This window comes from Arenibacter amylolyticus, assembly GCF_002150785.1.
Taxonomy (GTDB): Bacteria; Bacteroidota; Bacteroidia; order Flavobacteriales; family Flavobacteriaceae; genus Arenibacter; species Arenibacter amylolyticus.
In genome coordinates, this window is the sequence record NZ_MTAZ01000002.1 from 1 (window position 1) to 57,671 (window position 57,671).

The 57,671-nt window shown below is 41.1% G+C and carries 46 protein-coding genes, 2 tRNA genes and 1 riboswitch (1 of these 49 running past the window's edge); of the genes, 26 read left to right on the forward strand and 22 right to left on the reverse strand.

Annotation, left to right across the window (positions count from 1 at the left end; translation table 11 throughout):
• Positions 1-30: 30 nt before the first annotated feature.
• The 3 genes from BV214_RS00105 to mutS all read right to left on the reverse strand — a co-directional run bounded on the left by BV214_RS00105 (position 31) and on the right by mutS (position 3,059).
• Positions 31-115 (reverse strand) — tRNA-Leu (locus BV214_RS00105).
• Positions 116-242: 127 nt separating this feature from the next.
• A tRNA-Gly gene (locus tag BV214_RS00110) sits at positions 243-315 on the reverse strand.
• Between the two features lie 167 nt (positions 316-482).
• On the reverse strand, positions 483-3,059 hold the full coding sequence (gene mutS / locus BV214_RS00115; RefSeq protein ID WP_086475543.1) for a DNA mismatch repair protein MutS: 2,577 nt from the start codon (positions 3,057-3,059) through the stop codon (positions 483-485).
• A gap of 205 nt (positions 3,060-3,264) precedes the next feature.
• On the opposite strand from mutS, the gene BV214_RS00120 reads away from it, so the two are divergent.
• Positions 3,265-3,798 carry an RNA methyltransferase gene (locus BV214_RS00120; protein ID WP_086475447.1) on the forward strand — a complete coding sequence of 178 codons (534 nt, stop codon included), beginning with the start codon at positions 3,265-3,267 and terminating at the stop codon, positions 3,796-3,798.
• Positions 3,799-3,808: 10 nt separating this feature from the next.
• Here BV214_RS00120 and folK read toward each other — a convergent pair whose 3' ends face one another.
• Positions 3,809-4,954, reverse strand: coding sequence for a 2-amino-4-hydroxy-6-hydroxymethyldihydropteridine diphosphokinase (gene folK, locus BV214_RS00125; protein ID WP_086475448.1), 1,146 nt, complete (start codon positions 4,952-4,954; stop codon positions 3,809-3,811).
• A gap of 228 nt (positions 4,955-5,182) precedes the next feature.
• On the opposite strand from folK, the gene sppA reads away from it, so the two are divergent.
• From sppA to BV214_RS00140, 3 genes are all read left to right on the forward strand, one after another.
• Positions 5,183-6,943 carry a signal peptide peptidase SppA gene (gene sppA, locus BV214_RS00130; protein WP_086475449.1) on the forward strand — a complete coding sequence of 587 codons (1,761 nt, stop codon included), beginning with the start codon at positions 5,183-5,185 and terminating at the stop codon, positions 6,941-6,943.
• Between the two features lie 221 nt (positions 6,944-7,164).
• The gene (locus tag BV214_RS00135) at positions 7,165-7,884 is read left to right on the forward strand and encodes a queuosine precursor transporter (RefSeq protein ID WP_086475450.1); all 720 of its coding nucleotides are present in this window, start codon (positions 7,165-7,167) and stop codon (positions 7,882-7,884) included.
• 217 nt (positions 7,885-8,101) lie between these two features.
• On the forward strand, positions 8,102-10,864 hold the full coding sequence (locus BV214_RS00140; protein WP_086475451.1) for an AsmA-like C-terminal region-containing protein: 2,763 nt from the start codon (positions 8,102-8,104) through the stop codon (positions 10,862-10,864).
• Here the strand turns inward: BV214_RS00140 and BV214_RS00145 are convergent.
• Positions 10,857-11,651: a DUF2797 domain-containing protein gene (locus BV214_RS00145; RefSeq protein ID WP_086475452.1), complete on the reverse strand. Its 795-nt coding sequence runs from the start codon at positions 11,649-11,651 to the stop codon at positions 10,857-10,859. The genes BV214_RS00140 and BV214_RS00145 overlap by 8 nt on opposite strands.
• A gap of 111 nt (positions 11,652-11,762) precedes the next feature.
• Here BV214_RS00145 and BV214_RS00150 point away from each other — a divergent pair, with 111 nt between their 5' ends.
• Both BV214_RS00150 and BV214_RS00155 read left to right on the forward strand, forming a co-directional pair.
• Positions 11,763-13,277 (forward strand): GH3 auxin-responsive promoter family protein, encoded by a 1,515-nt coding sequence (locus BV214_RS00150; RefSeq protein WP_086475453.1) that lies wholly within the window; start codon positions 11,763-11,765, stop codon positions 13,275-13,277.
• Positions 13,278-13,358: 81 nt separating this feature from the next.
• Positions 13,359-13,904 carry a hypothetical protein gene (locus BV214_RS00155; protein WP_086475454.1) on the forward strand — a complete coding sequence of 182 codons (546 nt, stop codon included), beginning with the start codon at positions 13,359-13,361 and terminating at the stop codon, positions 13,902-13,904.
• A 249-nt stretch (positions 13,905-14,153) separates the two neighbouring features.
• Here the strand turns inward: BV214_RS00155 and clpX are convergent, their stop codons facing one another.
• The 6 genes from clpX to BV214_RS00185 all read right to left on the reverse strand — a co-directional run bounded on the left by clpX (position 14,154) and on the right by BV214_RS00185 (position 19,853).
• Positions 14,154-15,389, reverse strand: a complete 1,236-nt coding sequence (gene clpX, locus BV214_RS00160) for an ATP-dependent Clp protease ATP-binding subunit ClpX (RefSeq protein WP_086475455.1) — start codon at positions 15,387-15,389, stop codon at positions 14,154-14,156.
• A 97-nt stretch (positions 15,390-15,486) separates the two neighbouring features.
• Entirely contained in the window at positions 15,487-16,167 is a 681-nt protein-coding gene (gene clpP / locus BV214_RS00165; protein ID WP_086475456.1) for an ATP-dependent Clp endopeptidase proteolytic subunit ClpP, read from the reverse strand.
• Between the two features lie 173 nt (positions 16,168-16,340).
• Positions 16,341-17,666, reverse strand: a complete 1,326-nt coding sequence (tig, locus tag BV214_RS00170) for a trigger factor (protein WP_086475457.1) — start codon at positions 17,664-17,666, stop codon at positions 16,341-16,343.
• A gap of 98 nt (positions 17,667-17,764) precedes the next feature.
• On the reverse strand, positions 17,765-18,115 hold the full coding sequence (locus BV214_RS00175; protein WP_086475458.1) for a phage holin family protein: 351 nt from the start codon (positions 18,113-18,115) through the stop codon (positions 17,765-17,767).
• Between the two features lie 250 nt (positions 18,116-18,365).
• Positions 18,366-19,136 (reverse strand): alpha/beta fold hydrolase, encoded by a 771-nt coding sequence (locus tag BV214_RS00180; RefSeq protein WP_086475459.1) that lies wholly within the window; start codon positions 19,134-19,136, stop codon positions 18,366-18,368.
• Positions 19,137-19,139: 3 nt separating this feature from the next.
• Positions 19,140-19,853: a pyridoxine 5'-phosphate synthase gene (locus tag BV214_RS00185; protein ID WP_086475460.1), complete on the reverse strand. Its 714-nt coding sequence runs from the start codon at positions 19,851-19,853 to the stop codon at positions 19,140-19,142.
• A 265-nt stretch (positions 19,854-20,118) separates the two neighbouring features.
• Here BV214_RS00185 and BV214_RS00190 point away from each other — a divergent pair, with 265 nt between their 5' ends.
• The 8 genes from BV214_RS00190 (at position 20,119) to murI (ending at position 28,331) form a co-directional block, all read left to right on the forward strand.
• Complete coding sequence (locus BV214_RS00190) at positions 20,119-20,775, forward strand: CBS domain-containing protein (protein WP_086475461.1); 657 nt, start codon at positions 20,119-20,121, stop codon at positions 20,773-20,775.
• 5 nt (positions 20,776-20,780) lie between these two features.
• The gene (locus BV214_RS00195) at positions 20,781-21,662 is read left to right on the forward strand and encodes an NAD kinase (protein WP_086475462.1); all 882 of its coding nucleotides are present in this window, start codon (positions 20,781-20,783) and stop codon (positions 21,660-21,662) included.
• A 116-nt stretch (positions 21,663-21,778) separates the two neighbouring features.
• On the forward strand, positions 21,779-22,468 hold the full coding sequence (gene porG, locus BV214_RS00200; protein WP_086475463.1) for a type IX secretion system protein PorG: 690 nt from the start codon (positions 21,779-21,781) through the stop codon (positions 22,466-22,468).
• 7 nt (positions 22,469-22,475) lie between these two features.
• Complete coding sequence (locus BV214_RS00205) at positions 22,476-23,216, forward strand: isoprenyl transferase (protein WP_086475464.1); 741 nt, start codon at positions 22,476-22,478, stop codon at positions 23,214-23,216.
• Positions 23,217-23,232: 16 nt separating this feature from the next.
• The gene (locus BV214_RS00210) at positions 23,233-25,800 is read left to right on the forward strand and encodes a BamA/OMP85 family outer membrane protein (RefSeq protein WP_245806717.1); all 2,568 of its coding nucleotides are present in this window, start codon (positions 23,233-23,235) and stop codon (positions 25,798-25,800) included.
• Between the two features lie 108 nt (positions 25,801-25,908).
• On the forward strand, positions 25,909-26,727 hold the full coding sequence (locus BV214_RS00215) for an OmpH family outer membrane protein (RefSeq protein ID WP_394334905.1): 819 nt from the start codon (positions 25,909-25,911) through the stop codon (positions 26,725-26,727).
• A gap of 56 nt (positions 26,728-26,783) precedes the next feature.
• Positions 26,784-27,293 carry an OmpH family outer membrane protein gene (locus BV214_RS00220; protein ID WP_086475545.1) on the forward strand — a complete coding sequence of 170 codons (510 nt, stop codon included), beginning with the start codon at positions 26,784-26,786 and terminating at the stop codon, positions 27,291-27,293.
• Positions 27,294-27,542: 249 nt separating this feature from the next.
• Positions 27,543-28,331, forward strand: coding sequence for a glutamate racemase (gene murI / locus BV214_RS00225; RefSeq protein ID WP_086475466.1), 789 nt, complete (start codon positions 27,543-27,545; stop codon positions 28,329-28,331).
• A 67-nt stretch (positions 28,332-28,398) separates the two neighbouring features.
• Here murI and BV214_RS00230 read toward each other — a convergent pair whose 3' ends face one another.
• Positions 28,399-28,899, reverse strand: coding sequence for a dihydrofolate reductase (locus BV214_RS00230; protein ID WP_086475467.1), 501 nt, complete (start codon positions 28,897-28,899; stop codon positions 28,399-28,401).
• Complete coding sequence (locus BV214_RS00235) at positions 28,899-29,285, reverse strand: 2TM domain-containing protein (protein WP_086475468.1); 387 nt, start codon at positions 29,283-29,285, stop codon at positions 28,899-28,901. Before BV214_RS00235 ends, BV214_RS00230 begins: the two co-directional genes overlap by 1 nt.
• Positions 29,286-29,342: 57 nt before the next feature.
• Here BV214_RS00235 and BV214_RS00240 point away from each other — a divergent pair, with 57 nt between their 5' ends.
• Complete coding sequence (locus tag BV214_RS00240; protein WP_086475469.1) at positions 29,343-30,419, forward strand: aminotransferase class V-fold PLP-dependent enzyme; 1,077 nt, start codon at positions 29,343-29,345, stop codon at positions 30,417-30,419.
• A 155-nt stretch (positions 30,420-30,574) separates the two neighbouring features.
• Positions 30,575-30,871, forward strand: a complete 297-nt coding sequence (locus BV214_RS00245; RefSeq protein WP_086475470.1) for an isoamylase early set domain-containing protein — start codon at positions 30,575-30,577, stop codon at positions 30,869-30,871.
• 186 nt (positions 30,872-31,057) lie between these two features.
• Here the strand turns inward: BV214_RS00245 and egtD are convergent, their stop codons facing one another.
• The 8 genes from egtD to BV214_RS00285 all read right to left on the reverse strand — a co-directional run bounded on the left by egtD (position 31,058) and on the right by BV214_RS00285 (position 40,127).
• Positions 31,058-32,041, reverse strand: coding sequence for an L-histidine N(alpha)-methyltransferase (gene egtD / locus BV214_RS00250; RefSeq protein WP_086475471.1), 984 nt, complete (start codon positions 32,039-32,041; stop codon positions 31,058-31,060).
• A 31-nt stretch (positions 32,042-32,072) separates the two neighbouring features.
• Complete coding sequence (gene egtB / locus BV214_RS00255; RefSeq protein ID WP_086475472.1) at positions 32,073-33,221, reverse strand: ergothioneine biosynthesis protein EgtB; 1,149 nt, start codon at positions 33,219-33,221, stop codon at positions 32,073-32,075.
• A gap of 166 nt (positions 33,222-33,387) precedes the next feature.
• Positions 33,388-34,212, reverse strand: a complete 825-nt coding sequence (locus tag BV214_RS00260; protein ID WP_086475473.1) for a thymidylate synthase — start codon at positions 34,210-34,212, stop codon at positions 33,388-33,390.
• 277 nt (positions 34,213-34,489) lie between these two features.
• Positions 34,490-35,761 (reverse strand): NAD(P)/FAD-dependent oxidoreductase, encoded by a 1,272-nt coding sequence (locus tag BV214_RS00265; RefSeq protein WP_086475546.1) that lies wholly within the window; start codon positions 35,759-35,761, stop codon positions 34,490-34,492.
• Positions 35,762-36,037: 276 nt separating this feature from the next.
• A complete protein-coding gene (locus BV214_RS00270; RefSeq protein ID WP_086475474.1) occupies positions 36,038-37,495 on the reverse strand; it encodes a NupC/NupG family nucleoside CNT transporter in 1,458 nt (485 codons plus the stop codon).
• A 26-nt stretch (positions 37,496-37,521) separates the two neighbouring features.
• Positions 37,522-38,151, reverse strand: coding sequence for a bifunctional nuclease family protein (locus BV214_RS00275; protein ID WP_086475475.1), 630 nt, complete (start codon positions 38,149-38,151; stop codon positions 37,522-37,524).
• Positions 38,152-38,240: 89 nt separating this feature from the next.
• Complete coding sequence (locus BV214_RS00280; RefSeq protein ID WP_086475476.1) at positions 38,241-39,209, reverse strand: electron transfer flavoprotein subunit alpha/FixB family protein; 969 nt, start codon at positions 39,207-39,209, stop codon at positions 38,241-38,243.
• A 171-nt stretch (positions 39,210-39,380) separates the two neighbouring features.
• Positions 39,381-40,127, reverse strand: a complete 747-nt coding sequence (locus BV214_RS00285) for an electron transfer flavoprotein subunit beta/FixA family protein (protein WP_086475477.1) — start codon at positions 40,125-40,127, stop codon at positions 39,381-39,383.
• Positions 40,128-40,311: 184 nt separating this feature from the next.
• Between BV214_RS00285 and BV214_RS00290 the strand changes: the two genes are divergently transcribed.
• The 5 genes from BV214_RS00290 (at position 40,312) to BV214_RS00310 (ending at position 48,278) form a co-directional block, all read left to right on the forward strand.
• Positions 40,312-41,289 carry a pyruvate dehydrogenase complex E1 component subunit beta gene (locus BV214_RS00290; protein ID WP_086475478.1) on the forward strand — a complete coding sequence of 326 codons (978 nt, stop codon included), beginning with the start codon at positions 40,312-40,314 and terminating at the stop codon, positions 41,287-41,289.
• A gap of 163 nt (positions 41,290-41,452) precedes the next feature.
• Positions 41,453-43,948 (forward strand): DUF5686 family protein, encoded by a 2,496-nt coding sequence (locus BV214_RS00295; protein ID WP_086475479.1) that lies wholly within the window; start codon positions 41,453-41,455, stop codon positions 43,946-43,948.
• Positions 43,949-44,016: 68 nt separating this feature from the next.
• Positions 44,017-44,547: an inorganic diphosphatase gene (locus BV214_RS00300; RefSeq protein WP_086475480.1), complete on the forward strand. Its 531-nt coding sequence runs from the start codon at positions 44,017-44,019 to the stop codon at positions 44,545-44,547.
• A 116-nt stretch (positions 44,548-44,663) separates the two neighbouring features.
• Positions 44,664-47,084: a sodium-translocating pyrophosphatase gene (locus tag BV214_RS00305; protein WP_086475481.1), complete on the forward strand. Its 2,421-nt coding sequence runs from the start codon at positions 44,664-44,666 to the stop codon at positions 47,082-47,084.
• A 177-nt stretch (positions 47,085-47,261) separates the two neighbouring features.
• On the forward strand, positions 47,262-48,278 hold the full coding sequence (locus BV214_RS00310) for an App1 family protein (RefSeq protein WP_086475482.1): 1,017 nt from the start codon (positions 47,262-47,264) through the stop codon (positions 48,276-48,278).
• 65 nt (positions 48,279-48,343) lie between these two features.
• On the opposite strand, the gene BV214_RS00315 is transcribed toward BV214_RS00310, so the two are convergent.
• Positions 48,344-48,958 carry a deoxynucleoside kinase gene (locus BV214_RS00315; RefSeq protein ID WP_086475483.1) on the reverse strand — a complete coding sequence of 205 codons (615 nt, stop codon included), beginning with the start codon at positions 48,956-48,958 and terminating at the stop codon, positions 48,344-48,346.
• Between the two features lie 538 nt (positions 48,959-49,496).
• Between BV214_RS00315 and metK the strand changes: the two genes are divergently transcribed.
• From metK to BV214_RS00340, 5 genes are all read left to right on the forward strand, one after another.
• Positions 49,497-50,753, forward strand: a complete 1,257-nt coding sequence (gene metK, locus BV214_RS00320; protein ID WP_086475484.1) for a methionine adenosyltransferase — start codon at positions 49,497-49,499, stop codon at positions 50,751-50,753.
• Positions 50,754-50,827: 74 nt separating this feature from the next.
• A riboswitch (SAM riboswitch) is annotated at positions 50,828-50,923 on the forward strand.
• 168 nt (positions 50,924-51,091) lie between these two features.
• The gene (locus BV214_RS00325) at positions 51,092-52,369 is read left to right on the forward strand and encodes an O-acetylhomoserine aminocarboxypropyltransferase/cysteine synthase family protein (protein WP_086475485.1); all 1,278 of its coding nucleotides are present in this window, start codon (positions 51,092-51,094) and stop codon (positions 52,367-52,369) included.
• A gap of 156 nt (positions 52,370-52,525) precedes the next feature.
• Positions 52,526-55,912 carry a bifunctional aspartate kinase/homoserine dehydrogenase I gene (thrA, locus tag BV214_RS00330; RefSeq protein ID WP_086475486.1) on the forward strand — a complete coding sequence of 1,129 codons (3,387 nt, stop codon included), beginning with the start codon at positions 52,526-52,528 and terminating at the stop codon, positions 55,910-55,912.
• A 230-nt stretch (positions 55,913-56,142) separates the two neighbouring features.
• Complete coding sequence (locus tag BV214_RS00335; protein ID WP_086475487.1) at positions 56,143-56,469, forward strand: GIY-YIG nuclease family protein; 327 nt, start codon at positions 56,143-56,145, stop codon at positions 56,467-56,469.
• A 423-nt stretch (positions 56,470-56,892) separates the two neighbouring features.
• A protein-coding gene (locus tag BV214_RS00340; RefSeq protein ID WP_086475488.1) for a trans-sulfuration enzyme family protein crosses the window boundary here: on the forward strand, positions 56,893-57,671 show its 5' portion. The gene runs 394 nt beyond the window's last position; 779 of the gene's 1,173 nt are visible here — the first part of the coding sequence; it begins with the start codon at positions 56,893-56,895; its stop codon lies off the right edge, out of view.

Here is a 57,671-nt window from a genome sequence, read left to right on the forward strand (position 1 = left end):
AAGCTTTCACTTTGGTCTTTTCTTCATTCGTACTCGAGGCGGGACTTGAACCCGCACGGCCATAATGGCCATTGGATTTTAAGTCCAACGTGTCTACCAATTCCACCACTCGAGCCTCTGCTGTTTTGCAGGTTTCCACATCTGGTAGAACGTGGAGGTTTAATGAGCGAAAAACGGCCCCTATGCTTCGGGGGAACCCTTTGCCGACATAAATGTCGATGGAGGGCGGTTTTCGTCTTGCGAGCGAAAAACGGGATTCGAACCCGCGACCTCCACCTTGGCAAGGTGGCGCTCTACCAACTGAGCTATTTTCGCCTTTTTCTTTATGAACGTCGCATCCTTCTCGAATGCGGGAGCAAATTTAATATATTTCTACATATTGCAAAGCCTTTTTCACTAAAAAGTATCATATTCTTTCTAATTGGCATAGGATGAGTGGGTTGGGTAATAGCATCTTTCTTTCCTAGTAGGGCCAAAAGAACCTATGCATTCTTCTTTTTAGTGAGCAATCGTTTTATCTCGTTGAGCTTCATTAACGCTTCTACGGGGGTTAAGGTGTTGATATCTAGATGGGTTATCTCTTCTTTGATCTCTTCCAGTAAGGGGTCGTCCAAATTAAAGAAGCTTAGTTGCATCTCATTCTGCACCAATTGCAATTTATCCGTAAGCTCTTCGCTGGAATGTGATTTTTCCAATTTCTTAAGGATATTATTGGCTTTATGGATTACCTGTTGGGGCATTCCCGCCATTTTTGCTACATGGATCCCAAAACTATGCTCACTACCCCCTGGGGTTAGCTTTCGTAAAAAGAGTACGTTATCCTCTAATTCCTTTACCGCTACATTGTAGTTCTTTATACGTTCAAAGGTATTGGTCATTTCGTTGAGCTCGTGATAATGCGTAGCGAAAAGTGTTTTGGCCTTCGCAGGGTGCTCGTGTAAATATTCGGATATTGCCCAGGCAATGGAAATGCCATCATAGGTGCTGGTACCCCTACCTATCTCATCCAGTAAAACCAAACTGCGTTCCGAAAGGTTGTTAAGGATAGAGGCGGTCTCGTTCATTTCTACCATAAAGGTAGATTCTCCCATGGAAATATTATCACTGGCGCCTACACGGGTAAATATTTTGTCTACATAACCAATTTTGGCAGAGGTGGCAGGAACAAAGCAGCCCATCTGTGCCAAGAGGACAATAAGTGCAGTCTGTCTTAATATGGCCGATTTACCACTCATGTTGGGACCGGTAATCATGATAATCTGCTGTTCCTCCCTATTTAGGATAAGGTCGTTGGCAATGTATTCTTCTTCAAAAGGCAATTGCCTCTCAATAACAGGATGCCTACCGCCAACAATAGACAATTCAGTGGAATCGTCCATCACAGGAGCTACGTAATTATTATCAATGGCCAATTGGGTAAATCCGCATAAGCAGTCTAATTGAGCTACTAAGTGGGCATTATTCTGGACGGGAGCAATATACTCTTGCATCCATACCACCAACTGGGAGAACAGTTGCTGTTCTAACTCCAGGATGCGCTCTTCTGCCCCCAGTATTTTGGCTTCGTATTCTTTTAGTTCTTCGGTAATATAACGTTCTGCGTTTACCAGGGTCTGTTTACGGATCCATTCTTCCGGCACTTTGTCCTTATGGGTGTTACGCACCTCTATATAGTAACCAAAAACGTTATTGGACGCTATTTTTAGGGAGGTAATACCTGTACGTTCGGTTTCGCGTTCCAGCATTTTGTCCAAGTAATCCTTTCCTGAAAATGCCAAATCCCGTAATTCATCCAATTCCTGGGAATACCCCTTGGCAATTGTTTTTCCCTTAGCAAGGTTTACCGGGGCCTCTTCGTTCAGCATTTTGTTGATCTTATCGCGTAACAACTCGCAACCGTGCAGCTGGTCCCCTAAAAGGGCTAATGCCTCGTTCTTGGTTTTTACGGTCAACTCCTTAATGGGGACAATGGCTTCTAGAGAATTCTTTAACTGCACCACCTCCTTGGGGTTTATTTTACCCGTAGCTACCTTGGAAATTAGTCGTTCCAAATCTCCAATTTGTTTAATGGAGTTTCTCAGTGGATGAAGCACCTCCTCATTGTCCTTTAAATGGCCAATTACCTGGTGTCTCCTGTTAATTTTCTCGATGTTTTTCAACGGTAGGGCCAACCATCTTTTTAACATCCGTCCGCCCATAGGGGATAGGGTTTTGTCTATAACATCTAGTAGGGTTACGGCATTTTGATGGGTAGAATGGTATAATTCCAAGTTTCGGATGGTAAACCGGTCCATCCAAATATGTTCTTCCTCCGCAATACGTTGTAAACTGCTTATGTGTTGTAGCTGTTTGTGTTGGGTATCGGATAGGTAGTGCATTATCACCCCCGCAGCCACAACCCCATGGCTTAAGTGATCTACCCCAAAGCCTTTTAAGCTCTTGGTCTGGAAGTGGTTGGTGAGCGATTCAAAGGCGTAATCTTCCTGAAATACCCAGTCTTCCGTGTAATAAGTGTGGAATTGGGTGCCAAATACAGCGGAAAATTCTTTTCTGTTAGATTTTGATACCAAGACTTCATTTGGGGAGAAGTTCTGCAGTAATTTATCAATCTGCTCCTCATTCCCCTCCGATGTTAGGAACTCTCCGGTAGAGATATCCACAAAGGCAATGCCCAATCGCTTTCTGCCAAAATGGACCGCACAAAGAAAATTGTTGTTTTTCGCCGTTAGGATATCATCGTTCATAGCTACCCCAGGAGTCACCAATTCTGTAACACCCCTTTTTACAATGGTTTTGGTAAGTTTGGGGTCTTCCAATTGGTCGCAAATAGCCACTCGTTGACCTGCTTTCACCAATTTAGGTAAGTAGGTGTTTAAGGAGTGATGTGGGAATCCAGCTAATTCTGTCTTATCCCCACCGTTGTTCCGATGGGTAAGGATGATTCCCAAAATTTGTGAGGCCTTAACTGCATCTTCACCAAAGGTCTCATAAAAGTCGCCCACTCTAAACAATAAAAGGGCATCTGGATATTTCACCTTTATGGTGTTGTACTGCTTCATTAAAGGTGTAACCTTTTTTGTCTTTCCTGTATCTCCCAAAAGCGAATTTATTAACTTATTTTTGTGTCCAATCTAAAATAACGAAATTAAGGCTTATCTATTGGAATGCCTACTTTTGTTGATATTTTGAGGATAACTTATTGAAAAAGCGACCGAATTTATTTCCGCTAGGAAGTTAAATGGAGGTGTAATAAAGTAATTGGGAATGCGTAAACTGGAGAATAGTGAATTAGACCGACTTAATGTAGAGGAGTTTAAAAAACAACCAAAGACGCCTATATGTATAGTGTTAGATAATGTGAGGAGTTTAAATAATATTGGTTCTGTTTTTAGAACGGCTGATGCTTTTTTAATCGAAAAAATTTATCTCTGTGGTATTACTGCCACCCCGCCCCATAAAGATATTCATAAAACCGCACTGGGAGCTACAGACAGCGTGGCGTGGGAATACTGTAAGGATGCCTTAGAGGTAGTGGAGAAGCTACAGCAAGAAGGGTATGCTGTATATTCTGTTGAACAGGCAGAAAATGCCAGTATGTTAAACCGCTTTGAAGGGGAAAAAGAGATGAAATACGCCTTGGTCTTTGGAAATGAGGTGAAAGGCGTCTCTCAAAAGGTGGTCTCCAAAAGCAATGGCGTTTTGGAAATACCCCAATACGGAACCAAGCACTCTCTTAATATTTCAGTAAGTGTAGGGATTGTGGTCTGGGACCTGTGGTCCAAATTACAAGGGGAGTAGATTGGTAGACCTAAACGGATAGCTGTACGGCAAATTGTTGAATCTTGTAGAGGATGTGTTCGTAATCTTCTTTGTTCTTAACAAAATCCAGTTCGCTTATATCAATGATTAAGTTGTTCTGTTCCGGAAAACTCTTGATGTAGTCAAAATAACCGTGGTTGATTTTTTCCAAATAAGCTCCCTCTATATGTTGCTCGTAACTTCTTCCTCTTTTTTTGATGTTTTGGATGAGTCGTTCCGTATTCTGGTATAGGTAAACAAACATTCTAGGTCTTTGCACCTCCTTATACATCATGTGGAACAACTTGCGGTAGAGGTTAAACTCTTCTTCTTGAAGGGTAACTTTCGCAAAAATCAAGGATTTATGGATGTCGTAATCACTAACCATAAAGTTTTTGAACAAGTCGTACTGAGACGTATCGTCCATGAACTGCTGATACCTGTCGGCTAAAAAAGACATTTCCAAGGGAAACGCAAATCGTGCCGGGTCCTCGTAAAACTTAGGTAGAAAAGCATTGTCTGCAAATCGCTCTAGTACCAACTTTGCATTGTAGTCCTCTCCAATCTTGGTGGCCAAGGTGGTCTTCCCAGCGCCAATATTTCCTTCAATGGAGATGAAATGGAGTTGAGAAAACAACTGTGTTCTGTTGATGTATAATTTATGGGGAGTCCGCACTATTTCACTCTTATCCTTGCATTCCTGCAATAGGTTCCTAGTATCTTTATTAGCGATAGGATGGTAAAATTGTGGTGCTATGTCTGCCAATGGCCGTAATACAAACCTTCTTTTAGAAAGGTTGGGGTGGGGAATCTCCAGGTGTTCTGTTTTAAGGATCTCCTTGTCGTAATATAGAATGTCCAAATCCAAGGTCCGAGAGGCATAACCACTAATTAGTTTTCGTTCTCTGCCTAATAAAACTTCAATTTGAAGCAACTCCTCCAGTAGTTCCGGGGGTGATAACTGGGTTTCTACACAGATACAGGCATTGTAAAATGGATCCCCGTCAAAACCCCAAGCGGGAGTTTCGTACACATGGGAGGTCTTGGTAACCTTTCCAACACGGGAATTGATTTGGAATATTCCATCTTGTAAAAGGTGGAGTCTATCCCCTAAATTGCTCCCGAGGGAGATGTATGTAGTGGTGCTTGGGTTCATCTTAGGCAGGCAAAGTAAATAAAAGAAATCAACTTCATAAAAGGAATGTTATTAACAAAGCGGTAAAACGCATTAAGAATGGGAGCGTTTTGGGCTGGTAGCCCCCTAGATTGGCAGGGTGTCTTTGCTTGTAGTAAAAAGATGGACCATAAATATTTTGTAAGAATTTTAAATAACATAAAAATCCTAATAACTATCTTTGTGAGTTATCGTTAATTCCTGATTTAAATGAAGTTTTTAAGAAATTTACTAGCCTCTATTATAGGCGGACTTATAGCGTTTGGGATCCTGTTTGTGATGTTTATGGTCTTTATGGCCTTAGTCGGGAATAGGGATGGCACCGTGGGAGTAAAAGATAACTCTGTACTGGAATTACAGTTGCAGTACCCCATCGAGGACTATGTAGGTATGGATGATTCCGACCCATTTGCTGGACTCTTCAATGTTAATCAAGGGTTGGATGAGTTGTTGCATGCTATTCGGGTGGCCAAGGAAGATCGGAAAATTAAGGGGATTAGTATCAGTAACAGTGTTTTACTTGCTGGGCTTTCCCAAACCCACGCCATACGCAATGCGCTAAAAGATTTCCAGGAAAGTGGAAAGTTTATAGTTGCCTATGGAGATTTCTTTACCCAGAAAGATTACTATCTGGCAAGTGTGGCCAACGAGGTTTTTTTAAATCCTGTGGGGGCTATGGATTTTAGGGGCTTGTCTACCGAGGTGCTGTTCTTTAAGGAGTTGCAGGAAAAAACCGGTGTTAAAATGGAGGTTATTAGGCACGGGAAATACAAGAGTGCGGTAGAGCCTTTTATTGCCAATGAAATGAGCGACGCCAACAGGAGTCAGATCAAGGAATTATTAGATGCTCTATGGGGCACAGTGCTCACGGATATTTCGGAGAGTAGAGGGCTTTCTGTAGATGACCTAAATCAAATAGCGGATACCTTGGGGGCTAGGACCACTACCTATGCTTTAAAATCTGGTTTAATAGATCAATTGGCGCATTACGACGAGTATGAAGCAAGGATTAAGGAAAACCTTGGATTGGATTTGGAAGAAGAGATTAACTACGTGGCTTTAGAAGATTACATAAAGACCGCTAAAAAGAAACGCCTCCATACCGGGAAGGATAGGATAGCGGTAATTTATGCCCAAGGGGAAATATGGTACGGCGAAGGAGGACCCAACGTAATTGGGCAAGGAATCATTAACGAGGCCTTAAAAAAAGCTAGGAAAGATGAAAGTGTTAAAGCTATTGTGCTTAGAGTAAACTCCCCAGGAGGTAGTGCGCTTGCCTCCGATATTATCTGGAGGGAAATAGAAATTACGAAGGAAGTGAAGCCGGTCTTGGTCTCTATGGGAGATGTAGCGGCCTCGGGAGGGTACTATATTGCAGCTGGAGCTAACAGAATATTTGCCGAGCCTACTACTATTACCGGATCTATCGGCGTTTTTGGTACGGTGCCCAATGTAAGCGAATTGGCAGAGGATATTGGAATAAATGCTGAGCAGGTGGGGACCAATAAAAATGCAGTGGAGTATTCCTTGTTTAAGCCAATGCAGGAGACTTTTAGGAACAATGTGCAAGAGGGGATAGCGGAGGTGTACAATACCTTCTTAGACCGCGTGGCGGAAGGAAGGGGAATTACCCTAGCCCAAGCAGATAGTTTGGCGCAAGGACGTGTATGGAGTGGGGTAGATGCCAAACGATTGGGGCTGGTAGATGAATTGGGAGGATTGGATGATGCTATTGCCGCTGCAGCAGAGATGGTAGATCTAGAAACCTACCGCATACAGCGTTTGCCCAAATACAAGTCTGGCTTCGAAAAATTTATGGAAGATTTTGGGGGAACTGGTGCTAAGGGTAAGGAAGCCTTGATTGAAAAGGAAATTGGGGCAGAAGCCTACAAAATTTTAAAGGAAGTGCGCTCGGTTATGGAAAATAAAGGAGTGCAGGCTCGTATGCCCTTTACGTTACAGATTAAATAAAATAATAGAGCTGCCTTGGAGTCAAGGTAGCTCTATTATTTCTTATACCCATATATTGTTGGTAGTTGAGAATGTCACCAAATTTTTGATTCCACGAGGCAAGAGGATATTGCAACTATTCACTTTGGGTTGTTTACATTTGTTCTTTTGTTAAACGACAGATATCCCATACAGGTGATTTTGTCATAATCTATGGTGATATTAAAAAATATACAACAGTAATGGAGGAAGGTAGCTTAAAGGAAGCGGATAAGAAACTGGCCTTTAAAATATACCTCTACCTTGGGGCTTTGTTCATCACCTCCCTAGTGGTGTCTAACCTTATATTTCAAAAATTTTTTTATTGGAATCCTTTTGGGGATTTCACGGTTTTTGGGGCGCCATTGTTCGAGATTTCGGTGGGAGTATTGCCCTATCCTATCACCTTTTTAATAACAGATCTTATATCGGAGATTTATGGAAGGAAAAAAGCGAACCAGGTGGTGACCGCAGGGATTTTTGCCTCCATTTTTTCCATGGGAATTGTTTTGGTGGCTAATTTTGTACCAGCAATAGACGGCTCTCCAGTAAACGATCAGGTGTTTAACCAGGTGTTTTCGCTTTCTCCTATTGCGGTTATCGCCTCTATGATGGCTTATCTGTTTGCCCAATATATAGATATAGGGATCTACCACTTTTGGAAAAAAATGACGAAAGGAAAGCACCTATGGTTGCGAAACAATTTTTCAACCTTTCTTTCTCAGTTTATAGACACCTTTACGGTAGTGGGGCTTTTGTGTGTTTTTGGGGTGCTCCCATGGCATATGTTTTATGGCCTAGTGATTAGCGGGTTTGTTTTTAAGGTAATTGTAGCTTCCTTGGACACCCCTTTTCTCTATTTTTTCGTATATCTATTTAGAAAGCGATTTAAATTGGATGTAAATCAGGAATTAAAGATATAAGGATAATAAAATTGGCTTTTTACGGTTCTGAGGGTGCGGCCCTGTAACCGGTGCTGCAATGGTCTGTAAAGATTAACGGCAAGAGGTTGTTACCTGCAAAAACAATAGGCGTGCCCTGAGACTGAATTGGGTTGCCTTGAATGAGCCAATATTGAAATTGAAATAGGCAATTAAGTTAGTTGTTCAAGATTATCTTGTAAAAAAATAGGAGTATAAAATGAAAAATAAGGTTTTAAAGGTTATTGGAGGTATTCTTTTGATAGTCGTTTTGTTGCTAATTGCAACCCCATTTTTCTTAAAGGGAAAAATTGCGGACATTATTAAAAATAAAGTAAATAGTAGTATTAACGCGTCGTTCGATTTTTCCGATGCAGATCTTACCTTGTTTTCTAGTTTCCCGTATGCTAGGGTTACCATGAAGGATATAACCCTTATTAATAGGGCTCCCTTTGAAGGGGATACTTTGTTTGCTGCTAAAGGGGTAGCGCTAAATATGTCGGTTAAAGAATTATTGAAAGACGCTTCCGAGCCCATAATATTAAAGAGCCTTAAGGTGGATGGGGGTAGATTAAATATAAAGGTTGATAAGGAAGAGAACGCCAATTATGATATTGCCTTGGAGGAAACTGGAGGGCAGGAAACAGTTAGTGCTAATCCCTCCCAAAGCCAATTTACCTTGTCTTTGGAGTCCTATGAAATTAAAGATGCTATTATTCAGTATGGGGATGCTTCCACAGGAATATTCCTTACGGTGGAGGAGATGAACCACATGGGGACGGGCGATCTGTCCTTGGCTACTTCAGAGCTAGATACGGAAACCAGTGGACGGGTATCTTTTGTGATGGATAGTACCCAGTATCTAAATCGAAATCCCGTTAAGCTAAAGGCGCTGATTGGGATAGATCTTAAAGAAAACAAATATACTTTTTTGGAGAATGAAGCTCTTGTAAATCAATTGCCTCTTGTTTTTGATGGGTTTGTAAAGTTAAACGAGGATAATCAGGAAGTGGATATTAGCTTTAAAACACCTTCCTCCGATTTCAAGAACTTTTTAGCTGTGATTCCAGAGGTGTATTCCAAAAACATAGAAAAGGTGACCACTACCGGGAATTTTACGGTACAAGGGGAGTTTAAAGGTGTGGTGGATGAGAAACACATTCCTAAATTTAAAATCGATATCAACTCTGAGAATGCTTCCTTTAAATACCCCGATTTGCCAAAATCCGTCAGGAATGTTTTTATTGATACAGAGATATCCAATACTACTGGGATAACAGAAGACACCTTTATAGATATTAGAAGGCTGTCTTTTATGATAGATGAGGATAAATTTAATATGGTTGCCAAAATTCGTGATTTAATGGGCAATACTAAAGTAGATGCGCAGGTAGATGGTAAAATGAATTTGGCAAATATATCTAAAGCCTATCCAGTGCCTTCGGGAATGGATTTGAAGGGTATTTTGAATGCTGATATCGCTACTGCTTTTGATATGGCCTCCATAGAGCGCAAGGAATATGCGAAAACTAGAACCAAGGGCACCCTTTTATTGAAGGATTTTGAATATAAATCCGATGAAATTCCGAGTCCCGTTATACTGCAGTCCACCGCGGTTTCCTTTAATCCTACTACGGTAAGCCTTACGGAGCTAAAAGGGAAAACTGGGAATACAGATTTTGATGCTACGGGTACCATCGATAACCTGTTGGGCTTTATGTTCAATAATGAAAAGGTGGAAGGTAGGTTTAACCTAAAATCGAATGTCTTTGATATTTCAGATTTTATGGTAGCCACTGACGAGGGAGAAAATAAAGGGGAAGAATTAGCAGCCTCTAGTTCCTCAGTTCCTTCCGAGGAAAAAATCAAGATTCCGTCGTTTTTAGATTGCACCATAAATGCGAGTGCCAATACCGTGGTCTATGACAACCTGAGATTGAAAGATGTAAAGGGAACACTCAAAATAAAGGATGAAACGGCTACTCTCTCTAATATGTCCTCTTCTCTATTTAATGGGATCTTGGCGGTTAATGGAGAGGTGTCTACCAAAGGGAAAACACCCACCTTTGCCATGGACTTAGGGATGAATAATTTTAGTATAGCCGAAACGTTTAATGGGCTAGAGATGTTTAGGACTTTGGCTCCTATAGCTAAAATACTACACGGTGCCATGAATTCCGAAGTGCGTATTTCGGGGAATTTAAAGGACGATTTTACCCCTAACTTATTGTCCGTAACAGGAAGTATATTGGCAGAGTTAATGACAAGTAAAATTGATGCCAAGGATGCTCCGTTGTTGTCTGCCCTGGATGGGAAGTTGAATTTTTTAGATCTAGAAAACCTAAATTTAAAAAATTTAAAAACCGATCTAAATTTTGAGGACGGGGTAGTAAAAGTAAAACCATTTACGCTTAACTATAAGGATTTTGCTATTGATGTTGCGGGAAGCCATTCTTTTGATCAGGAATTAAATTATAGAGCCACCATTCAGGTGCCAGCCAAATATCTAGGGAAAGAGGTTGAGCAATTAATGGCACGCATCAACGAGTCGTCCCTAGAGGAGCTCACAGTTCCGGTTACGGCAACTATAGGTGGGGCTTATACCAATCCCAAAATCAGCACGGACCTAGCCTCTGGTATTAAGAATATTACGGCGCAGTTGGTAGAAATAGAGAAGCAAAAACTAATTAATAAAGGAAAGGATAAGGCGAAGGATGTTATTGGTGATATCCTTGCCAAGAATCAAAAGAAAACGGATTCTACCAAGAAAGAGAATGCCGAAAAGGTGAAGGATGTTTTAGGCGGAATTCTTGGTGGCACCACTAAGAAAAACGATACGGTCACCAAAAAAGATTCCGTGGAGACAGGTAGTAGAGAAGCACAAAAGGAAGCACAAAAAGAGGCTGCTAAGAAAATACTGGGCGGCCTCTTTGGAAAGAAAAAGGAACCAACGGAGGAAACAAAAAAGGATTCTGTTAATTAAATTCTAGTGACACCACTGAACCCTCGTTGCTACGAATGTTAAAGACCGTATTGTCTTCAAAAATAAGATATTGACCCTTAATCCCTTTTAGGACCCCCTGGTAAGCAGGGGTCTTGGTTAGGTTTAGGCTTTTAACCTTGGTGGGGTATTGAAGCACAGGAAACTCTAATTGGGTTTCCTGCTTGTTTTCCAAGTAATATTCCAAGGCCTCTTCAGGTAGGTATTGCTTTAGTTTGTTGCGGACTTCTACCAGGTCTTCGTCTACCACGTTGTTGGTGAGCATTTTGCGCCAGTTGGTCTTGTCGGCCACATGGTCTTTAAGTGCTACCTCCGTAATTCCGGCCAGATACCTGTTGGGAACCTCCACTATTTCTATAGCTTCATGTGCTCCCTGGTCTATCCATCTTGTAGGGACCTGGGTTTTTCTGGTTACGCCCACCTTAATGGTACTAGAATTGGCTAAATAGACAATGTGTGGCTGTAGCTGAACTTTTTTTTCATACTCAAGATCCCGATCCTCTTGGTCTAAATGCGCGGTACTTAACTCTGGACGCATAATCCATTCCCCGGCCGAGGGGATGTCGAAAAAACAAGTCCTGCAAAATCCTTGTCGGTAAATGGGGCGTTCTTCGCCGCAATTTAAGCATTGGTATCCAAGATGTTGTATCTTGAGCTCCTTATTGAGTACCTGGTTCATATTTAAGAAATCGCCATCAAATAGTAAGTAGTATTGAATGGGTTCTCCTATTTCTGTTTCCATCTTTCTTAACACTCCCTGGTACTGCATATAACTTTTCTTATGTAAATTCTATTTGATTATGAATTCAATTAAAACTATTTTTAGCTAAAATAAAAAAATAACTTCCCGTCCTTAAATTCGGGATAAAGATACCTAAAAATGCCCATACCCCTATTTAATTCAATTGCTTCCTGGTTATTGAAAAAGCGGTACCATCAGATAGAACTTTTTTTAAAATATCCGGAGGAAGTTCAGGATGAGGTGTTGCATCAATTGCTGTCCATTGCCGAAGGTACCGAAGTGGGTAAGCAATACGGATTCAACTCCATTTCCAATTATGAGGCCTTTGTAGAGCGTGTGCCTATCACCACCTATGAAGAGGTAGAGCCTATGATAGAACGGACTAGAAGAGGAGAACAGAATATTTTTTGGCCCACTAATATAAAATGGTTTGCCAAAAGTAGCGGGACTACCAACGCCAAAAGTAAATTTATTCCAGTGAGTACGGAATCTTTGGAGGATTGCCATTATAAATCGGCCAAGGATCTACTTTGCCTATATCTGAATAACAATGAGAACTCCCAGCTTTTCACCGGTAAAGGACTTCGGTTGGGAGGTAGTACGGAGGTGTATCAGGACAACGGTACTTTCTTTGGGGATCTTTCTGCTATTCTTATAGACAATATGCCTTTCTGGGCAGAACTTAGCAGTACGCCTAGTAATAAGGTGTCCCTTATGAGCGAATGGGAGTGCAAGTTGCAGGCAATTATTAAAGAGAGTATTCAGGAGAATGTTACCAGCTTGGCGGGCGTGCCTTCTTGGATGTTGGTATTGTTGAACCAAGTATTGGAAGAAACGGGGAAACAGCACTTATTTGAGGTTTGGGAAAACCTAGAAGTGTATTTCCACGGAGGTGTAAGCTTTAATCCGTATAAGGATCAGTACCAGGCCATGCTCCCTAGAAAAAGCTTTAATTATTACGAGATTTATAATGCTTCGGAGGGCTTCTTTGCTATACAGGATAGGAACAATTCCGATGATCTTTTGTTGATGTTGGATTATGGTATATTCTATGAGTTTATACCTATGGATACCTATGGCAGTGCCCAGGAAACCACCGTCCCCCTTTGGAATGTTAAGCTGAATACCAATTATGCCATTGTAATTACTACTAATGCCGGACTTTGGCGCTATAAGATTGGGGATACCGTTCGCTTTACCTCCCTAAACCCTTACAGGATAAAGGTTACTGGAAGAACCAAACATCATATTAATGTTTTTGGGGAAGAGTTGATTATAGAGAATGCAGAGGAAGCGCTTAAGCAGATTTGCAAGAAGACCGGTGCAGAAATTATAGACTATACCGTAGCGCCCATATTTATGGTGGGGAATGATAAGGGGGCTCATGAATGGATCATAGAATTTAGAAAGGAACCTGAAGAACTGGCATCTTTTGTGGAGTTCTTGGATAACTCCCTGAAATCGTTAAATTCGGATTATGAAGCAAAGCGATATAATAACATTACCCTGCGCTTGCCCAAGGTTCATATTGCTCGGGAGAACCTGTTTTACGATTGGCTGAAATCTAAAGGAAAATTGGGTGGCCAACATAAGATTCCCAGACTGTCTAACACACGGGATTATATCGAGGAATTACTTCATATGAACAAATAAATAAGGTATGTAAGTAAAAAAATCACAACTTGTTTCTGCAATAGTACTCTCCCCCGTTTTTAATAATTTAAATTAATTGTTATGGCGAAAAAATTAGTGATACTTTCGGACAAGTGGGGCTCAAAAAAGGGCTTGTGGATTACCTCTTATTTAGGATATCTTCAGCAATATTATGACATATCTTATTACGACATTCAGGAATTAGCCAATATTCATTTAGAAGTGAATTCAGATGAGAACGTAGGTAAGGCGTTTGATGAGGGTGGCATAGTAACTGCCGCAGCACATTTGGTAAAGAATGTAACAGAACCTAGTCACTTTTTAGCCTTTGGTATGGGAGGCGTCATTGCTTGGAAGGCCGCTCTAAAAGGGCTTCCAATGAAATCATTATATGCTATTTCCAGTGCAAGATTGGATAAGGAGTCTCAGGCTCCTACGGCCGATGTTAAGCTTTTGTATGGCGAGTGTGATATGTGTAAGCCATCCCAACAGTGGTTGGCTCAGATTGGGGCTAAGACCGAAATAGTAAAAGGTTTTGGGCACGACCTCTACTCCGATGAGAAAATTATAATCAAGGTGTGTCAAGAATTATTGACCAAAATCACAAAAAAACAGTTTGTCGCTTAACCTAGGGCTTAGGTTTGTACCCTCGCTTGTCCCTTGTTGCATCAACTTACATAGAAAGGCTGTCTCCCATTGTTGTGAGATGGCCTTATTGCCGTTTGGGTGTAAGAGGTCTATGCTTCTTGGGCGCAGGTAGATCTATTGGCTCAGTGAGGGAAGGGGCAGCACCTATCTGTTTAAGTGATCTAGGGGAGGGGCCTAATATAGAGGGGTAGGTAATATGGATTAATCCTTATAAAGAAAAAAGCAGTCTTAAGAGACTGCTTTTAATTTATTGATTGTTTCGTAAGAGAGCTTATCCTCTGCATAGGATTTAGTTACCTTAAAGGTAGTTTCTTCCGAGCTGGGCAACTCAAACATGGCATCGGTAAAAATGGCCTCACAAAGAGAACGAAGTCCCCTTGCTCCCAATTTGTACTCAATGGCTTTATCTACGATGTAGTCTAATGCTTCATCAGTTATTTCAAAAGAGATATCGTCCATATTGAACAATTTCTCATATTGCTTTATGATTGCATTCTTGGGCTGCGTTAAAATGGCCCTTAAGGTCTTTTTATCCAAGGGGTTCATGTGGGTGAGAACAGGCAATCTTCCTATGATTTCCGGAATTAGACCAAAATCCTTTAAGTCTTTCGGTATAATATATTGTAGAATATTCTCCTGATCTAACTTTTCCTCGGCCTTGGAAGCGCTGTAACCAACAGCTTGCATATTCAGTCTTTTGGTAATAAGACGTTCAATACCGTCAAAGGCCCCTCCGGCAATAAACAGGATGTTCTCTGTATTGACCTCTATAAACTTTTGGTCTGGGTGCTTACGGCCTCCTTTTGGGGGTACGTTTACTACCGTTCCTTCCAAAAGCTTAAGCAATCCTTGCTGTACGCCCTCTCCAGAAACGTCTCTGGTGATAGATGGGTTGTCGCTTTTACGGGCTATCTTATCTATTTCGTCAATAAATACAATCCCTCGCTCTGCCCTTTCTAAGTTGTAATCCGCAGCCTGCAGTAAGCGGGTAAGGATACTTTCTACGTCTTCCCCAACATAACCTGCTTCTGTAAGTACCGTAGCGTCTACTATGGTTAAAGGTACATTAAGCATTTTGGCAATGGTTTTAGCCATTAAGGTTTTACCGGTACCGGTTTGCCCTGCCATTATAATATTACTCTTTTGGATCTCTATGTCGTCTTCCTTGCTCTTTGGTTGTAACAATCGCTTATAGTGATTGTAAACTGCAACAGACATTACTCTTTTGGTTCTGTCCTGACCAATAATATAGGTGTCTAAAAACTCCTTGATCTCCAAAGGCTTTTTTAGGGTCAATTCGGAAGATAGGTCCTGATTTTTTGTTTGTTTGGATTCTTCGGCCACAATACCATGTGCCTGTTCTATACAACGGTCACAAATATGGGCGTCTAAACCTGCAATCAATAAATTGGTTTCCGGTTTTTTTCTTCCACAAAAAGAGCATTCTAAATTTTCTTTTGCCATATCATTTTATCACTTTCAATAATAGAAACGAACTTGTTCGTTTTTTTCTGTTCTGCATCTATGGGCAAAACTTTATTTTCCTAGCAGTTAGTCGGTCTTATTCGGTTTCCCTTACCAAGATTTCATCAATCATGCCATACTCCATGGCCTCATTGGCTTTCATCCAGTAATCCCGGTCGCTGTCCTCGGTAACTTTTTCTAGTGGCTGTCCAGAGTGTTTTGAAATTATTTGGTACAGCTCATCTTTTAGTTTTAAAATTTCCCTTGCGGTAATTTCAATATCACTGGCTTGGCCTTGCGCTCCGCCTAAGGGTTGATGAATCATAACCCTAGAGTGGGTAAGTCCACTGCGTTTTCCTTTTTCGCCAGCACATAATAGGATGGCTCCCATAGAAGCGGCCATTCCCGTACAAATAGTGGCTACATCGGGTTTTATGAACTGCATGGTGTCATAGATGCCCAATCCGGCATATACACTTCCACCAGGAGAGTTGATGTATATTTGAATGTCCTTGGATGCATCGGTACTTTCTAGGAAAAGCAATTGCGCCTGCACTATGTTTGCTACCTGATCATTGATACCTGTACCCAAGAAGATGATCCTATCCATCATAAGTCTGGAGAAGACATCCATTGCTACCGCATTTAGCTGCCTTTCCTCTATGATGTTAGGGGTTAGGTTAGTGGGGTACATGCTATTGAGAATGTTGTCATAGTACATGCTATTGATCCCGTGATGGTTAATAGCGTAGTTTTTAAATTCTTTCCCGTAATCCATATTTTTTATTCGAGGTTTTATAAGATAAAAAAAGTGTCGAAAATAATATTCCCGACACTGTAAATATACTTATTTTTCGTGTAACTTAACATTAACCGCTGTTAAGGAGGGGCCAAAACTATCAAGGTCTTGGCCTTTCCCAAGCAGTATGTTTGTTTTTAACGGAATTGGACTTAATTGCCGTAAGCTTCCTTTACAAAGTCTTCAAAAGTAACTTCCTTAACTTTCAGGTTGGCTTTCTCCTTGTAAAGGTTCAATAATTTTTGGCTCATCAATTGCTCGCTCAACCTTTTTACTTCCTCTTGGTTAGAAAGTACTCTGGCAGCAATATTGTCTAATTCCTCTTCTTTTGGATCTAACTGGCCAAATTGAGCCATTTGTTGCTTGATAAATCCTTTGGCGTACTCTTTTAACTCTTCAAATTGAATTTGAATGTCATTTGCCTCTATGATTTTTCCTTCAATCAACTGATAGCGTAATCCCTTTTCAGATTTTTCAAATTCTTCAGCAGCTTCTTCCTCGGTTAATGGTTTTTCGCCTGTAGTCTGAATCCATTTGGTTAAAAATTCTGTAGGAAGGTCAAACTTTGTGTTTTCAATAAAGTGCTCGGTAATGTCGTTAAGCAACTTTTGGTCGGACTGCTGCTCAAATTGCTTTTCCGTATCTTCCTTGATTCTGTTTCTTAACTCTTCCTCGGAAGTAATGGTTCCCTCTCCGTAAAGTTTGTCAAACAACTCCTGATCCAATTTGGCAGGCTCTGTTTCGTTTATTTCCTCAATGGTGAAAGTAACCTCTATGTCTAAATCTTTAGCTTTTTCTGCTTCAATGCCTAAAGCACCTCTCAGTAAATGCTCTTCCTTAAACAAATCCTTTGTTTTAAGGGTTACTGCATCTCCAACTTTTTTACCCAATAGACTGTCTATGGCTTCCTTGCTTTCAATCTTTTCGATTTCTATAACAGTCTTGTTTTCAATCTCCTCGGCCTCGTTGGTGAACGTACCGCTCACTTCATCTTTATTGCCTACTTCGGCCTTGCTGATAAGTTTACCGTATTGCTTCTGAAAACGCTCTATTTGTTCATCAATCATTTTGTCATCAGCAACAATCTTGTAGTGGGTTAAGGCTTCCTTAGTCTTAAGATCTACCTCGAAAGAAGGAGCTAGGCCCAATTCAAATTCGAATGCAAAGTTTTCGGCATCCCAATCAAAATTGTCTTGTTGCTTAGGTAATGGATTCCCTAAAACGTCTAACTTCTCTTCGGTAAGATATTTGTTTAGGTTGTCTTGTAGCAGTTTGTTTACCTCATCTACCAAAACAGCTTTTCCATATTGCTTCTTGATCAACCCCATAGGAACCTGTCCTTTTCTGAATCCAGGGATATTGGCTTGCTTTCTGTAGTCCTTTAATATAGTCTCTACCTTGTCTTGATAATCCTCCTTGGATACCGCAACGGTTACTACTGCATTTAGTTCGTCTATCTGCTCTTTAGTGATATTCATGTGTTATCTGTATTTTGCTAAAATAAAATGGGATGCAAAAGTACTGTATTTTATAATTTTCAACAAGTTTTTAAACCACTGAATGTCAAAAAGGTATCTTAAAGTTTTTTGTCGTCGTTTAGAAGCTTATAAAATATAGATTGCAAGAAGGATAGCAATAGGCTAAAAAGGAGTGCCCACCAGATATTCCCTACCACAAAACCGTCAACTAGGCTATCAGTTAAAAGGATAATTATAGCGTTGATTATTAGTAGGAAAAGTCCAAGGGTGAGAATGGTTACCGGTAGGGTGAGTATAATTAGGATGGGTTTAACAATGAAATTCAATAATCCCAGTACTATGGCTACTATAATGGCGGTAGTGTAGCTGGCTACTGTTACTCCAGGTAAAATAGCGTCTAAAATAACTATGGCAACTGCGGTAAGAAGTATTCTTAATAGTAGTTTCATGATTTGTTTGTGGGTTAAATAGGGTTAATCTACTTTATGATAATAAAAATAATCATTTTTTTAAAGGAAGCATCCCCCCGGCATTCAATATTGCGGTAAAAAACATCTTGGTTCCTAGGAGTGGGGGTGGAGTGGGTTAGGGATAAAATACAGGAAATGTTTTATCCCTAACCGTGTCCAAATTGGTTATTGGTAAAATGATGCACGTTGCCTGTAGCACTTAGGCATGCTGCATGTTAAATCTTGGGAGCTATTCTTTAAAAAAGGGGATGGATTTAGCCAAAAACTCCTTCGGGTTTTCCGCGTGTAGCCAATGGCCGGCATTGCTTATGGTCTCCACGCTTGCCCTTGGAAAATGTTTCTGGATAGCTCTAGTATCATCATCGGTAATGTAGTCAGATTTATCTCCCCTAAGGAATAAAGTGGGCCCTTCATAGGAGTCCGTGGCCCCTATGTTTGTGCCAATTTCCTCCATGCGTTCGCTTAGTACCTCTAAATTAAACCTGAAATCTAAGACTCCTTTTTCTGCCCAATAAAGGTTTTTTAGTAAGAACTGCCTAACTCCAGGTTGGGTGATATACCTTGTTAAGCGATCGTTGGCTTCCTGTCTAGACGAAATTTCGCGAACTTTTATAGCCTTTAGTCCGCTAAGAATTTCCTGGTGGTGTGGCGGATAGTATTTAGGTGCAATATCGGCAACTAGTAGTTTTTTTACCTTCTCTGGGTGTGTACAGGCAAATTGCATGGCTACTTTGCCGCCCATACTATGTCCTAATAGGATAGCACTACTTAAGTTGTGATGTTCCATATAGCGGTTTAAGTCTTCTGCCATCACATCGTAATTAAACGTTGTGGCATGAAAACTTTTACCGTGGTTGCGTTGGTCTATCAAATGTACTTCAAAGCCTTCCTCCCCGTATTGTTTTCCTAGGGTTTTCCAGTTGTCCAGCATTCCTAAAAATCCGTGAAGGATAAGAAGGGGTTCTCCTGCTCCTATGATGTTGGAATGTAATACCTCCATGTTTTACTTTAATTTATTTAGATACATATTTACTACGTTCTCTAAGCCTAGGTAGAGCGACTCCGAAATTAGGGCATGGCCAATAGAGACCTCCAGTAAGTGAGGAACACTTTCTTTAAAGTACTGAATATTGTCCAGGCTTAGGTCGTGCCCAGCATTAATGCCCAACCCTAGTTGATGTCCAATATTGGCTGCTTCCGCAAACGGAAGTACCCCCGCCTTATTCCCGTTTTCGTAGGCAACGGCGTAGCTTTCTGTATATAATTCGATGCGATCCGTACCTGTTAAGGCAGCGCCTTCCACCATTTTAAGGTCTGGGTCTACAAAAATAGAGGTGCGTATGCCATTGCTTTTGAAGGTATGGATAACCTCTTTTAAAAAGTCTTTGTGTTTTATAGTGTCCCAGCCTTCATTGGAGGTAATGGCATCTACGTCATCAGGAACCAGCGTAACCTGGGTGGGCTTTAATTCTAATACAAGGTCAATAAATTTAGGAATAGGGTTCCCTTCTATATTGTATTCTGTGGTAACTACCTTTTTTAGGTCCCTAGCATCCTTGTAGGTAATATGCCTTTCGTCTGGTCTAGGGTGGATGGTGATCCCTTGCGCGCCAAAAGCCTCAATATCTTGGGCGGCTTTTACAAGGTTAGGAACGTTGCCTCCCCTCGAGTTTCTAATTGTAGCAATTTTATTTACGTTAACGCTAAGCTTTGTCATAACTTACTTCTATGTTTAAAAGACAAAAATACAAATTAGGCATACCTTTTGTTCCTTTTAAAGTGAAAGAATTTATCTGAAGGGCTAGCGGGGCGAGCTTCCTTGGGTAATGAGCTTGGAAAGTGGTTTCCGGCCTTTCCTAAAAACAGAATGCAATGCGTACTAATAAGTGGTGAGAAGTTGATGCTCTGGGCAAGATTACTTGTTTCAACTTTGGCGCTAAGGATTTTTTATTAGTATTTTGCATTATAATAGAAGTAGAGAGATGCAGATTCAAGAAAGCATATTAACAACAGTGCCGGTATTTAAAGTGACGGATTCGATGAAAGAAGCGATTCAGTTCTTTGAACAGACCACCTATTCCCATGTAGCAGTAGTGGATAAAGGGGTTTATATAGGAATGTTGGAAAAAAATGACCTGGAAAGTTATAGCCCGGATAAGATCATTGAGGTAGATAGGTATCAGTTAGCTACATTTTTAGTGAGGCCAGAGGCTACTTGGTTAGATGCTTTGGCAACGTTTTCTAAAAACGAAGCCAATCTTGTGCCGGTAGTAGACAATGCAGGGAAAGTGATGGGGTATTATGACCTTATAGATATCGTGAATCTGTTTATTGATACCCCGTTTTTTACAGATCCTGGAGGGATTCTGGTATTGGCAAAAGGGATTAAGGACTATTCGTTTAGTGAGATTGCGCAGATTGTAGAAAGCAATAATCTAAAATTGATCGGAGCCTTTATTACGGACAGTAGGAGTGATGTAATACAGATTACCATAAAGATTAGTGCTACTAATCTAAATGAGGTGATCCAAACCTTTAGACGATATAACTACACAATTTTATATGGTAATGATGACGATCAGCTGCTGGAGAACCTAAAACAACGATCCGATTATCTGGATAAATACCTTAACGTTTAACAATTATGAAGGTAGCCGTTTACGGAATAGCTTACCAAGAGTCTGCTGTAGAATATGTTTTGGAGCTTATAGATGAGTTGCAAAAGGAACAAGCGGAAATTTATTTTGAAGAATCATTTTACAACTTTATAGTGCAGCGTCACAAGGTGGACGACTATCCCACTTTTACAAATAAAGTAGGGTTAGATAAAACCTTCGATATGTTTGTGAGCTTCGGTGGGGACGGTACTATTTTAAGGGCTACTACCTATGTTCGGGATTTGGGAATTCCTATAGTAGGGGTAAATACGGGCCGACTAGGGTTCTTGTCTACCTTTAAAAAGGAAGATGTGCGTAAGGTGGTCCAAGAATTTGTGGCCGGAGCCTATATTATTGAGGAGCGTTGTTTAGTGGAAATCGCCGAGTCTTCCGATATTCCCGAGTTTAAGGAGCTGAATTTTGCTCTGAATGAGATTACCGTGAGTAGAAAGGATACCACCTCAATGATTACTATAGAAACCTATCTTAATGATGAATACCTAACCTCCTATTGGGCAGATGGATTTATAGTTTCTACCCCAACAGGATCTACCGGATACTCCCTAAGTTGTGGAGGTCCCGTTATGGCGCCCTCGGTAAAGTCCTTTGTCTTAACCCCTATTGCCCCGCATAACCTTAACGCCAGGCCCTTGGTTATATCAGACGATACAGTAATCCGACTAAAAGTTTCCGGAAGGGCCAAAGGACATTTGGTATCTTTAGACTCCCGGATTGCTACCGTACCCAATGGGAAAGAAATTTTGGTGCGTAAGGCTCCCTTTACTATTAAGATGATAGAGTACACCTCGGAGAGTTTCCTAAAAACACTTAGAAATAAATTGTTGTGGGGAGAGGATAGACGTAACTGATTCTTTTCGGTAAACAATAAAAAAGTGCAAAACCAGTTTATCAGGTTAGAACAAGAATGTAATTAATTGATGATCTAAGTGGTTCAATTGGTTATATTTGCAAACTTTTAAGAATTATGAGGTTATTTCCTGTAGTGCTTCTTATATTTATTTTTTCCGGTGCATGGGGGCAAACCTATGAGGTTGGACTCTTTGCAGGGGGAGCAAATAATATAGGCGATGTGGGAAGAACCAATTATATAATGCCCTCCGGACCCGCTTTCGGAGGGCTGTTTAAATGGAATAAGAGTCAGCGTTACGCCTGGAGAGGTAGTGTTATTTATGGAGAGTTTGTAGCCGATGATGCTAAGTCCGATATGCCTTCCAGACAACAACGAGGGTATAGAATGACGAATAGTGTACTGGAGTTTTCTGCGGGACTCGAGTTTAATTTTGTGGAGTATAATTTACATAGGCTGGGGCCGGCATTTACCCCTTACCTATATACAGGAGCTACCTACTTTAGGTACGGGTATCATCATTTTGATGGTTCTGGTGATTTGCAGGATGTAGGGCAAAAGGACGGGGCCTTTGCAATTCCTATGACCGTAGGGGCAAAGCTTAGAGTGAGTCAGTTTTTTGTGGTAGGGGCGGAGATAGGAGCTAGGTATACCTTTACCGATAATTTGGATGCTAGTAATCCTTCCGGTTCTAATTTTGACGAAAATAAATTTGGAAATATTTATAGTGATGATTGGTATGTTTTTTCTGGTATAAGTTTTACGTATACCTTTGGACGAAAACCATGTCAAGATCCCTTCCAGTAATAGATATATGAGTACTACAACAGAAGGAAATAATAAAGCGCTGCCAAAACATATTGCCATTATTATGGATGGTAATGGCAGATGGGCAAAAAAACAAGGGAAATTACGCGTGTTTGGCCATGAGCATGGCGTAAAAACCGTAAGGAGAACCGTAGAAGACTGTGCAAAGTTGGGGGTGGAATATCTCACCCTATACACCTTTTCTACGGAAAACTGGAACAGGCCTAAGTTAGAAGTAGATACGCTTATGCGCCTTCTAGTCGCTTCCCTAAAAAAAGAGCTGGTAACCCTTACCAAAAACAATATTAGGTTAAACACCATAGGGAATATTGCTACCTTGCCCAAAAGGGCGCATAAGGAGTTGTTGGATGTAATGGAGAAAACCAAGGATAATTCCGGAATGGTATTAACTTTGGCACTTAGCTACGGTGCTAGGGAGGAGTTAAAGACTGCTATTCAACAAATAGCAACCAAAGTTAAAAATAATATAATTTCTATTGAAAATATTGATGAAACCATTATAAATAACCATCTTTACACGCATGATTTGCCTGATGTAGACCTCCTTATACGCACTAGTGGCGAGCAAAGGATCAGTAATTTTCTACTTTGGCAGATTGCATATGCTGAATTTTATTTTATTGATGTATTTTGGCCCGACTTTACGGAACATCACTTATTAGAAGCCATTGAAAATTACCAGAACAGAGAACGACGATTTGGAAAAACAAGCGAACAACTTATCTAGCGGCATGGGCAGAATCATGAGCCTACACTTTTTAACCGCACTTACCTTCTTTTTTTTTACAACCCTAAACTACGCACAGGACCCCTCCTATGAGGATGGGAAAGAATATATCCTTGGTGGTTTGGAGGTCACCGGTCTGCAAAGCTATAACGAGCAGACCGTAAAGACCTATACAGGCCTTAGGATAGGACAGCCCATAACTGTGCCCGGGGATGAGATCAGTGCCGTAATTAATAAATTATGGGGGTTAGAGCTATTTACGGATATTAGCTTTTACATCACCAATATTGAGGACGGTAAGGTGTTTTTGGAGCTCAATATTATTGAGCGGCCCACGCTTACAGATGTAACCGTTTACGGGGTGAAGCAGCGTAGAGTTGCAGAGATTTTAAAGGATACCGATCTTAAAAAAGGTAAAAAGATTACCGAAAGTTTAATTGCCAATACCAGGAACTACCTCCAGAATAAATACAAAAAGAAGGGTTACCTTAACGCTACCGTAAATATTGCTACTGCAAAGGATACGGTAGATACCAATACCCAGAAAATGGTGATCAACATTAAGAAGGGGGAAAAGGTAAAGATTAACAATATTATCTTTGAAGGCAATGAAGAGCTGTCCAATAAATCACTTAGGAAGGCCCTGAAAAACACCAAAAAGAAGAGGTTTTATCGCTTCTGGAAAAAATCTAAGTACATAGAGGAAGATTATAAGGAAGATTTGGTTGCCTTGGTAGACAAGTATGCCGAAAAAGGATACAGGGATGCTAGGGTAGTGTCGGATACCTTTGTAAAGGTAGATGATAAGCTTATAGACCTAAAGATTAAAGTAGAAGAAGGAAACAAATACTACTTTGGGGATATCAACTTTGTGGGGAATACCGTTTATACCAACCGCCAATTGGCCAGTGTTTTGGGAATTAAAAAGGGGGATACCTATAATGGGGTGCTGTTGAGAAAACGTATCGCAGATGCTACGGATCCAGATGCAGCAGATCTTACCAATCTTTATCAGAATAACGGATATATGTTCTCTAACATTAGTCCGGTTGAAATGTCTGCCGAAAATGATACCATCGATTTTGAAATCAGAATCATTGAAGGGAAAGAGACCTTTTTAAGTCATGTAACAGTCTCCGGAAACGATAAGACCAATGACCACGTAATCTTTAGGGAACTGCGTACTAGACCTGGACAACGTTATAATAAATCCGATATTATTAGGAGTATCAGGGAATTAGGTCAGTTGGGCTTCTTTGATGCAGAACAGATTGTTCCCGATATTCAAAACCCAAACCCAAATACCGGTACGGTAGATTTAGCTTGGAACTTGGTAGAATCTGGTTCTAGCCAGATAGAACTACAAGGAGGCTATGGTGGCGGTGGTTTCATTGGTACTTTGGGACTTTCCTTCAGTAACTTCTCGGTTAAGAACTTATTTAATGGGGAGGCGTATAAGCCAGTACCCATGGGAGATGGCCAAACCTTTGCCTTGCGTTTGCAGGCCAGTAGAACGTATAGGGTTTATAGCCTTAACTTTTCCGAGCCTTGGTTAGGAGGGAAGAAGCCAGTGAGATTTAATATGTCGCTTTCTAGAACACAGCAATTCTACTATAACCCGTATGTAAGTAGAAGGCCAGATAAAAACAGGACCTTCTCTATTACCGGAGTGTCCGTAGGATTGGCAAAAAGGGTGCAGTGGCCCGATGATTTCTTTACCATTTCCCACTCCTTGGGCTACCAATTATACGATTTTAAAAATTACAACCTGGGACTTTTTAATTTTGGTAATGGACAATCCAATTCCTTCGCTTATAGCTTGGGGATCTCTAGGAATGCTACTGGGGGAGGACGTATTTTCCCTAGATCTGGTTCCAATTTTGAGGTGACCGCTAAATTTACACCACCATTTTCCCTGTTCAATAATAAGGATTATGACAAGTTGAATTCCGATCTTGAAATCGCTATCAAGGATAAGAACAATGCCGAAGTAGAGCGCATAGATCAGGAGCGATTTAAATGGTTGGAGTTCTATAAGGTGAATTTTAAAGGGGACTGGTATACTACCCTAGTAGATAAATTAGTACTTAGAACCAATGCTGAATTTGGATTTTTAGGTAGCTATAATGCAAAAGTTGGAAAGGTACCCTTTGAGCGTTTTTATGTTGGAGGAGACGGATTGGGAACCTATACCTTGGACGGTAGGGATGTAATTCAATTGAGAGGATATGAAAATCAATCCCTAACACCCTATAGTGTAGATCCGGTTTCTGGACAACAAATTCAGGATGGTGGGGTAATCTATAACAAGTACTCGTTAGAACTAAGATATCCATTAACCCTTAAGCCCTCTGCATCCATTTATGGCCTGGCGTTTTTGGAAGCTGGTAATGCCTTCAACAATTTTCATAGCTTTAATCCGTTTGAAATGAAAAGATCGGCCGGAGTGGGGCTTCGAATTTTTATGCCGGCATTTGGACTTCTTGGAATCGACTTTGGTTATGGATTTGATAAGGATTATAACCCTAATTCCGTTGGGCCTAGCGGGTGGCAAACCCACTTCATTATTGGACAGCAGTTTTAATTAATACAATTAAGAGGTCAGTTTTTTATTGACTACTGTGTGTTTGAGAATGGAAATATACTTTTTGGCACGATATTTTCTATAGTCTAAAACGAAGATAGTATGAAAATTAACGGAAAAATATTTTTAATTCTATGTGTTGCCTTTGCTGCAGCTAATCTTAGCGCCCAAAGAGGAGTAAGGATAGGGTATGTGGATATGGAGTATATCCTAGAAAATGTAGAGGAGTATAGGGAGGCCACAGAGCAGTTAGCCAACAGGGTGCAACGCTGGAAGCAGGAGCTGGAAAAGGAGAAGGCTGTAATAGATCAGATGAAAAAGGATCTTATGGCAGAAAAAGTGCTGCTGACGGCCGAGTTGATTGAGGAACGCGAAGAAGAAATCCAGTTGCTGGAAAAAGAAATGCTGGAATACCAGCAAAATAGGTTTGGGCCTTCGGGCGATTTGGTTCTCCAAAAAAGGAGGCTGATACAGCCAATACAAGATCAGGTATTTAATGAAGTGCAGAAAATAGGTGCCAATAAAAATTATGATTTTATTTTTGATAAATCGGCAGATGTTGTAATGTTGTATTCGGAAAAAAGGCACGATATTAGCGACTTGGTACTACGGGGGATCTCACGGACCAGAAAAATAAGTGCCCCTAAGAAAAACGATAGAAGAAGTCTTACCGACTTTGAGGAAGAGGAAGAGCCAAGTGAAGCGCTCTTAGAGCGACAAGAAAGAGCACAACAAGCGGAAGAGGCTAGAAGAAAGACAGCCGATGAAAGACGGGAGGAGCAGTTGAAATTAAGGGAAGAACGTCGCAAGGCGTACGAAGCTAGAAGAAAACAACTGTTGGAGGAGAGAGAAGCTAGAAAGCAAAAAGAAGCAGAAAAAAGAAGTGGTAAAGTAGACGAAGAGGAAACAGATAATCAAAAGGAATAACTTCAATCAATATATAACTATAATTAAAAATTAACATTCAAACATTAATGAGAAACATGAAACAAATAAAGAAAATCGCGGTAGCCATTGTGTTGTTTGTAGCAGCGACTGGTTTTGTTAACGCCCAGGCTAAAATTGCTCATATAAACGTTCAGGAATTACTTTCTTCCATGCCAGAGATGAAAGCTGCCGATGCAGAACTTAAAAAGCTGCAAGAAACGTATAGAGCCGATATTGAAAGCTCTATGACCGAGCTTAGAAACAAGTATACTCAATACTCTAATGAATCTGCTTCTAAATCTGAAGAAGAGAACCAGAAGAGAGCTTTGGAATTACAAGGATTTGAGAAGAATATCAGTGAGGCTCAACAAACAGCTCAGCAAGAATTGCAAAAAAAGCAAGCAGAGCTTTTGGGTCCTATTACCGAAAAAGCTAAAAAGGCCATTGAGACCGTTGCAGCTGCTCAAGGTATAGACTATGTAATAGACGCTACCCAAGGTGGTGGACTTATCGTAGCAAAGGGGAAAGACCTTTTGCCAGCAGTTAAGAAAGAGTTGGGTTTCTAAACCTACCCCACTAAGAGTTTAAAGAAAAGAGCCATGCCATCGCATGGCTCTTTCTATTTATAAATAAGGTTAAAATTTGGGTTTCCACATTCCCTTTGGCAGTCTTCGCTGGCGCGAGAATCGTTCTCGTGCCTTAAGGTCACCAAAACCAAAATGACGCTACGATCCGTTAAATAGCTTCTTTTTGTCTGATATATCCCTTTGTCCAAATCAATATTAATGTAACTTTAAAGGCTTAAATGTCTTTGCATGCATACAGGTCCTATAGGTATATTTGATTCGGGTATTGGAGGTACCTCCATCTGGCGCGAGATTAATAGATTGTTGCCGGAGGAGTCCACTATTTATCTAGCCGATAGTAAAAACGCCCCCTATGGAGAAAAGTCACAGGAAGAGATTTTACGGCTCAGCATCAAGAATGTGGATCTCTTAGTCCAAAAAGGATGTAAGTTAATTGTGGTGGCTTGCAATACCGCTACTACCAACGCCATAAGTCATCTCAGGGCCAATTACAAACTGCCCTTTATAGGAATAGAGCCCGCAATTAAAACAGCTGCATTAAACTCTAAAACAAAAAAAGTAGGGGTCTTGGCCACCAAAGGAACGCTTTCTAGTAGCCTGTTTCATACTACCTCCAAGAGCCACGCTAATGGGATACAGATATTAGAGCAAAAAGGGACGGGCCTAGTGGGGCTAATAGAGCGCGGAGAGCTTAATTCCTTAAAAACCAAAACGCTTCTAGAACGCTATCTTTCCCATATGGTGCAAGAGGGAATAGACCAGCTGGTCTTAGGGTGTACCCATTATCCTTATTTAATTCCCTTGCTCAAGGAACTATTGCCTAGTAATGTGAAGATTATTGACTCTGGGGATGGCGTGGCAAGGCAAACCAAAAAGGTGTTAGAGGAATTTAATTTGCAATGTCCGGAAGGCTCCCATGGGGAATTCCAGTTTTATACCAATAGGGAGGTAAAGGTTCTAGAGAGTTTTATAAAAGACGCCGGGGTACCCTATAAAGTGTCTTTTTTGGATTTTTAAACCCCGGTTTTACAAGTATTGGGTTGTTTTAATCCTGCTTTTTTTACCAAGATGCTGTATAGCGCCACTAATATTTTCTTTGGTAGGTTAAAAAGGTGAAATCATAGGCGTGCCGGGCATCTTTGGGATGAAACTCCTTATTTGTGAGGGTCCATTCCGCTTCATCAAATTCGGGAAAGAAGGTATCTGCTGCTTCAAAAGATTCGTGAACACGGGTCAGCTCTAAAACATTGGCATGCTTTAATCCCATACGGTAAATTTCTCCGCCTCCAATGATAAAGGCAAGCGATTCGCCTTCCACTAATTTTAACGCCTCCTCCATGGAGTGCACCACAATGCAGTCTGGATGTGATATGTGATAATTGCGGTCCCTGGTAATTACAATATGCACCCTGTTGGGAAGGGGTTTGGGGAAGGTCTCAAACGTTTTCCGTCCCATTATAATTTTGTGGCCGGAGGTACGATTTTTAAAAAACTTAAAATCATCGGGTAAATGCCATAATAGGTCATTATCTTTTCCCAAAGCATTGTTTTCACCTGCTGCGGCAATCATGGATATAATTTGCATTATTCTAGCTTTTTATTAATGTTAGATAATGGGAAATCTGTTTCTATTTCTTTCTGCAACTCGGCAATTTTCTGCTTTTGTTTTAATACCAAGCGTTCCCTCTGTGCTCTTTCCCATTCGGGACTCATAAACTTAGTGGTAACATAGACATTAACAAAATGAAGTACAAATAAGAAGGCCCAAAACACTATGGCCCAAATATACCAGTTGTATTCTATCCCATATCCAAGGATCTTATTGATTAAGAAAATGAAAATACTGCCTACTAAAAAGACCATGAAATGAGAGAAAAGACGTTTTTTTTGTTTTATCCTCGCTTGGGCCGCCTCTAATAATTGGTGTTGTTCCAAGTCTATTTTGGGAGTAATTTTACTTTTTGCAAACATGTTAATCGGTATCTTTAGGGTAAAGATACCAAAATACGAATTTTGAACAATCGGATCATGAAAAACATCAGAAAGCAGTTCCCTGTCCTCAATCATTATATTTATGCAGATACCGCTACTGCAGGACTGTTGTACGATGGGCTGTTTGATTGGCGTCAGGAGCACGATCTGGATGTATTGATAGGTGGCAAAAAGCTAAATGCAAAGCTGGCCAAGATAGTAGCGGATACCAGAGGTACGGTAGCTCAGTTTTTTAATTGTAACTTAGAGAACGTGGCACTTGTGCCCAATTTTTCCATAGGGTTTAATCTTTTATTGGAAGGGGTAGGCAAACAGGAAAAGGTGCTTTTGATAAAAGGGGATTATCCTTCCTTAACCTGGCCTTTCAAATCTAGGGGGCACTCCGTTAGCTATTTAGAAATTACGGCTAATTTGGAGGAGCAAATCTATGAAAAAGTAAAATCGGAAAAGATTGGGATCCTAGCCCTTAGCTTGGTACAGTGGCTCAATGGATTTAAAATTGATTTGGAATTCCTAAAAACCCTGAAAAGGGATTTTCCAGGCCTCATAATTATTGCTGATGGAACCCAGTTTTGTGGTACCCAAGCTTTTAATTTTAAAGATTCTGGGATAGATGTGCTGGGGGTAAGTGGGTATAAATGGTTGTTGGGAGGATATGGTAACGGATGTGTGCTATTTGCTGATGGGGTAGCAGATCGTTTTAATTGCGCCACCATAGGGTTTAATAGCGCTAGGGGAAACTTAGAGGGTAGAGATCAAATTACCTTTGCTAATAGGTTTGAGCCCGGTCACTTGGATAGTACTTCATTTGGGAGTCTCAACCATTCCCTAAAATTTCTGCTCGGTATTGGGTTGGATGTGGTAAACGAGCAGGTGGTAAAACTCTCTAAATTGGCATTTGCAGAATTTGGGAATTTGGGGCTATTGCAGTCAGAGCTACTAGAAAGGGAGTATCACAGTACTATTTTCAATCTTTCGTTGGGAGAGAAACAATATGCAAAGTTAATGCAGCATAGGGTTTTGTGTGCACAGCGGGGCGATGGGATTAGACTGTCGTTTCATTTTTATAATACCGAAAACGAAATAGAAGAAATTGTTGATTTACTAAAATAATAAAGGTAATTCCGCCTTTCATGAATTTGTGCTTGCTTAATTGAGGATGCCCTCTTGGAGTAATTCTTTTTTTATGAAATTGATAAAAGTTTTCTTGGGCATTGGCTATGAGGAACTTAATAGTGTAAGTTTGCAATTAATTAAAAACCAATATTATGGCTATTACTAAACAATATTTAAAGACTAAACCAATTTGCAAGGTAACCTTTACTGTTGCTGCCAAAGAGGCAAAAAAAGTGGCAGTGGTGGGCGATTTCAACAATTGGGATCCCAAGGCCAATACCCTAAAAAAGCTGAAGAACGGCACCTTTAAAGGAGCAATTAATTTTCCAAAGGACACAAGTACAGAATTTAAGTACCTGATAGATGAACAATTTGTGAACGAAGAAGATGGAGACGGATTGCAGTGGAACGATTACGCAGGCACGGAAAACTCTGTGTTAAAGTTGTAATTTTATCTTAGTGACCATTCCTTGTTGAGGCTATGTATGCAAGATGCATCCATAGCAAATAGCTAATGGAGTTGTCTTATTGGGAACAACAGTTATTGTGTGATGAAGTCAATTAGATGGTGGTAAACTAATCCAAGGGGAGGGGTTCATCGGTTAATTGGGGGTCAATCCTCAGTATTGTGTTTATTACTTAGCGGGCGTTGTTTTCATAAGCACGTAGTTCTTAAAATACTCTTTTCGGTCCGAAAATTGATTTTCAATCCGTAAGCCTGCGGACTTGGCTAATTCGGCAATAAGCGCATCGTCGTATTTTTGGGATATTTCGGTATGGATGGTTTCCCAAGGGGCGAAGCTTATTTCAAGATCTAGGGATTCAATGCGTACCCTTTGTGCAATTTTGGATACCAAAAAACTTTTGGCAGTGCCTGTTTCAGGGTTATAAGCCTCCCAATGTAAAAAATTATCCAAGTTAAAATTGGCATGTAACTCCTTGTTGATCCGCTGCAGTAAGTTTTTATTAAAGGCCTCGGTTTTACCATAGGGGTCGTTATAAGCGTCTAAAATAGTTTGGGGGTTCTTTTTCTGATCGCATCCCAAAAAAATCATGTCATTTTGGTGCATTTCTCTAGCCAGTTGTGCTAAAAACTCAATCGCTTTCTTGTGGGGGAGGTTGCCAATATTGGAGCCCAAAAAGAGGATGACATTTTTAGTAGATGTGGAGGATGTGATCGTTTTAAGCTTATTAAAATACGTACCCTGCTTGGGCTTTACTTTTAAACCTGGAAATTCTTCGGATAGGGAGTTTTGTAAGCGCCGCAGGGCATTGTCGCTGATATCTATAGGGACATAATGAAAATTTGCATCCCGATGCTGGAGTTCTTCCAAGATTATTCTGGTTTTTTTGCCGTTCCCCGCACCTAGTTCCACCAAGTTTAAGGAGCGGGTATTTTGTAGGAAAAGATCGGTGATTTGGGCTTTGTGAATTTTTAATATGTCTAATTCACAGGAGGTGAGGTAGTATTCTTGTAGGTTCATTATCTCCTCAAATAACAGATCTCCCTTTTCATCGTAGATGTATTTGGAGGCTAGGTGCTTTGGGGAGTCCGTAAGGCCCTTGTAGACATCTTGGGCAAATTGTTCCTGGATCTTGGCAAAGGTAACTTGGTTCATAAAAACTTAATTTAAGGTGGAGGAATCTCGTTTATCGGGCTAACCTTATTCCTGTATATTGCCATTTTAAATGCGTTTGGAAAAAATTACGGTAGGTAATTCTTTCGTGGAGGGGAGGGGTGGCAACAGAACTTCCTCTTAATACTTTTTGGTTTACCATAAACTTCCCGTTGTACTCTCCTAAGGCGCCTTCAGCCTTTTTGTAGGAGGGGTATGGTAGGTAGGCACTTTCTGTCCACTCCCATCGAATACCCCAGCTAAATTTAGTCGCCGCTATTTCCCATTCAAATTCCGTAGGTAGCTTACATCCCTTCCATTGCGCAAAGGCAAAGGCCTCAAAATAGGAGATATGACTTAGGGGCTGACTGTTTTCAATAGGTGTAAGTCCGCCTAAAGTGTAGTGATGCCATTGGCCATCTATTTTGTGCCAGTATAAGGGAGCGTTAATTTTGTGGGAGTTTACCCATTCCCATCCTTCGGAATGCCAAAGATCAAATTTCTCATAGCCTCCGTCATTCATGAATTCTAGGTATTCTTGGTTGGTCACCAATTTATTGGAAATTTGATAGGGGGAGAGGTATACCTTGTGTCTGCCTAGCTCATTGTCATAACAAAAACCATCGCCCAAATGACCAATTTCATACACGCCTTCGGGGATGGAAATCCACTCTTGTTCTTGGTTTTCAATGGGATGTTCTACCAGGGAAGGATTAAAGACGGGGAGCAAGGGGTTGTTGCCCAAGATGTATTTAATATCGGTGAGTAGTAATTCTTGATGTTGTTTTTCGTGATGGATGCCTATTTCGGTAAGTTTTAGCACTTCTTCGCTAGGGTGGTTGGTTAAAAGGGCTTCCAAGTGTTTGGTTACAAACTCCCTATATTCATACACCTTTATTACAGAGGGCCTGGACATATTTCCGCGATTGGATCTTGCCACTCTTTTTCCTAAACTCTCGTAATAACTATTAAATATATAGGAGTATTCTGGGTCAAAAACCGTGTAGGAATCAATATGCTTTTTAAGAATAAACTCTTCAAAGAACCAGGTTGTATGCCCCAAATGCCATTTGGGTGGGGAGACTTCTTCGATGGGTTGTACTACATAGTCTTCTATTTCCAAAGGCTTGCACAGGTTTTTGGTAAGGGTCCTTGTTTGTAGAAAGAAGGCAGTAATATCCATGATAGTAGCTAAAGCATATTATTTGTTCCTTAAAAATACGGAATAAATCATATACCATTTTGACCCAAAAACAATAGTGTTGACCCAAATAAATAAAAAATGGGTCCTAATCCGTTAATTCCGGAATGACCCATTTCTAATTTTTTGCAAGTAAATAAGTTTTGCTTTATACAGCTACCGCTCCTTTTATATGGGGGTGGTGCTGGTAGTCTTCTAAGCTGAAATCCTCAAATTTAAAGTCGAATATGTCTTTAACCGCTGGATTCAACACCATCTTAGGAAGTGGTAGTGGACTGCGCTCCAATTGAAGCTTAACCTGTTCCATGTGATTGTTGTAAATATGGGCATCTCCAAAAGTGTGGATAAACTCTCCAGGCTGTAAGTCGCACACCTGGGCCATCATAAGGGTAAACAAGGCGTAAGAGGCTATGTTAAAGGGTACTCCTAGAAAGATGTCGGCACTTCGTTGATAAAGTTGACAGGATAATTTTCCATCGGCAACGTAAAACTGAAAAAACGCATGGCAAGGAGGTAATGCGGCCTTACCATTGGCCACGTTTTCTGAAAAGGAAACACTGGTGTCTGGCAATACGCTCGGATTCCATGCAGAGACCAACATACGCCTACTGTTGGGGTTGTTTTTAAGGCTGTGGATTACTTCCTTTATCTGATCTATTTCTTCCCCGTTCCAGTTTCGCCATTGGTAGCCATATACGGGCCCTAGATTTCCTTCTTCATCGGCCCACTCATTCCAAATTCTCACTCCATTTTCCTGGAGATAGGAAATGTTTGTGTCTCCCTTTAAAAACCATAATAGCTCGTGTATAATGGATTTTAAATGTAATTTTTTGGTGGTAACCATGGGGAAGCCTTCGGCCAAATCAAAACGCATCTGGTACCCAAAAACGCTTTTGGTGCCCGTTCCGGTACGATCTCCTTTTTCAAAGCCGTTTTCCAATACATGTTTTAGTAAATCGTGGTACTGTTTCATAATCCAATCCTAATATTACTTAAAAAATGCCCCAAACCAACTTGGTGGTTGGTGTTGTGGCAACAATTTGCAAATTAACGAAATATGCCCGTAAGTGGGAGTTGTTTTTAGCAAGTTATGATAAAATTATCAACTGTGTGCAAATAGGTGTTTTAGCAGCATATAACGGTCGGTAATATGGGCTAGCAGTCTGCTGTAAACCCCAATTAACGGTGGTAGCTTAAACGACGCAAGGTAAAATTGGAAAGCGAAGCTTTCCATTGTGTAAATTAAAATCTTAGGATTTTCTTTCGCTGGGCTTAATGATCATCCTAAACGATTGGTCTTTGTATATATAATATCCTATCCAATTGTATAAGGTGCGTACCTTATTTTTGAAATTGACCAAGCCCATAATATGGACAAAAATCCAAATAAACCATGCTACAAATCCTTTTAGGTGAATGTTCTGATTTGGGGAGTCCATAACTGCCTTATTCCTTCCAATAATGGCCAGCGAACCTTTGTCTTTATAGGTAAAGGGCTTCCACTCCTTATTGGCTAAACTTAGGTTGTGGGCCAAATTTTTAGCCTGTTGTAGGGCGGGTTGTGCCAATTGAGGGTGTCCTTCCGGAAAGTTTTCATCCCCGCTTACCAAGGCGCAATCTCCTAAAGCATAGATATTGTTATAGCCATCCACCAAATTAAAGGCGTTTGTCTTTAACCGCTTGCCCCGTCCATAACTCTCCTCGGCAAATCCCTTAAAGGTTTTGGCAGATACTCCGGCTGCCCAAATTAGGTTCTTGCTCTGTATTTCCGTACCGTCTGATAGGTACACGGTATCATCCTTAAAATCCTTAACTAAGGTATGGAGTTTAATTTTAACGTTTAGTTTTTCCAGTTGCCGATGGGTGTACTTTTGTGATTGCTTGGACATAGGGGCCAATACCGCATCTTGACCGTCAATAATATAAATATCACCCAAATCTTCCTTGCTCAATTCGGGATAATCCTTTGTTAGAATAAAAGACCGCATCTCCGCCAAAATACCGGAGAGTTCTACCCCGGTAGGCCCGGCACCTGCCACAACAAAGGTGAGTAGTTTTTTGCGTTCCTCGTTATCTTTTAGTCGGGTGGCCCTATCCAGTCTGGTAAGGATTACATTTCTAAGGGAAAGGGCGTCGCTAATGGTTTTCATCGGTAAGCTCTTTTCCTCAATATTCTTGTTGCCAAAAAAATTGGTCTCCGCCCCGGTAGCCATGACTAGGATATCGTACTTTAACTCACCATTTTGTACGATTATTTTATTTTCTGTAGGGACCACCTCTTTAAGGGCCCCTAACCTAAATCGGACACTTTTCTTATTTCTTAAGATTTTCCGAAAGGGATAGCTGATAGCAGAAGGCTCCATAAACCCAGTGGAAACTTGGTAAATAAGTGGCGGGAAAAAATTATAATTATTGCAATCTACTAAGATGATGTTGTATTGGTTGGAGTTTCCCAAGGTCTTGATGAATTCCAAGCCTGCGAAGCCACCACCTACTACCACTACGGTCTGCTTCTCTTTCATAACGTTTGGATTATATGCAAAGGTAGGGGCAAAAGGTGATACATCCCTTACAAACAATTATAAATGTGGGAATTTTCAAAAGTCGAAAATTTAAGTAGGATTATTTTGAGGCCTTGTGAACGCTTTGTAATACCAATTCTCAAATAAGTATTTTTAGAATGCTTTGGTGCTGCTGCCAAATAAGAAAGAGGATTAGGGGTCTGTGAAAAACCTCTAGGTTTTTGCTATGGTAATATAATCTTCAAATACGATTGTATTTAATAGGGGCAGTTGCTTTTAACCCAAGATCATACCTGCAATGGCTGCAGAGAGAAGCGAAGCCAGGGATCCGCCTAATACGGCCTTCATTCCCAGTTCTGAAAGTGTTTTTCGTTGTCCCGGTGCCAAAGACCCAATACCGCCAATCTGTATCCCAATGGAGGCAAAGTTGGCAAAACCACAAAGCATATAGGTAGCCATAATGATGGACTTGTTATAGGTGAAGTGAACAGCGTTGGAGGCTTCCTTTAACTCTGCCAATTGTATATATCCTATAAATTCACTGGCAGCCAGTTTAATGCCCAATAATTGTCCCATGAGCATCATATCTACGGATTCTACCCCAATAATCCACATTAATGGGGCAAAGATGGTACCTAGAATGGCTTCTAGGGAGAACTTTGAGTAAGGGGAATTGGAGGCGATCCACGCGTTTAAATTGGTAAGGTCTCCGGTCCAGTTTAGAATACCATTAATCATGGCAATAAACGCTACAAATACTAGTAGCATAGCTCCCACATTTACGGCTAGTCTAAGGCCTTCGGTGGTTCCGTTGGATATAGAGTCTAAAATATTAGAACCTATTTTAGAAGTAGATACATGTACTTCGGTATTTACTGCTTCGGTTTGCGGGTATAATATTTTGGAGATTACAATAGCTCCTGGTGCCGCCATTACGGAAGCTGCCAATAAGTGCTTAGCAAACTGAAGTCGCAACAAGGGATCGTCCCCTCCTAGGAATCCGATGTAGGCAGCCAATACTGCACCGGCAACGGTAGCCATTCCCCCGGTCATCACCAAGAGAATCTCGGAGCGGTTCATTTTTTCTAAATAGGCCTTGATCAATAAGGGGGCTTCGGTTTGACCGAGAAAAATATTACCCGCCACACTAAGGCTTTCTGCCCCAGAAATTCCCAAGGTTTTAGAAAGCAACCAAGCAAGGGCTTTTACTACCTTTTGGATAATTCCCAAATAGAAAAGCAGGGAGGTAAGTGCCGAGAAGAATATGATAGTTGGTAATACTTGAAAGGCAAAAATAAATCCAAAGGTATCCATGTCTACCACCAAGCCTTCAAAAAGGAACTTGCTTCCTGCACGGGTATAGTCTAGCACGCTTACGAAGAGCTGTCCGCCAAACTCAAATATTTTGGAGACAAAACTCAGGTCAAATCGGTAGCCAAATGCATTGAAGCCAATTTGGTAGCCAATCAAAATTAAAATCGCAAGGAGGAGCTGTATAAAAAGTCCGATGCCTACCGTGCGCCAATGAATGGCCTTTCTGTTGGTGCTGAAGAGATAGGAGATGAAAAGTAATGCGATCATTCCCAGGATTCCTCTTCCGATACTGTAAAAAGAAACCCCTTGGTTGGGGATAATATCGTCGGAAGTGGGGGCTGGGATGGCACTTACATCTTGGGCTACGGACGGGAACGCAATCAACAATAAAATTAAAAGGATCCAAAACTTGTTTCTCATCCAGTAGCGCTTAATGTGATTTGTGGTTATTTGCGTTTAGAAATTTCATCCCTAAGTTTGGCCGCCTTTTCATAGTCCTCACTGGCAACGGCTTTGTCTAGCTCTGAACGCAACTCATCCATGCTGAGTTCTTTGTACATATCCGGTGAGCTTGGATTTATTGCCACGGTTTCTCCTTCTTGTAAGATTTCATCAACCATGATGCTGTCGTCGGTTTCCTCCTTGTCCTTTTCTTTGGAAGAGAATTTAAGGAAAATGCCCGCTTTGTCCAAAATGGTTTTATAGGTGAAGATAGGAGCATTGAACCTTAATGCCAAAGCAATGGCATCACTGGTCCTTGCATCTATGATTTCTTCTATTTTGTCTCGTTCGCAAATAATACTGGAGTAAAAGACCCCATCTACCAATTTGTGGATTATTACCTGTTTGATGACCACGTCAAAGCGGTCCGCAAAATTTTTAAAAAGGTCATGGGTCAGGGGGCGTGGTGGCTTTATTTCCTTCTCCAGTGCAATAGCAATGGATTGGGCCTCAAACGCACCAATGACAATAGGTAATTTTCGATCGCCTTCAACTTCATTCAATATAAGGGCATATGCGCCATTTTGCGTTTGGCTATAGGATATCCCTTTTATTTTTAATCTAACTAAACTCATACGTATTAATATACTAAAAAAGGCTGTACAAATAACCGGAAGGACCTGGTTGACTTGCACAGCCCTTTAGGGGCGCAATTTAACAAAAATTAAGTGCTTTGTGCCTTAAATTCCTTTAATTTTTCGATTAGTTGGGGAACAACTTCAAAAGCATCGCCTACAACTCCGTAATCTGCTGCCTTAAAAAATGGAGCCTCCGGATCGGAGTTAATCACCACCTTTACCTTGGAAGCGCTTACTCCTGCCAAGTGTTGAATGGCACCAGAAATGCCTATGGCAATGTATAGGTTGGTGGCTACTGGTTTTCCGGTTTGTCCCACGTGTTCCCCATGTGGTCTCCAGCCTAGGTCCGAAACAGGTTTGGAACAGGCAGTTGCTGCACCCAGAACCTCGGCCAATTCCTCTATCATTCCCCAGTTCTCAGGGCCTTTAAGTCCGCGTCCGCCAGAAACAACGATATCTGCATCGGCAATAGTGGCTTTACCCACTACTTTATCTATTTCTACGGAGGTGGTGCCAAATAGGTTATCGCTCAAAGAAGGACTAAATTCCTCTACCTGTGCAGTGGTCTTATTTTCTACGCTTCCAAAAGAATTATTAGAAACGCCTATGATTTTTATGTCCGATTTGATCTCGGTGTGGGCAAAGCCCTTGTTGCTGAATACAGTGCGCTTAACCTTAAAAGGAGAAGTGCTGTCTGGAGCTGCAACCACATTAGGGACATATCCTCCCTTTAATAGAGCGGTCAGCATAGGGGCCAGGTATTTGGCATCTGTACTAGAGCTCAGAATAATTACTTTGGCGCCTTCCTTTTCGGCAGCCTGCTTAAGAACATTTGCATAGGCCTGGGCGTTAAAGGTTTTTAATTTATCATCCGTGATATTAAGGACCTTGGAAATACCGTAGTCACCAATGGTTTCGGTGTTTCCGTTGTTAATAGCGACTGCGGTTGCGGTAGTGCCCATTTGCTGGGCCACCTCATAGGCGTAAGAGGCTACCTCTGAGGCATTTTTTTTGAACTTTCCGTTTTCGGATTCGGTATATACTAAAACTGACATAGTTGCTTTTTATTTGTGGATCTAGGCCTTGCTACTTGGGGTAGTGGGGCAGTAGATGCTTATTAAATATATGATTTATTTTATCTGTGGTGGCATAGGACCACAATTATAAAGATCTTTGGTTTTTGATAGAGACTAGCGTTGTTGGCTGCGCCTCCTCCCTATGTAACCTTATATAACCTTGGCCTCGTTGTGCAATAGGTCTATGAGTTCATCCAAGTTATCCGGATCTACCATTTTGATGCTTCCCTTGGCGGCCGGTTTATCAAATGTTACATCTTCTGTGTTGCTATTAGCTTCAACGGGCTCTATAACATTAAGCTTCTTCTGTCTGGCCATCATAATTCCTCTCATGTTGGGAATCTTTAAGTCGCTTTCGGCAACCAATCCCTTTTGTCCTCCAATAATTAATGGTAGAGTGGTGGTTAAGGTTTCCTTTCCGCCGTCTATTTCCCTTACGGCAGTAGCCTTATCACCATCGATCTCCAAACTAATACAAGTATTAATAAAGTTCATTCCTAATAAGGTGGCCAATATTCCTGGAACCATACCTCCGTTGTAATCAATTGACTCTCTACCGGCTATTACCAAGTCGTAAGCCCCATCCTTAATAACGGCAGCTAGTTGTTCCGCTACGAAAAAACCATCCAAGGGTTCTGCATTTACCCTAATTGCCTCATCTGCACCAATGGCAAGCGCTTTTCGTATGGTGGGCTCCGTTGCTGGTCCGCCTACAGAGGCGACATGTACAGTGGCGCCTTGCTTTTCTTTAAACCACATGGCCCTAGTAAGACCAAATTCGTCATTTGGGTTAATTACAAACTGTACTCCATTGGTATCGAACTTGGTATTGTTCTCCGTGAAATTAATTTTAGACGTTGTATCGGGCACGTTGCTTATGCACACTAAGATCTTCATATAATACGTTTTTAAAATCGGTTTTTTTTAGAATGACAGCTAAGATACTTAATAAATTTCAAAGTATTATGCATGCATAATATATTTTTGGGCTTTTTTTAATTATTAACCTCATAGTATTGATATAATATTTCCTATTTTTGCTTGCACTTTTAGAATTTAACAAAAGAATTCCAGTTTACAGATGAAAACAATACAGTTTAGGGAAGCTATTCAGGAAGCAATGTCCGAGGAGATGAGAAGGGACGAGGCAGTCTATCTAATGGGAGAAGAAGTTGCGGAATACAATGGAGCCTATAAAGCTTCTAAGGGAATGTTGGATGAGTTTGGTCCAGAGAGAGTAATTGATACACCTATATCGGAACTTGGCTTTGCTGGGGTCGGGATAGGATCTGCTATGACCGGCAATAGGCCAATTATTGAGTTTATGACCTTTAACTTTTCCTTGGTTGGAATAGATCAGATTATAAACAATGCGGCCAAGATTAGACAAATGTCTGGTGGACAATTTAACTGTCCCATTGTTTTTAGAGGACCTACCGCTTCTGCAGGGCAATTGGGTGCTACCCACTCACAAGCCTTTGAGAGCTGGTATGCAAACTGTCCTGGTTTAAAAGTAGTGGTTCCTTCCAACCCTAAGGATGCCAAGGGATTGTTGAAATCTGCTATCCGTGATGATGATCCAGTAATCTTTATGGAGTCGGAGCAAATGTATGGCGATAAGGGAGAGGTGCCAGAAGGAGAGTACACTATTCCTTTAGGTGTAGCAGATATTAGAAGAGAGGGTACCGATGTAACTGTGGTATCTTTTGGTAAGATTATCAAGGAAGCCGATAAGGCAGCCGATATTTTGGCTGAAGAAGGGATTAGCTTGGAAATCATAGATTTGCGTACCGTAAAACCGTTGGATTACGAGGCTATCTTAAAATCTGTAAAGAAAACAAATAGACTGGTAGTATTGGAGGAAGCTTGGCCTTTTGGGAATGTGGCAACTGAAATTACCTACCATGTTCAGGCAAATGCATTTGATTATCTAGATGCCCCGATCGCCAAAATTAACACAGCAGATGCTCCAGCACCCTATTCTCCAGTATTATTTGCAGAATGGTTGCCAGATCACGAAGATGTGATCAAAGCGGTGAAAAAAGTGATGTATAAATAAAAAGTAAAACCAAAGATAAAATTTCTGGGCTTCGTTAACGACATCTTACTGTTGACGAAGCCTTTATATTAATTCCCCCTGGTAAGACGGAGTAGGTGGCTACGGTTTTCTATCCTTTTATTACTACAATATAATTTTTTTTGGCAGGTTTTTAAATAAGACCATGAGAAAAATCCTTTTTATCCTACTAATAGGTATGCTTCACGCCTCTTACTCCCAAACCAAGGTTGGGGGAATGGTAGTGGACGAGGAAGGGGAGCCTGTTGCCTTTGCGAATGTGTTGTTCAAAAACTCCACTGAAGGCACCATTACCAATGATAATGGTAGGTTTTACATGGCTTCTGAGAACACCTATGATACCCTTTTGGTATCCTTTATAGGCTTTGAATCCCAAGAAATTTTCCTTACCTCAAAAACAACTACAGATTTAAGGGTGGTGCTGCTAGAAGCTAGTGAGCAACTGAATGAAGTAGTGCTGTACTTTGGAAAGACGGACAAGAAAAACAATCCGGCCATAGATATACTAAAAAAGATCTGGGCAAAGAAGCGTAGCAACGGATTGTATATGTTTAATCAGTATCAATACGATAAGTACGAGAAAATAGAATTCGACCTAAACACCATAGACAGTGCGCTAATGAAAAGCAAGGTGTTTAAGGGTTTGGAGTTTGTATTTAAGGATTTGGATACTTCTAGGATAACAGGGAAGACCTATTTACCTATCTTTTTAAACGAAACTTTTACCAAGGTGTACGGGGACAATACGGCCAAGGTAGTGAGGGAAGACGTATTGGGTAGTAAAAATTCTGGCTTCAATAACAATCAGGCTATTATTGCCTTTATTGAGGATCTGTATTCGGATTATGATGTCTATAATAATTATCTGAAATTTTTTGATAAGAGTTTTGTGAGTCCGTTGTCTAAAACGGGGGTAGATACCTATAATTACGTGCTATCCGATAGTGCTTATATCGATAATAAATGGTGCTATAACATTATCTATTACCCTAGAAGAAAGAACGAGCTAACCTTTAAGGGGAATTTTTGGGTGAATGACACCACCTACGCTGTGAAAAACATAAATCTGGCGGTTACCAAGAGTGCAAATATCAACTGGGTTAAAGAGATCTATATTGAGCAGGAGTTTGATGTGGTGAATGATTCCGTGTTTTTGTTGAAGCGAGATTATATGTTGTCCGATTTTAGTTTTAGCAAAAAAGAAAATTCTCGTGGCGTTTACGGAAAACGGACCACAGTGTACGATAACCACCTTTTTAACGAGGTGAAGCCCAAAGAGTTTTACCGGACTAAAAAAGATCCTTTTGATCCCTTGGTACTCAATAAGGATGATGAGTTCTGGGAGGCTAACAGATTAGAATCCTTAAATAGGGACGAAAAAGGGATTTATGAATTGCTGGATACCCTAAAAACGGTTCCCAAATTTAAGTCGTACTACAACTTGGTGAGCATATTGGGTTCCGGTTACGTGGAAATAGATAAATGGAACTTGGATCTTGGGGAGGTGTTCAGTGTTTTTGGATACAATGAGGCAGAGGGAATTAGACTGCGTGCAGGGGCTAGGACTTATTTTGGGCAAAATGACCCTTGGCGACTGGAAGGGTATATGGCCTATGGTTTTGGGGATGATAAATTGAAATATGGATTTTCTGGGAAATTCCTTTTGGATAAGCGTAGTCGCCTAATTATTTCCGGTGGTAACAGGCGGGATGTAGAGCAATTGGGTATTAGTTTAACCGCTACCAACGATGTCTTGGGGCGAAGCATTGCCTCCTCCTCTGTTTTTACCGTGGGCTCTAATGATAGGCTTACAAATATTAATCTCTCTACCTTGAATTTGGAGATGGAGCCGGTGAACAACCTAAGGGTTCACGTGGGGGGTAGCTTTAGGACCTTAAGTTCTGCCCTACCGGAAAAATTTAATTTAGATTATGTAGATCCACTGTCGCCGACGGGGGTGAGCTCGGAAATCGAACAATTTGATATTAAAACTTCCTTAATCTATACGCCTGGGAAACGCACCATTGGGAATGGGGTGGAACGAAAGAGTATCAATGAGAATTATAGCACCCTGTTCTTGTCCTATACCAAGGGGATTAAAAATGTTTTGGAGAGCGATTTCGATTATAAAAAGATTCAATTTAGCTATACCCAGCCTTGGCAATTAGGCGGATTTGGTAGGCTTTTAAGTACGGTGGAATTGGGTAAAACCTATGGCGAAGTGCCGCTAGGTCTTTTAAATGCCATTCCAGGGAACCAAACCTTCTTTACCGTATATAACACCTTTTCCAATTTAAATTTCTATGAGTTTGTTACGGATACCTACGCCTCCGTGCATCTGGAGCATAATTTTAATGGGCGACTCTTTTCAAGGGTTCCTGTAATTAGAAACTGGAACTTAAGGGAGATAGTAGGCTTAAGAGGCGTGTGGGGAGAGCTGTCTGATGGAAACAAGGCGTTGAGCGCCCCGGCGAATATTCCGCTAATGGCTCCCTCCGGATCCCCTTATTGGGAATATTCTGTAGGAGTAGGTAATATATTTAAAATTTTAAGGGTCGATTTTAACTTTAGGGGTAATTATTTAGACGCCCCAGAAGCGCGACCTTTTGGAGTGACAGGGTCCTTTGGATTTTATTTCTAGAAAGAATTTTAAGGATAAACAGAGATAAATTTATTAAATTGAAAGTTGAATAGTATAAAAACAAATTTATGAGTAATGATGAGATTACCTCGTTCGACGTATTGATCGAAATACCAAAAGGTAGCAGGAACAAGTATGAGTATGATTTTGAACTAAAGAAAATACGTTATGATAGGATGATCTTCTCCTCTATGATGTATCCGGCAGATTACGGTTTTATACCGGAAACACTTGCCTTGGACGGAGATCCGTTAGATGTTCTTGTGTTGGTTACAGAAGCTACCTTTCCAGGATGTGTGATGGAGGTAAAGCCAATTGGGGTATTCCATATGGCCGATGAAAAGGGACCGGATGAAAAAGTAATCTGTGTGCCGGTATCCGATCCTGTTTGGAATAGGATAAACGACCTATCTGAATTGAACCCGCACTTGATTAAAGAGATAGAGCACTTCTTTAAGGTGTACAAAGACTTGGAGAAAAAGAAGGTAGATGTTGGTGGATGGGGGCATCTGGAAGCTGCCAAAGAAATTGTTGCCAAGTGTATACAAAGATTTAAGGATAGTGATGTTCCCGCAAAAGACGTGAGTATTAAATACTAAGTCGAGTACTTATTATAGATGATTGGAAAGCAATATTATACACATAATATTGCTTTTTTTATTCTACCTTATTTTACTATTTTAGACAACCTAAACAATCAACTAAAACTTATTAAATGAAATCAATTATTATTTATGTGCCTATAATCATGGCATTGATCGGCCTTGCTTTTATGGCAATAAAAAGGTCATGGGTGTTAAAACAAGATGCAGGGGATGGTAAAATGAAGGAAATATCCGATTACATCTATGAAGGGGCCTTGGCATTTTTAAAAGCAGAATATAAGTTATTAACCTTCTTTGTAATAGGGGCCAGTATTGCTTTGGCAGCAGTTTCCTTTATTGTCCCTACCACGCATATTCTTATTGTAGTGGCCTTTGTATTCGGAGCATTTTTCTCGGCCTTGGCTGGGAATATGGGAATGAAGATTGCCACAAAGACCAATGTGAGGACCACCCAGGCGGCTCGTACCAGTTTACCGCAGGCTCTAAAGATTTCATTTGGCGGGGGTACCGTTATGGGGCTGGGGGTTGCCGGACTGGCGGTGCTTGGACTCACTGCAGCCTTTATCTTATTGTTCCAATTCTTTATGAATGGGACTTGGACTTCCACGGATGATATGACCATTGTATTAGAAACCTTGGCCGGATTTTCCCTAGGTGCAGAATCCATTGCCCTTTTTGCAAGGGTAGGGGGCGGCATCTATACCAAAGCAGCCGATGTGGGGGCCGATTTGGTAGGAAAGGTAGAGGCGGGTATCCCGGAAGATGATCCGCGTAACCCGGCTACCATTGCAGATAATGTAGGGGATAACGTAGGGGATGTTGCCGGAATGGGGGCCGACCTTTTTGGGTCCTATGTGGCTACTGTATTGGCAGCCATGGTACTGGGGAATTATGTGATTAGGGATATGGGCGGTGCCATTGAGGACTCCTTTAATGGGGTGGGGCCAATTTTATTGCCCATGACCATCGCTGGCTTTGGAATCTTATTTTCGGTGGTAGGTACCATGTTAGTGAAAATAAAAAACAACGATGCCAAAGAAAAACAGGTGCAAGGAGCTTTAAATGTGGGGAACTGGGTTTCTATAGGGCTTACCCTGATTGCTTCCTATGTATTGGTTATTTATATGTTGCCAGAAACCATGCAAATGGAATTTTTTGGAGAAGGTGTAAAGGATATTTCCTCTATTAGGGTATTCTATGCTACGGTGATCGGATTGTTGGTAGGGGGTGTAATCTCATCTATTACCGAATATTATACTGGATTGGGAACAAAGCCCGTGTTGGCTATAGTGCAGAAATCTAGTACCGGGGCTGGGACCAATGTGATTGCCGGATTGGCTACTGGGATGATTTCCACTTTCCCGACTATTTTAGTATTTGCCGCTGCAATCTGGTCTTCTTATGCTTTGGCAGGTTTTTATGGGGTGGCCTTAGCAGCCTCGGCAATGATGGCTACCACCGCAATGCAATTGGCAATTGATGCCTTTGGCCCTATTGCCGATAATGCAGGAGGTATCGCGGAAATGAGTGAACAAGATCCCATTGTTAGGGAGCGTACAGATATTCTAGATTCCGTAGGGAACACCACGGCAGCAACCGGAAAAGGATTTGCTATTGCTTCTGCAGCATTAACTTCCTTGGCGTTGTTTGCAGCCTATGTAACCTTTACGGGAATAGATGGGATTAATATTTTTAAAGCACCTGTTTTGTCCATGCTCTTTGTAGGGGGGATGGTGCCCGTAGTGTTTTCTGCCTTGGCAATGAACTCAGTAGGGAAAGCCGCCATGGATATGGTCTACGAAGTGAGGAGACAGTTTAAGGAAATACCTGGGATAATGGAAGGAGCCAGTAAACCAGACTATGCAAAGTGCGTGGATATATCTACCAAAGCTGCCCTGAGAGAAATGATGTTGCCTGGCTTGCTGACTATCGGATTCCCTATTGCGATTGTGCTGTTGGGTAAACTGGTGTATGGTAGCGATAACCAATTAATTGGAGAGATGCTAGGGGGCTATATGGCTGGTGTTACCGTCTCTGGTGTTTTATGGGCTATTTTCCAGAATAACGCTGGTGGCGCTTGGGATAATGCTAAGAAATCATTTGAAGCGGGCGTGGAGATTAATGGGGAAATGACCTATAAGGGGTCCGAGGCGCATAAGGCAGCCATTACTGGAGATACCGTAGGTGATCCATTTAAGGATACATCCGGACCCTCCATGAATATCCTAGTGAAATTAACCTGTTTAATCGGTTTGGTGATTGCACCTATTTTAGGGGGGCACGAATTGCCAACCGAGGTCTCTAAAAAGGAGATACAGGTAGAAATGAAAATGGATACCGAAGGGATGGCGCAAGCAACGGTGAATTACACCGTCTTTGAAAACGGTAAGGAGCTAAAAAAGGAAAAGGTCTTTAAGGGAACCCATGAAGAGGTAAAGGCGCAATTAAAAGCGTTGGAAGCCTCCAATCTAAATAAGGATGACGCTAAAGTTAAGGTGGTTATCGATAAGGTGGAAATAGAAAAAAAGTAGTAAAATAAAATGAATCCGTTTTAAGCCCCGTTTGTAAGACGGGGCTTTTTATTTTAAAAGTATTGCCTTGGGAACGTGTTTCCCTAAGTGTAGGGTCAATTATGATTAAGGCAATGGGCTATGCGATAGAGGGAAAGCTTATTTTGTGAAGGATGGGTATTTTATTAACTTTATTGGATGGGTTGGTTGAGATCAAAAGATCCCTTACAGGTAATTACATTTCAGACCTATGGTACTGAAAAATCCTTGTACATAAAGGGACGGGCGCTGGAGGATGAGAACATAGATCTCTCCAAAAAGAATGTCTTTCAACTCCTGATTAATTCTTGGAAGCGGTTTGAAACCGATGAGATTCGGAATGCTAAGCTAGTGCTAAGACTTCCCGATGGGTGGGAACACCGGTTTATGGCAGATGATGAGGGGTATTTCTTGGTGAAGCTGCCTTTGGAAGGTAGGCGGTTAAAGGCTAATGAAGAGGGGTGGGTGACCTACGAAATATCTTTTGTGGACCCTGATCCAAAACGAAGGTTTAATTTGGGGAATAGGTTCCCTGGAGAGATGATGCTGCCACCTAAAACCTGTGATTTTGGGGTGGTAAGTGATATAGATGATACTATTCTGCATACGGGTTTAATATCCCCTTTAAAATGGCGGGTAATATATAACACCTTATTTACAACACCGGGGAAACGGCTGCCCCTTACTGGGGCCGCTGATTTTTACCACCGTTTGCACAGGGGGCCCAGTGGAGATGCCTCCAACCCCATTTTTTATGTGAGTAACAGCCCGTGGAATCTTTATCGGTACCTGGAATTCTTCTTGAGCGAAAATAACTTCCCCAAAGGCCCTATTCTCTTGCGGAGTCTAAGTTCATTTTTTAAAAGGCATCGGAAGGCAAGCGAGGAAAATAAGCCTCACAAACCCACGGAAATTTTAAATATTCTAGAGACCTATCCGGATATGCCCTTGATCCTTATTGGCGACAGCGGGGAAAAGGATGCCGATATTTACATGGAAATTGCCCAGCGCTTCCCAGATAGGATCAAGGCCATATATTTGCGGACAGTGGCCCATAACAAGAAGATGTTACGGGTTAAAGGTCTGTTTGCAGGCTATAAGACTACGCCTGTGCTGTTCGTGGAAAATTCCAAGCAAGCCATACAACACGCTCAGGAAAATGGATTTATCAAGTAGCCTTGTTGCTGGTATTTGATGCTGAATACAATTAGCTTAAAGGTGTTGTTTCCCGACTCAAAGACTTAGAATAAGCCGTGAATCTCTGCGTCTATTTTGTTGATAACCAGTCCTAAATCCTCCGGATTGGCCACGAAATCTAGTTTGTCCACATCGATCACCAAAAGTTTCCCTTTTTCATAGCTCTGTGCCCAAGCCTCATAGCGCTCATTTAATCGGCTTAGGTAGTCTATGGAGATGGTGTTTTCGTACTCCCTGCCCCGCTTGTGTATTTGGTTTACCAAATTAGGAATGGTACTACGCAGGTAGATCAATAAATCTGGGGGTTGTACCAAGGTTTCCATCAACTCAAAAAGACTGGTGTAGTTGTTAAAATCCCTATTGGTCATTAAGCCCATGGCATGTAGGTTGGGGGCAAAGATATGAGCATCCTCATAAATGGTTCTATCTTGAATGGTTTCCTTTCCGCTTTTTCGGATGTCCAAAATTTGGCGGTATCTATTGTTAAGGAAATATATCTGGAGGTTAAAGCTCCAGCGTTCCATCTGATTGTAAAAATCGTCCAAATAGGGGTTGTCTACAACATCTTCAAATTGGGCTTCCCACTTATAGTGTTTGGATAGCAGCCTAGTTAAGGTCGTTTTTCCAGCTCCAATATTTCCGGCAACAGCAATATGCATAGGTAGTTTTTATATTAAGATTAGTGTTTTTCTGGGGTATATGCAAATAAACGGCACAATATACAAGATATACCGTGGATGCTAAAATCTTTGGATTATTATCCGGTTAATAGCGCTGCTAAAATCCTAGGTCGCTATTTCCATGATTTTAATTCGACCAAAGACCTCAGTGCTATTCTTAACTTAAAATATCGATTTATAGTATGGGAGTAGGCTTTCTTTTTTTTAAAGGCCTATAAATTTAAAAAAGGAATGTAAAGGGTGGTCCTTCACTGTCTAAGGTCTTGGGTGGTTTTGCGCTCCCTTTTAAAAATTGTTGTTAAACCTATTTTGATTCGTCAGTATTTCTTGTACTTTTGTGCCTGTAAAATTTAGGAGGAAGGATTTGACTGATTGCAACCTCTAAAGACCAAGCTTATTTTTTGGTCTAATAAAATGCTAAAGCAGGCTATGTTGTTCGTGGTATTTATAACACTTACAGTTACTCTTCTCTAGACTTCAACAAATCCTTGCCCTTATTTAGTTATAAAAAACGAAAATGGCATATTTATTTACTTCAGAATCCGTTAGTGAGGGGCATCCCGATAAAATTGCAGACCAGATTAGTGATGCGCTTTTAGATAACTTTTTAGCCTTCGATCCTGAAAGCAAGGTGGCTTGTGAGACCTTAGTAACTACTGGTCAGGTGGTATTGGCCGGGGAAGTTAAGAGTCGCACCTATTTGGATGTTCAGCAAATTGCTAGGGATGTAATCAATAAAATTGGGTACACCAATGGCGAATACAAGTTTAGCGGTGATTCTTGTGGAGTAATTTCCTTGATTCATGAGCAGTCTAAAGATATCAATCAGGGAGTAGACAGGGGCACCAAAGAAGAGCAGGGGGCGGGTGACCAAGGGATGATGTTTGGATATGCCACTAAAGAAACCGAAAACTATATGCCTTTGGCCTTGGATATCTCTCATAAGATTTTACAGGTATTGGCAGAGATAAGAAGAGAGGGTTCCCAGATAGATTATTTGCGTCCCGATGCTAAGGCGCAGGTAACCATTGAATATTCGGATGACAATCTTCCTCAACGAATAGATACAATAGTGGTTTCTACCCAGCACGATGAGTTTGATGAGGATGATGCCGTAGTATTGGCTAAAATTAAAGAGGATATTATTTCTATCTTAATTCCTAAGGTTAAGGAACAGCTTCCCGAAACCATAAGAAGCCTTTTTGATGAACATATTAAATACCACATAAATCCTACAGGGAAATTTGTTATTGGGGGACCCCATGGGGATACCGGACTTACGGGACGAAAGATTATTGTGGATACCTACGGGGGCAAAGGAGCCCATGGTGGGGGTGCGTTTAGCGGAAAGGATCCTAGTAAGGTAGACCGTAGTGCAGCGTATGCAGCTAGGCATGCGGCCAAGAATTTGGTAGCTGCCGGGGTGGCCGATGAGCTATTGTTGCAGGTGAGTTATGCCATTGGGGTAGTAGAGCCTACTTCCATATTGGTGGATACGTATGGTACCGCAAATGTAGATTTAACCGATGGACAGATTGCTGAAAAAGTAGCGCAACTGTTTGATATGCGTCCCTTTGCCATAGAAGAGCGACTAAAGTTGAGAAACCCGATATATTTGGAAACCGCAGCCTATGGCCATATGGGAAAAGAACCCCAAATAGTGACCAAAGTCTATGAATCACCCTATAATGGAAGGATTGAAAAGGAAGTGGAATTGTTTACGTGGGAAAAATTGGACGCTGTAGACGAAGTTAAGGAAGCGTTTAATTTATAATTTTTTGAAATTAGTGGGGAAATGAGTTTTTCCTTGCCTATATTTGCATTTCTAAAGTTCAAACACTTATTGAATTGTTATCAAGAAAGGTGGAGGGAATAGACCCTTTGAAACCTTAGCAACCCTTTGATTCCTGTATCAATGAAGGTGCTACATTCTACCGATGTAAAACATGAGCCTTAGTGGCTGTTATGTATGCAAGGCAGATAACACAAACGGTTACTCCGGTAATTGACTTTCTTTTTAACTTTTTGATTTTCAGATAGGGCGCTGTCCGCCTTATTAGCTTTGGATTTTTATTTGATAGTTTAATAATTTAATAAAAAACAAAAAAAATCATGAGTACTCAAAAATTTGCAACTAATGCGTTACACGCTGGTCACGATACAAAGTTAACCGAAGGAACCAGAGCGGTACCAATATACCAGAATACGGCCTATGTGTTTGATGATACCGACCATGCCGCTAGTAGATTTAATCTTTCCGAACCAGGGTATATATATACTAGATTAAACAATCCTACCAACGATATTTTGGAAAAGCGTTTAGCTGCTTTGGAGGGGGGTATCGCCAGTGTGGTGACCGCTTCTGGAACCGCTGCCGTTTCTACCGCCCTTTTGGTGCTATTGAAAACTGGCGATCATATAGTGGCTTCTAGTAGTCTATACGGTGGTACCTACAACCTTTTGGCGGTAACCTTACCGAGATTTGGTATTACTACCACCTTTGTAGATCCGGGAGATCAAGAGAACTTTACCAAAGCTATCCAAGAGAATACCAAAGCCATATTTGTGGAGTCTTTGGGGAATCCTAAATTGGATGTGTTGGATTTGCAAGCGATATCCGGCGTAGCTAAAAACGCAAAAATTCCTTTTATAGTGGATAATACAGTAGCTACCAGTGCTTTGATAAAACCTATAGAGCACGGTGCCGATATAGTAATCCACTCCCTTACCAAATACATTAACGGAAATGGTACCTCTATGGGAGGAGTCATTATAGATGCAGGTAAATTTGATTGGAGTAGTGGGAAATTCCCAGAATTTACAGAACCTTCTCCTGGATATCACGGATTGGTATACCACGAGGCATTGGGGAACGCTGCATTTATTGCTAAGGTAAGAATTGAGGGGCTAAGGGATCTTGGGGCATCTTTAAGTCCGTTTAATGCCTTTCAGATTATACAAGGTTTAGAAACCTTGGAAATCAGGATGAAGAAGCATAGTGAAAATGCCCTAGAAGTGGCAAAATGGCTTCAGGATAGGGAAGAAGTTGCATGGGTTAATTATCCTGGCTTAGCTAGTAGTCCTTATCATAAGTTGGCCCAAAAATACCTGCCTAAAGGGCAAAGTGGTATTGTAACCTTTGGGGTAAAAGGAGGCTATGAGGCGGCTAAGAACGTAGTGGACGCAACAAAACTATTTTCTCTCTTGGCCAATATTGGAGATACCAAATCCCTGATAATCCACCCGGCCAGTACTACTCACCAACAATTGGATGACGAAGCGCAACAGACCACTGGGGTAACCAAGGATTTGGTGCGTATATGTGTAGGTTTGGAAGATATTGAAGATATTAAAGCAGATTTGGAGCAAGCATTTTCTGCCATCCAGTAATCACTTTAGGTGCAATATCAAATAACCTTTCGCAATAATTAATATAGAAAAGGGAACTTGGGGAACGCAATAAAACACCCTTAGTGGGCAAAGCGTTCCCCTAATTATCAAAATCCCATTCTTGCTTTATTCAAAGAATTTTTTCAAGCTTTATTTATGCTACATCAACTTTCAATCCAAGATTATGTCACCGATAGCGGCTATAAATTGGATATTAATTTGTCTTATGAAATTTTTGGGCTCCCATTGCATACGGCCCCTATTATATTGGTGAACCATGCCTTAACCGGTAATTCCAATGTGGCTGGGGAACAGGGGTGGTGGAATACCCTTATTGGGGACGATAAGTGTATCAATACTAAAAAATACACCATCCTCTGCTTTAATATTCCTGGGAATGGGTACGACGGATTTGTTATAGATAACTATAAGGCTTTTGTAGCTCGGGATATAGCTAGAATATTTCTTCAGGGCTTGGAAATCCTAAAAATCAATAAACTTTACGCTCTGATTGGCGGATCGTTGGGAGGGGGAATCGCTTGGGAAATGGCAGCCCTAAATCCAAATCTAACAGAACACCTAATCCCGGTTGCCTCCGATTGGAAATCTACGGATTGGCTGATTGCCAATTGTCAGATTCAGGAGCAGTTCTTGGTGAATTCCAAACAGCCGGTACATGATGCCCGTATGCACGCCATGCTGTGTTACAGGACTCCTGAATCCTTTAAGGAGCGATTTAAAAGGAGTACCAATGAGGAGCTAAAGGTTTTTAATGTAGAGAGTTGGTTAACCCATCATGGAAATAAGCTTCAGGAGCGATTTCAGCTATCGGCCTATAAATTGATGAACCAGCTGCTAAAGACCATTGATATTACCAGGGATGGAGAGGAAGCGTTTATAGCACTACAAAATAGTGACACCAATATTCATATTATAGGGGTAGATTCTGACCTGTTTTTTACCGCTAAAGAGAACAAGGACACTTTTAAGAAATTGGCGCAGGCCAATAGCAATGTTACCTATGGGGAAATCCAATCCCTGCATGGCCACGATGCCTTTTTGATCGAATTTGATCAAATGGAAGGTCTGTTAAAGGGGATTTTTGATAAAAACGGAGGATCTAAGAAAATTAAAGTCCTAAAGTTTGGGGGTAAGTCCCTGGCTAATGGCGAGGGAATAGATTCCGTGGTGCGGATTATTGCTGGTAAAGTGGCCGCAGAAGAGCGCATTGCAGTGGTAGTCTCGGCTAGGAATAAGGCTACCGATGAGTTGGAAGCTATCTTGGATAAGGCATCCAGGGGAATAGACTACAGCAAGGATTTTAAAGAGTTTGAAAAATATCAAAAGCATCAGTTTAAAAACATAGATACTTCCGAGGAGCTAAAGGGCTTGGTAAAGTTGTTTGAAGGAGTAGCCCTCTTAGGGGATTATAGCCTTAAAATAAAGGATCAGGTTTTGGCCTATGGGGAGGTCTTATCGGCAAAATTGTTGACCCAGATATTGTTGGAGAAAGGGATTAAAGCGCGGTTTGTGGATACCCGTAAGTTGATTAAAACAGATAGTAATTTTGGCGATGCCAAAGTACTCGATTCCCTGTCCAAAGAAAATGTTATACGCGAATTTGCCAAACAGGATGTAGATACCGTTAGTGTTGCCACTGGTTTTATTGCTTCTAATGAACTCAATGAAACTACCACCTTAGGAAGGAACGGAAGTAACTATTCCGCTGCTTTGTTGGCCAACTATCTAAATGCGGAGGAATTGCAGAACTATACCCATGTGGATGGGATATTTACTGCTAACCCAGATTTTGTTCACGAAGCTAAACGCATTGAGCAATTGTCCTACGGTGAAGCAAATGAGCTGGCCAATTTTGGTACCACCATTTTACATGCCAAGACCATCATCCCATTGATAGAGAAGAATATTCCATTGCGAATTCTGAATACCTTCAATGACGATAATGAGGGAACTTTAATTAGTGCCGAAACTAGTAAGGAAGGGATTAAGTCCTTATCCGTTATAGAAAACATGGCCTTGATTAATTTGGAAGGGCGTGGTCTATTGGGTAAAGTAGGGGTAGATGCTCGTATTTTTAAGACCTTGGGGAACAATAACATCAGTGTTAGTATTATTTCTCAGGGATCCTCGGAAAGAGGTATCGGATTGGTAGTGGATGCTAAAAATGCAGCACTGGCAAAATCGTCCTTGGAAGAAGAGTTCCAAACCGATTTTAAATCGCAGGATATTAATAATATCACCGTGGTAGATCAGGTTTCTGTTATTTCCATTGTGGGGCAAGACCTAAGTACCTTCCACAAGCCGTATAATAGTCTTATCAAGAATCAGATTGTGCCTCTGTTGTTTAACAATACTATCTCCGGAAAGAATGTGAGCTTGGTAGTAAAGAAAACAGATTTGCACAAGGCGTTGAACGTAATGCACGGACAGATTTTCGGATTCAGTAAAAAGGTGAACATCGCTATTTTTGGACATGGAAACGTAGGGGGCACGCTTATAGATCAGATATTAAAATCTAATAAATCCATTGAAAAGAGGAAAGGTATTCATCTCAATATTTTTGCGGTGGCCAATTCCAAAAAAGTATTGCTGAATAAGAACGGTATTTCTAAAAAATGGAAATCCGCTTTGGAAACCAAAGCAGTGCCTTATGAGTTAAAAGATGTGATTAGCTATGCCAAGGATCACCATTTAGAGAACCTTATTGCAGTGGATAATACGGCTAATGAGGGGTTTGTGGCTTCCTACTTGGATTTTGTTGCAAATGGGTTCGATTTGGTTTCTTCCAATAAGATAGCCAATACCCTTGGGTTTGATTATTATCAGCTACTCAGGGAAAAGCTGGAGGAAAACCAAAAGCAGTATCTGTACGAAACCAATGTGGGCGCAGGGTTGCCATTGATAGACACCATTAAGCTACTACACCTTTCCGGGGAGAATATTACCAGAATTAAAGGAGTTTTCTCAGGATCCTTGAGTTATATTTTTAATACATTCTCCGAGAAAGATGCAAAGTTTTCTGCTATTCTTAAGGAGGCTATGGAGCAAGGATTTACGGAACCTGATCCGCGGGAAGACCTTTCTGGTAATGATGTAGGTAGAAAACTATTGATATTGGCTAGGGAGTTAGACTTAAGTAATGAATTTTCCGATATAGCTATAGAAAACCTAATTCCCGAAGCTCTGCAAGAAGGAGGGGTAGAGCAGTTCATGGAACAGCTGGCGGTGTTGGATGATAAGTTTAGCGAAATTAAAGCAGCTCAAAAACCAGATCACGTATTGCGATACGTAGGTGACCTGTCTGGAGACCTGCAAAAAGAAAAAGGAAATTTGGAGGTGAAATTAATCTCTGTCCCCAAGGAAAGTGCCCTAGGACAAATTAAGGGATCCGATTCCATTATTGAAATTTACACCGAATCTTATGGTGAACATCCCTTGGTAATACAAGGAGCGGGCGCAGGGGCGGCCGTTACTGCTAGAGGTGTATTTGGAGATATATTGCGTATTGCAGATAGGGGGTAAACCTATATTTTGTGGCTTCGATTCTGCCTGCCTTGGGCAGGTAAACTCCGAAATGGAGATTGTAGGAGATTGAGCCTGTCGACCAAAGGTGGACGTAGTCGAAATCGAGTATAGTTGAGAGCGTATTGTTTGTGGCTTCGACTCCGCTCAGCCACCGTCATGTGATCTCTTCCATTGAGTAGTTGATGTGGATATTATAGTTGCACAAGCTTAAGGTATAATAGGTTAGAATGAAAGGATTCCTGTATATATTGGAGTGTTCAGATGGTAGTTATTATACAGGTAGTACTATTGATGTGGAGCAACGGTTGAAGGAGCACAACAACGGTAGGGGAGCTAATCATACGAAAAAGCGATTACCAGTTCATTTACTATATGTAGAAGAGTATAAAAGTATTGGGAAAGCCTTCAGTAGGGAAAAACAAATTCAAGGTTGGAGTCGAGAAAAGAAGGAAGCGTTAATGAATGGGGAATTTGCCAAACTAAGTGGATTAGCAGAATGTAAAAATGAATCTCACTATATCCACTATATTGACGTAGTTGTTGATAAAACATAAATATATTTGCCTGATTAATTGAGGTAGGAGATTGAGCTTGCCGACAGAAGGTGGGCGTAGTCGAAATCGGGTATAGATGAGTGCGAGATGCTCGTTGCTTCGACTCCGCTCAGCCACCGGTATTAGGGAGATTGAGCTTGCCGACAGAAGGTGGGCGAAATCGAAATCGGGTAAAGTTAAGAGCGTATTGTTTGTGGCTTCGACTCCGCTCAGCCACCGGTATTAGGGAGATTGAGCCTGTCGACCAAAGGTGGACGTAGCCGAAATCGAATATAGTTGATAGCGAATTGTTTTGTGGCTTCGATTCTGCCTGCCTTGGGCAGGTAAACTCTGCCACTGAGATGGTTGGAGATTGAGCTTAACAGCCGGAAGTAAAGGGCGCAAAATGGATAGAAAAGGAAATAGATAGATTAAAAAACAGTTATGGAGAAGCGACATAAATTTGAAACGGAGGCAATAAGGACCCAAACGGAAAGGAGTCAGTTTTTGGAGCATTCCACGCCCCTTTACCTAACTTCCAGTTTTGTATTTGAGGATGCAGAAGACATGAGGGCTTCCTTTGCAGAGGAAAAAGATCGGGATATATATTCTAGGTATGGAAATCCCAATTCCACCGAATTTATCAATAAAGTTTGTAAAATGGAAGGGGCAGATAGTGGCTTTGCATTTGCCTCTGGGATGTCGGCCGTATTCTCAACCTTCGCGGCCCTATTGAATAGTGGGGACCACATTATTTCATCGAGAAGTATTTTTGGATCTACCCATAGCCTTTTTGATCAGTTTTTTCCCAAATGGAATATAGATCATAGCTATTTCCAAATTGATGAATTAGACAAAATTGAGGAGCTAATAACCCCGAATACAAAAATCCTATATGCCGAAACACCTACTAATCCGGGTGTAGATGTGTTAGATTTGGAAGTGTTGGGGCAAATTGCTAAAAAGCACAACCTAATTTTTATTATCGATAACTGCTTCGCTTCTCCGTATTTACAGCAGCCAATAAAGTTTGGGGCCGACTTGGTAATTCATTCTGGTACCAAATTAATGGATGGCCAGGGTAGGGTCTTGGCCGGTATTACCGTAGGTAGGGCAGATCTAATTGATATCATCTATCGTTTTTCCAGAATAACGGGTCCGGCATTATCCCCCTTTAATGCCTGGGTGCTCTCCAAAAGTTTGGAAACCCTCTCCATAAGAGT

Excerpts from the sequence above, each read along its gene's own strand:
- mutS (WP_086475543.1), bottom strand. The coding sequence starts at position 3,059 with ATGAAGCAGTACAACACCATAAAGGTGAAATATCCAGATGCCCTTTTA.
- BV214_RS00120 (WP_086475447.1), top strand. The coding sequence starts at position 3,265 with ATGCGTAAACTGGAGAATAGTGAATTAGACCGACTTAATGTAGAGGAG.
- folK (WP_086475448.1), bottom strand. The coding sequence starts at position 4,954 with ATGAACCCAAGCACCACTACATACATCTCCCTCGGGAGCAATTTAGGG.
- sppA (WP_086475449.1), top strand. The coding sequence starts at position 5,183 with ATGAAGTTTTTAAGAAATTTACTAGCCTCTATTATAGGCGGACTTATA.
- BV214_RS00135 (WP_086475450.1), top strand. The coding sequence starts at position 7,165 with ATGGAGGAAGGTAGCTTAAAGGAAGCGGATAAGAAACTGGCCTTTAAA.
- BV214_RS00140 (WP_086475451.1), top strand. The coding sequence starts at position 8,102 with ATGAAAAATAAGGTTTTAAAGGTTATTGGAGGTATTCTTTTGATAGTC.
- BV214_RS00145 (WP_086475452.1), bottom strand. The coding sequence starts at position 11,651 with ATGCAGTACCAGGGAGTGTTAAGAAAGATGGAAACAGAAATAGGAGAA.
- BV214_RS00150 (WP_086475453.1), top strand. The coding sequence starts at position 11,763 with ATGCCCATACCCCTATTTAATTCAATTGCTTCCTGGTTATTGAAAAAG.
- BV214_RS00155 (WP_086475454.1), top strand. The coding sequence starts at position 13,359 with ATGGCGAAAAAATTAGTGATACTTTCGGACAAGTGGGGCTCAAAAAAG.
- clpX (WP_086475455.1), bottom strand. The coding sequence starts at position 15,389 with ATGGCAAAAGAAAATTTAGAATGCTCTTTTTGTGGAAGAAAAAAACCG.
- clpP (WP_086475456.1), bottom strand. The coding sequence starts at position 16,167 with ATGGATTACGGGAAAGAATTTAAAAACTACGCTATTAACCATCACGGG.
- tig (WP_086475457.1), bottom strand. The coding sequence starts at position 17,666 with ATGAATATCACTAAAGAGCAGATAGACGAACTAAATGCAGTAGTAACC.
- BV214_RS00175 (WP_086475458.1), bottom strand. The coding sequence starts at position 18,115 with ATGAAACTACTATTAAGAATACTTCTTACCGCAGTTGCCATAGTTATT.
- BV214_RS00180 (WP_086475459.1), bottom strand. The coding sequence starts at position 19,136 with ATGGAGGTATTACATTCCAACATCATAGGAGCAGGAGAACCCCTTCTT.
- BV214_RS00185 (WP_086475460.1), bottom strand. The coding sequence starts at position 19,853 with ATGACAAAGCTTAGCGTTAACGTAAATAAAATTGCTACAATTAGAAAC.
- BV214_RS00190 (WP_086475461.1), top strand. The coding sequence starts at position 20,119 with ATGCAGATTCAAGAAAGCATATTAACAACAGTGCCGGTATTTAAAGTG.
- BV214_RS00195 (WP_086475462.1), top strand. The coding sequence starts at position 20,781 with ATGAAGGTAGCCGTTTACGGAATAGCTTACCAAGAGTCTGCTGTAGAA.
- porG (WP_086475463.1), top strand. The coding sequence starts at position 21,779 with ATGAGGTTATTTCCTGTAGTGCTTCTTATATTTATTTTTTCCGGTGCA.
- BV214_RS00205 (WP_086475464.1), top strand. The coding sequence starts at position 22,476 with ATGAGTACTACAACAGAAGGAAATAATAAAGCGCTGCCAAAACATATT.
- BV214_RS00210 (WP_245806717.1), top strand. The coding sequence starts at position 23,233 with ATGAGCCTACACTTTTTAACCGCACTTACCTTCTTTTTTTTTACAACC.
- BV214_RS00220 (WP_086475545.1), top strand. The coding sequence starts at position 26,784 with ATGAAACAAATAAAGAAAATCGCGGTAGCCATTGTGTTGTTTGTAGCA.
- murI (WP_086475466.1), top strand. The coding sequence starts at position 27,543 with ATGCATACAGGTCCTATAGGTATATTTGATTCGGGTATTGGAGGTACC.
- BV214_RS00230 (WP_086475467.1), bottom strand. The coding sequence starts at position 28,899 with ATGCAAATTATATCCATGATTGCCGCAGCAGGTGAAAACAATGCTTTG.
- BV214_RS00235 (WP_086475468.1), bottom strand. The coding sequence starts at position 29,285 with ATGTTTGCAAAAAGTAAAATTACTCCCAAAATAGACTTGGAACAACAC.
- BV214_RS00240 (WP_086475469.1), top strand. The coding sequence starts at position 29,343 with ATGAAAAACATCAGAAAGCAGTTCCCTGTCCTCAATCATTATATTTAT.
- BV214_RS00245 (WP_086475470.1), top strand. The coding sequence starts at position 30,575 with ATGGCTATTACTAAACAATATTTAAAGACTAAACCAATTTGCAAGGTA.
- egtD (WP_086475471.1), bottom strand. The coding sequence starts at position 32,041 with ATGAACCAAGTTACCTTTGCCAAGATCCAGGAACAATTTGCCCAAGAT.
- egtB (WP_086475472.1), bottom strand. The coding sequence starts at position 33,221 with ATGGATATTACTGCCTTCTTTCTACAAACAAGGACCCTTACCAAAAAC.
- BV214_RS00260 (WP_086475473.1), bottom strand. The coding sequence starts at position 34,212 with ATGAAACAGTACCACGATTTACTAAAACATGTATTGGAAAACGGCTTT.
- BV214_RS00265 (WP_086475546.1), bottom strand. The coding sequence starts at position 35,761 with ATGAAAGAGAAGCAGACCGTAGTGGTAGTAGGTGGTGGCTTCGCAGGC.
- BV214_RS00270 (WP_086475474.1), bottom strand. The coding sequence starts at position 37,495 with ATGAGAAACAAGTTTTGGATCCTTTTAATTTTATTGTTGATTGCGTTC.
- BV214_RS00275 (WP_086475475.1), bottom strand. The coding sequence starts at position 38,151 with ATGAGTTTAGTTAGATTAAAAATAAAAGGGATATCCTATAGCCAAACG.
- BV214_RS00280 (WP_086475476.1), bottom strand. The coding sequence starts at position 39,209 with ATGTCAGTTTTAGTATATACCGAATCCGAAAACGGAAAGTTCAAAAAA.
- BV214_RS00285 (WP_086475477.1), bottom strand. The coding sequence starts at position 40,127 with ATGAAGATCTTAGTGTGCATAAGCAACGTGCCCGATACAACGTCTAAA.
- BV214_RS00290 (WP_086475478.1), top strand. The coding sequence starts at position 40,312 with ATGAAAACAATACAGTTTAGGGAAGCTATTCAGGAAGCAATGTCCGAG.
- BV214_RS00295 (WP_086475479.1), top strand. The coding sequence starts at position 41,453 with ATGAGAAAAATCCTTTTTATCCTACTAATAGGTATGCTTCACGCCTCT.
- BV214_RS00300 (WP_086475480.1), top strand. The coding sequence starts at position 44,017 with ATGAGTAATGATGAGATTACCTCGTTCGACGTATTGATCGAAATACCA.
- BV214_RS00305 (WP_086475481.1), top strand. The coding sequence starts at position 44,664 with ATGAAATCAATTATTATTTATGTGCCTATAATCATGGCATTGATCGGC.
- BV214_RS00310 (WP_086475482.1), top strand. The coding sequence starts at position 47,262 with ATGGGTTGGTTGAGATCAAAAGATCCCTTACAGGTAATTACATTTCAG.
- BV214_RS00315 (WP_086475483.1), bottom strand. The coding sequence starts at position 48,958 with ATGCATATTGCTGTTGCCGGAAATATTGGAGCTGGAAAAACGACCTTA.
- metK (WP_086475484.1), top strand. The coding sequence starts at position 49,497 with ATGGCATATTTATTTACTTCAGAATCCGTTAGTGAGGGGCATCCCGAT.
- BV214_RS00325 (WP_086475485.1), top strand. The coding sequence starts at position 51,092 with ATGAGTACTCAAAAATTTGCAACTAATGCGTTACACGCTGGTCACGAT.
- thrA (WP_086475486.1), top strand. The coding sequence starts at position 52,526 with ATGCTACATCAACTTTCAATCCAAGATTATGTCACCGATAGCGGCTAT.
- BV214_RS00335 (WP_086475487.1), top strand. The coding sequence starts at position 56,143 with ATGAAAGGATTCCTGTATATATTGGAGTGTTCAGATGGTAGTTATTAT.